This is a genomic window from Paraburkholderia sp. AV2, assembly GCF_054968425.1.
The window spans coordinates 1-56,926 of sequence record NZ_JBANLK010000039.1 but is presented as its reverse complement, the minus strand read 5'-3'; the positions used below and the strand labels follow the sequence as shown (position 1 = coordinate 56,926).

The window sequence follows — 56,926 nt, the reverse complement described above, 5'->3', positions numbered from 1 at the left end:
TGATCTGAAATATCGGCGTAAGTCCCATCTCGACACCCGCGGTCCCCGCCCGCACCATTTCACTCGTCGGTCGCTCGCTCGCACGCGCGCGGGCCGATCCGAGTAACAACGGCGTTTCGACGGCTCGTCCGGCATGACCGGGCGAGCCGATCTTTTTTGGCGACAAAGGTGAGAATTTTCGGGAACCGGGCGAGGCCGTGCGGGAGCCGGATTGCGTCACGGTCGTGACAAAAGCTCATCGCCCGCCGCACCGTTGCAGGGCATGCAAAAAGATGCGGCACGCCCTGGAGTCGCGTTAAACTGGCTGGCCGGGGCCTCGCTGCGGCGCCAACCCACAGTGTGCGCCCGCGCTCACAGGGGATAAGACGCGGCGTGGCCGACCCCGTACAATGGCTCGACCAATCAACGCACGAGGACAACATCAATGCGCACGACCGGGTCTTCAGGAACCATGACCCTGCTCACCGAGCATGACGACGCGACCGGGCGCGAACTGCGTTCGCTACGTCTCGAATCGGCGGCCGACGGCAAGAGCCTGCTGCTGATCGAAGTCGACGAACGCAAGCCGGGCATACACCGCGAAGTGCGTTATGAAATCACGCCTGCGGAATTGATCGCGGCCATCCGCGCGCAAGGCGCCGAGTTGCCGGGGGAATCCCACAGCCGTTAGGTCCGCTCAATCCGTAAGTCCATATAAGCCCGTAAGCCGCCCGACAAACCGTCAGGCGGCGCCATCGCATTTCGCCCGCGCCCGTCCGGCCCGGGCGCTCCGCAGCCGCCCGGGGCGCCCGGGCCGGACGGGCGCACTGCTTCGCATTGGCCGCATCGGCTCGTACCCTGCCGGTTTTCATGCCGGTTTCCGGGCCCGTGGCGGCGCATGGCGCGCCTCGCTTGCACGCCTTCGAAATGCGTCCATAATCGTTACGTTACCCTCTCACTCTCCGCCCCCACGGCGACGGAAGTAAGCCGATGCTACATGACCTCGTCGAGCAGTACGGGCCTGCTCTCGTGTTTGCAAACGTGCTGGCCGCATCGCTGGGTTTGCCCGTCCCCGCGATGCCGGTGCTCGTGCTGTTCGGCGCGATGGCCGCCATGCATCCCGGTTCTATCGGGCAACTGGTGGGGCCCGTGCTCGTGCTCGCCGTCTTCGCCACCCTGATCGGCGACAGCGTCTGGTTCCTCGCCGGCCGGCTCTACGGCGGCAACACGCTCAAGACGCTCTGCAAGCTCTCGCTTTCGCGCGACACCTGCGTGAAGAAGACCGAACGTTTCTTCGGACGCTGGGGCGTGCGCGTGCTCGCCGTCGCGAAGTTCATTCCGGGGCTCTCGATCGTCTCGGTGCCGATGGCCGGGGCGATGGGCACGCCCTACCGGCAGTTCCTCGGCTTCGACGCCATCGGCGCCACGCTCTGGTCCGGATCGGGCCTCGTGATCGGCGTGCTGTTCGCGCCGCAAATCGACATGCTGCTCGCGGGCGCGAGCCGCCTCGGCCGCCTCGCCGCCGTCGTGGTCCTCGTGCTGCTCGCGCTCTACACGCTCTACCGGTGGCAGCGCCGCCGCCAGCTCATCAAGAAGCTCGCGAACGCCCGCATCACGGTAGACGACCTGTTCCGCGCGATGGGTGCCAAGCCGCCTCCCGTCGTCTTCGACATCCGTTCGGCAGAAAAACGCAAGCTCGATCCGTACATCATTCCGGGAGCGATCTTCGCCGACGAGCGGCAGTTGGGCGAAATTCTCGACAAGTATCCGCGCGACCGCAAGCTCGTGATCTACTGCTCATGCCCCAATGAGATTTCCGCGGCATGGATGGCGAAGGCGCTCGCGCAGGCCGGCTTTGTCGACGTGGTGCCGCTCCTCGGCGGAATCGACGCCTGGCGCGACTCGGGCCACCCCATCGAGTCGCTGGTCGCCGCCCCCTGCGAAGAGATGGCGGTGCAGATCACGCCGAAGCCCGTGTGACCCGCGCACCGGGCCGACGGCGTGTGGGCGTAACGCCGTCGGCCGCCGGTCCGCCAGCAGGTCCACCCATTCGTCCACGCATGTGTCCGCATGTTCGCCCGGCCCGGCATCGTTCGGGCCGACCGCACGAGGAGAACCGCCAGATGGGCACCATCAACGAAGCCGAGGTCAATCGCGCCGACGTGGAAGCACCGCCGGCCGACGCGCCTTATTCGTCGCTTTCCACGCGGCGCCACCAGATGTTCCCCATCCTCACCGACGAGGAGATCGAACGCCTGCATCGCTTCGGCGTCGTGCGCGAGTGGGCGCCGGGCGAATTGCTCTTTCGCACGGGCGAAACCGGCGCCGGCATGTTCGTCCTGCTCGCCGGCTCCGTGAAGGTGTATCAGCGCGACGGATTCGGCCGCGAAATGCACATCAACGAACATCATCGCGGCTCGTTCCTCGCCGAGGTCGGCCAGCTCTCGGGCGGCCCCTCGCTCGTGGACGGCGTGGCGCTCGAGCCAGTCGTTGCCCTGCTGATTCCGCCGGAGCGCCTGCGCGCGGCCATCATCGCCGAAGCGGAACTGGGCGAGCGCATCATGCGCGCGCTGATCCTGCGCCGCGTCGCGCTCATCGAGAAAGGCGCCGGCGGCCCGATCCTCGTCGGCCAGCACGACGATCCCGCGCTGGTCTCGCTGCAAGGCTTTCTCTCGCGCAACGGCCACCCGTACAGCGTGCTCGACGAACACGACACCTGCATGCTGAACGTGATCGAACGGTACGCCGCACGCCCGGAAGACCTGCCGATCGTGATCTGCCCCGACGGCACCGTGCTGCGCCGCCCCTCCGCGCCGGAACTGGCGACCTGCCTCGGCCTGTTGCCCGAACTCGACGACCACCGCGTCTATGACGTCGCCGTGATCGGCGCCGGCCCCGCCGGACTCGCGACCGCCGTGTACGCGGCCTCAGAAGGGCTTTCGGTGATCGTGCTCGACGGCCGCGCGCCGGGCGGCCAGGCGGGCGCGAGCTCGCGCATCGAAAACTATCTGGGCTTTCCCACCGGCATCTCGGGCCAGGCGCTCGCCGGGCGAGCGTTCGTGCAGGCGCAGAAGTTCGGCGCGCACGTCGCGATTCCGGTGCGGGCGCAAAGGCTGCACTGCGACGAGCGGCCCCTGCGGCTCGAAACGTGCAGCGGCAACGTGTGCGCCCATACCGTCGTGATCGCGAGCGGCGCCGTGTACCGGCGCCCGGCCATCGCCGGGCTCGACCGCTACGAAGGGCATGGCGTCTACTACTGGGCGTCGCCCGTCGAGGCCAGGCTCTGCAAGCACGAAAACGTCGTGCTCGTGGGCGGCGGCAACTCGGCCGGCCAGGCCATCGTGTATCTCGCGTCGCACGCGCGCCAGGTGGACGTGCTGATCCGCAAGGCCGGCTTCGAGTCGACGATGTCGCGCTACCTGATCGACCGTATCGCCTCGCTGCCGAACGTGAACGTGCATCCGCACAGCGAAATCGGCGCGCTCGACGAGGACGACGCCGGGCTCGCCTCAGTCCTGCTCAAGTCGCCGTGCCCAGCCGGCTTCGATCGCTTCGACGCGCGCCATCTGTTCCTCTTCACGGGCGCCGACCCGAATACCGCGTGGCTGCGCGCCTGCGGCGTGGAGCTCGATCCGCACGGCTTCGTGCTCACCGGCAGCGACGACGCGTCGTGCAGCCTCGCGACTTCCGTGGACGGCGTCTACGCGATCGGCGACGCACGCGCGGGCTCGACCAAGCGCGTCGCGGCGGCGGTGGGCGAAGGCGCGGCCGTGGTCGCGCAGATCCACCAGTTGCTCGCCGCGATGCCGGCGCAGGTGCCCGTGACGGCGGGCGCCCATGCGTGACGAAACGGCGCTCGACGCCGATACGCAAACGCTACCTGCGGGCACGGGCTCGACGCTCACGCTGCCGCTCGCGGCGGCGCGCACGCTGCACCTCGCGGCCCAAGGTCTCCTCGCCCCGCCGCGCCGCAAGGCGACGAAAGCCGATGTGCTCGGCGCGATCCGCCGCATGGCGCAACTGCAGATCGACACGATCCATGTGGTCGCGCGCAGCCCCTATTTCGTGCTGTTCTCCCGCATCGGTGCGTACGAGCCGCGCTGGCTCGACGAGCACCTCGCCGAAGGACGCCTCTTCGAATACTGGGCGCACGAGGCCTCGTTCGTGCCGATCGAAGACTATGGGCTGCTGCGTCACCGCATGCTCGACCCTTCGGGCATGGGCTGGAAGTACGCGGCCGAGTGGCATGCGAAGCATCGCCGCGAGATCGACGCGCTGCTCGAGCGCATCCGCGCGCAGGGCGCCGTGCGCTCGTCCGACTTCGCGCGCGCGAAGGGCGAGAAAGGCAGCGGCTGGTGGGACTGGAAGCCGGAAAAGCGCCACCTGGAAGTGCTGTTCGCCACCGGCGCGCTGATGGTCGCTCAACGGCACAACTTTCAGCGTGTCTACGACGTGATCGAGCGCGTGCTCCCCCACTGGAACGACGCGCGCGATCTGCCGACACGCGCCGACGCCGAACGCGCGCTGCTCCTGCACACCTGCCGGGCGCTGGGGGTGATCCGCGCGGACTGGGCTGCCGACTACTACCGTCTGCCGCGCCGCCCATATGTCGACGCGCTGCATGCGCTCGCCGATGCGGGCGAGTTGCTGCCGGTGCGCGTGGAGGGCTGGAAACACGACGCATTCGTTCATCGCGAGTTCGCGCCGCTGATCGAAGAGGCCGCGAGCGGCAGACTCGCCTCCACGGTCACGACCTTGCTCTCGCCATTCGACCCGGTGATCTGGGACCGCAAGCGCGCGACGGCCCTGTTCGACTTCGACTATGCGATCGAATGCTACCTGCCAGCCGCGAAGCGCAAGTACGGTTACTTCGTACTACCGATATTGAGCCGGGGACGGCTGGCAGGCCGGATCGACGCGAAGGCGCACCGGGCACAGCAGGTGTTCGAAGTGAAGTCGCTGCATCTGGAACCGGGCGTGCGCATGAGCGCCCGGTTCGTGACCGACCTGCGTCGCGCGCTGGAGCGTTGCGCCAACTGGCACGGCACGCCGGAACTGCGCGTCGGCACCGCGCCGGACGGCCTGGCCGAAGCCTTGCTGGCCGGATGAAGCGGGCGGCGGCGCTTGCCGCGCCGCCGCCATGAAGCCGCTGCCGTGATTAGCGGTCGAGCCGCGCCCGCAGTTCGCGTGCGGCTTCCAGGAGGCCCACGTAACCGGAACGCGCATGCTCGGGCAGATCCGGATCGCCCACGAGCGCACCCAGTGTCTCCACGAGGCTGTACACGAGCCCCTTGGCCGCGCCCGCTGCAATCTTGCCGGACTTCACACCTTCGTCGACGTGCGTAAACGCCGCGTTCAGATGTTCCAGATCGGGCTGTGCCGGGGCGTTGCCCGGCGATTGAGCGTCCTGCTTTTGTGTATCGTCGCTCGCCATGATGAACCGTTTCTCCTGGGTGACATGTAATCGAAAAAATCCTGCATTTCTTTTATATACCCAACACCAGCGCACGTCCATGTGCCCTCGCGCATGGTTCCCGAATCTTCTCACCTTTGCGGCGCTCGCGCGATGGCGAGTCGCACGCAACGCCAGCGCCTGTTTTGCCGCCAATCAGAAAAGGCCTTGAAAACAAGGCCGAATCGGGAATCCGGAGGTAAGACGGGTCTTGCAAACGCCGTACCGTAAAGCGCGCGCGTGCCACCTTCCTCGCCCCCCGAAAAAGCTCACCTCATGCCAGGCGCCATCGCCAGGGCTCGTCCGCCGACACTGCGGCGCATGCTGGCCATTGCGGCTCGCGTGCCATTTCATCCCTTGTTTCAAGGCATTTTCCCGTGTTGCAGGGATATCGGATGACAACGGCAATGCGCGCAACGGTGCGCCGTCCCCTCTTCGCCGACTCACTCCCGGAAAGGCTCACCTATGGCCTGACGCCCTGCCTTGACGTTGCCACGAGCGATCTCCAGACTGTGCGGGTCGCAGCACGCCCGCCAATCCCCGCCTGGATGCCATGAGCTCGATCACACCCTTCGTCCCCGACCGCTTTCGCCACGCCGCCCCGCATTATCTGCTGGGCCGCCCGGCCTATTCGCCCGCGCTGATTCGCCGCGTCGCCCAGCACGTCGGGCTCGACGGCACCCAGCGTCTGCTCGACCTCGGCTGCGGCCCCGGCCAGCTCTCGCTCGCGTTCGCGAGCTGGGTCGCGAACGCCGTCGCCATCGATCCCGAGCCCGCGATGCTCGACATCGCGTCGCAGTTCGGCGCGGGCATCGCGCCTAACATCGAATACCGGCAAGGCAGTTCGTACGATCTGAACACCACGCTCGGCACGTTTCATCTGGCCGTGATCGGCCGCGCGTTTCACTGGATGGACCGCGACGATACGCTGGCGCGCCTGGATACGATCCTGGCCGCTCGCGGCGCCGTCGCGCTCTTCGGCACCGCGCATCTGGACGACCCGCTGCGGCCCTGGGCGGCGCAATACCGCACGCTGCTCGACGAATACGCGAACGAAGATCCGGCGCGCGCGCAGCGCAAGTCCGCGCAGTGGGAAAGCCATGGCGACGTGCTGGCGCGCTCCGCTTTTACGGCGATCGAGCGTGTATCGGTGATCGAGTACCGGCGCGTCAGCGCAGAGCAATTGAAAGCACGACCGCTTTCGATGTCGAGCCTCTCGCGCGAGCGCCTGGGCGAAAAGCTCGACACGCTGCTTTCGCGCATCGACGCCCTCGTCGACGAGCACGCCAGCGACGACGGCTGGCTGACCGAGCGCATCGAATCCACCGCGACGCTCGCGAGGCGAGCGCCGGCCTGAATCCGAAGGCGTATTGCGGTATCGTATGACGTGTCACGAAGGCCAAAACCGAAGCCGACACGAGGAAACCCGCGATGAGCTACGCCACGACCGCCCCCGCACGCAAAGAGATCGACGCGATGGCGGGCCCCGCCGTGCTGGAATTCGGCACGAACTGGTGCGGCTACTGCCAGGGCGCGCAGCCGTTGATTGGCGAAGCGTTCTCGCGGCATCCCGGCGTGCGCCGCATCCAGGTGGAGGACGGCCCGGGCCGCGCGCTCGGCCGCTCGTTCCGCGTGAAGCTGTGGCCCACGCTGATCTTCCTGCGCGACGGCGCGGAGGTCGCGCGCGTGGTGCGCCCCACCAAGGCCTTCGAACTCGATGACGCGTTCGCCTCGCTCGCCTGACGCATCCGGCGCGGCGGCGCTTCAAATCCATCCGGCTGGTGCGGCGCTCCCGTAAATCCTCACCTGCGCGCGCCGCGTCATGCGTCCCGCGCCACCTTTGTTTTTACTCCAGACCCGCCAGCAGGTCATCGACCGCGCGATATACGCGCTCCACCACGTCGCGTCCCACTTCCTCTTCGAGCGCCGCGTAGCGCGCCTCCAGTTCCTTCGAAATCGCCTTCACGAGCTGATGGCTCTTCCTCGTCAGCGAGACGAGCACGCGCCGCTGGTCTTCCGCGAAGCGTTCCTTCGTCACGAGCCCTAGCGCCTCCATGCGCGCCAGCACCCCGGCCATGCTCGGGCTCGATATCGTGCAGATATCGGAGATCTGGCGCGGCTCCAGCGGACCGCTTTCGTTGAGCGCGCGGATCACGCGCCACTGCTGCTCGGTCAAACCGTGCGAGGTGATGAGCGGACGAAACCGCTCCATCATTTTTTCGCGGGCGCGCAACAGCAGCATCGGCAGGTTACGGTGCGCCACGCGGGTGGAGGACGGCGAGGTATCGGACATGATGGCTTCGGCTCGAAGAAGATGCGCGACCAGGGGAAACCCGCAAATCCCGCATCGACTGGTTGACGACGGATGATAGCAAGCGCACTATTACTAACATCTTAGTATTTTCGTGAAAGCGAAGCCAGTCATGTTTCCGGTAGCCGATCATCTGATCCACGTGCAAGGCGAAGCGCTGCCCCGCGACGTGGACGCCCGTGCCGTACGCACGCTGCTGGCCTCGGGGGCGCATTGCCGCGCGCCCGTGGGCGGCGCGGTCTACGGCACGCTGCTCAACGACCGCGCCGCGCTAGCGGCGCTGGGCGAGGCGGTCAACGCTGCGCCCTACAAGGCCCCGCCGCGCGCACCTGTGCTCTATCTGAAGCCGCGCAATACGCTCGCCGGTCATGGCGCACGCGTGATCGTGCCCGGCGAGGAAGGCGTGCAGGTGGGCGCGTCGCTCGGCATCGTGATCGGGCGCACCGCTGCGCGCGTGGCCGCGGCCGATGCCTTCGATTACATCGCGGGCTATACGCTCGTCGCGGATCTGAGCGTGCCGCATGCGAGCGTCTATCGGCCGTCCGTGCGCTTTCGCGCACGCGACAACTTCTGCGTAATCGGCCCCGCCGTGGTGGCGCGGCGCCACGTCGCCGATCCCGACAACCTCGCGATCTCCGTGCAGGTCGACGGGGAAGCCCCCTTCACGGCCAGCACCGCCACGACCGTGCGCGGCGTCGCGCAACTCCTCGCCGACGTCACCGACTTCATGACGCTCGCCGCCGGCGACGTCATCACGCTGGGCGTGCCGCACGGCGCGCCGGTGGTCCGCGCAGGCGCGCGCGCCACGCTCGCCATCGGCGACTGGGCCCCGCTCGCGATCGACTTCGTCGCAACGGAAGCGACCCAACCCGCACAAGGAGTACCAGCATGATGCGCGGCCGCGTTGCCTATGCAGGCGCCATTCACGAGGCCATGCCGCACGGCGGCCAGGTGCGGCTCGCCGACGGCCGCGTGCGCGACGAGCACGAAGTCGTCTGGCTCGCGCCGTTCGAACCCGGCACGATCTTCGCGCTCGGCCTGAACTATGCCGAGCACGCGAAGGAACTCGCGTTCTCGAAGCAGGAAGAGCCGCTCGTGTTCCTCAAGGGACCGGGCAGTGTGATCGGCCACCGCGGCGTCACGCGCCGCCCCGGCGATGTGACCTTCATGCACTACGAGTGCGAGCTGGCCGTCGTGATCGGCCGCACGGCGCAGCAGGTAAAGCGCGAAGACGCCATGCAGTACGTGGCCGGCTACACGATCGCGAACGACTACGCGATCCGCGACTATCTCGAGAACTACTATCGTCCGAACCTGCGCGTGAAGAACCGCGACGGCGGCACCGTGCTCGGTCCGTGGTTCGTCGATGCCGCCGATATCGCCGACGTCAACGCGCTCGAACTGCGCACCTTCGTCAACGGCGAACTGAAGCAGCGCGGCAACACGCGCGACCTCGTGACGGGCATTGCCGAACTGATCGAATATCTGAGCAGCTTCATGACGCTCGCCCCCGGCGACGTCATCCTGACCGGCACGCCCGAAGGCGTCGTCAACGTGAACGCAGGCGACGAAGTGGTGTGCGAAATCGACGGTCTCGGCCGTCTTGTCAACACGATTGCGTCCGACGCCGAATTCGGGCGCGCAACGCCAAGGTAAGAGAACCATGCGAGTCGAACATCTGATCAATGGCGAGGCGCACGCCGGCCGCGACTACTTCGAAACCGTGAACCCCGCGACGCAGGAGGTGCTGGCCGAAGTCGCGCGCGGCGGCGGCGCCGAGGTCGAGCTCGCGGTGCGCGCTGCGAAGGACGCGTTCCCCGCGTGGGCCGCAAAGCCCGCCGCCGAGCGCGCGAAGGCGATCCGCAAGCTAGGCGAGCTGATTGCGAAGAACGTGCCGGAAATTGCGTTGACGGAAACGAAGGACACGGGCCAGACGATCTCGCAAACGGGCAAGCAGCTCGTGCCGCGCGCCGCCGACAATTTCAGCTACTTCGCCGAAGTCTGCGCGGCCGTGGACGGCCACACCTACCCCACGAGCACGCACCTGAACTACACGCTGTTTCATCCGGTGGGTGTGTGCGCGCTGATCTCGCCGTGGAACGTGCCGTTCATGACGGCGACCTGGAAGGTCGCGCCCTGCCTCGCGTTCGGCAACACGGCCGTGCTGAAGATGAGCGAACTCTCGCCGCTCACGGCTTCGATGCTCGGCCAGCTCGCGCTTGAAGCGGGCATTCCGAAAGGTGTTCTGAACGTCGTGCACGGCTACGGCCAGGAAACGGGCGAGCCGCTCGTCGCGCATCCCGACGTGCGTGCCGTGTCGTTCACCGGATCGACCGCGACCGGCAACCGCATCGTCCAGAGCGCGGGCCTGAAGAAGTTCTCGATGGAGCTGGGCGGCAAGTCGCCGTTCGTGATCTTCGACGACGCCGACTTCGAGCGCGCGCTCGACGCCGCCGTTTTCATGATCTTCTCTAACAACGGCGAGCGCTGCACGGCGGGCTCGCGCATTCTCGTGCAACGTTCGATCTATGCGAAGTTCGCCGAACGCTTCGTCGAGCGCGCGAAGCGCATCACGGTGGGCGATCCGCTCGACGAGAAGACGATCGTCGGTCCGATGATCAGCCAGGGGCATCTCGCGAAAGTGCGCAGCTATATCGAGCTCGGGCCGAAGGAAGGCGCCACGCTCGCGTGCGGCGGCCTCGACGCGCCCGCGCTGCCCGACGCCATGAAGAACGGCAACTTCGTCCAGCCGACGGTGTTCCTCGACGTCGACAACCGCATGCGCATCGCGCAGGAAGAGATTTTCGGGCCGGTTGCGTGCCTGATTCCGTTCGAGGACGAAGCCGACGCCATCCGCCTTGCCAACGACATCGCCTACGGCCTCTCCAGCTATGTCTGGACCGAGAACACGGGCCGCGCGCTGCGCGTGGCCGCCGCGATCGAGGCGGGCATGTGCTTCGTGAACAGCCAGAACGTGCGCGACCTGCGTCAGCCGTTCGGCGGCACGAAAGCATCGGGCGTGGGACGCGAAGGCGGTACCTGGAGCTACGAAGTGTTTCTCGAGCCGAAGAACGTCTGCGTTTCGATGGGCTCGCATCATATTCCGCATTGGGGTGTATGAAATGGGCAAACTCGCGCTGGCCGCCAAGGTCACACACGTACCGTCGCTGTATCTGTCCGAACTCGACGGGCCGCACAAGGGCTGCCGCCAGGCCGCCATCGACGGCCATCACGAGATCGGCCGCCGTTGCCGCGAGCTGGGCGTCGACACGATCGTCGTGTTCGACGTGCACTGGCTCGTCAACAGCGAATATCACATCAACTGCGCGCCGCGCTTCGAAGGCGTCTATACGAGCAACGAGCTGCCGCATTTCATCAAGAACATGCCGTACGCCTACCCCGGCAACGCCGGGCTCGGCCACCTGATCGCGGACGTCGCCAATGAAATGGGCGTGAAAACGCGTGCGCACAGCGAGACGACGCTCGACCTCGAATACGGCACGCTCGTACCCATGCGCTACATGAACCCCGACCAGCACTTCCGCTGCGTCTCGGTGGCCGGCTGGTGCATGTGGCACGACCTCGCCACGAGCGCGCGTTTCGGCCTCGCCGTGCGGCGCGCGATCGAAGAGCGCTACGACGGCACGGTGGCGATCCTCGCGAGCGGCTCGCTTTCGCATCACTTCGCGAACAACGGCACGGCCGACCAGTTCATGCACAAGGTCTGGGACCCGTTCCTCGAACAGACCGACCGCCACGTGGTCTCGCTCTGGGAACGCGGCGACTGGAAGACGTTCTGCGAAATGCTGCCGATGTACAACGAGAAGTGCTGGGGCGAAGGCGGCATGCACGACACCGCCATGCTGCTGGGCGCGCTCGGCTGGGACCGCTACGAAGGCCGCGCCGAAATCGTCACGCCCTACTTCGGCAGCTCCGGCACGGGGCAGATCAATGCGATCCTGCCCGTGACGCCGCTTTCTGCCTGATTGCTGGAGGATTCATCGTGCCGCACCTCACCCTCGAATACAGTGCCAATCTCGCCGATGCAACGAGCGTCGGGAAGCTTTGCGAAACGCTCGCGCACGTGCTCGACGCGCAGCGCGACGAAGCCGGCGCCCGCGTCTATCCGCGCGGCGGCATCCGCACGCGCGCTTTGCGCTGCGAGCAATACTTCGTCGCCGACGGCAATCCGCAGAACGCCTTCCTGCACGGTTGCCTGAAAATCGGCGCGGGCCGCTCGCCGCAGGTGCGCAAGGCCACGGGCGACGCGCTCTTCGAAGCCATCAAGCAGCACTTCGCCGAAGCCTTCGCCTCGCACGGGCTCGCACTCTCGCTGGAGATCGTCGAATTCAGCGAAGAAGGCGCGTGGAAGCACAACAACCTGCACGCCCGCCTGAAAGGCTGAATCACCGCCTACGACAGGAACGAACAAGAAACCACAGGACTCCGATATGCTGGATCAGCACATCATCCGCGAGCTGGCCGCGCAGCTCGACGAGGCGGAACGCACGCGCACGCCGCTGCGCCACTTCTCCCGCGCGCACCCCGAGATGACCATCGACGATGGTTACGCCATCCAGCGCGAGTGGGTCAAGCTCAAGCTCGCCGCCGGGCACACCATCAAGGGGCGCAAGATCGGCCTCACCTCGCGGGCGATGCAGCGTTCTTCGCAGATCGACGAACCCGATTACGCGCCGCTGCTCGACAGCATGTTCATCGAAGCGGGCAGCGACATCCGCGCGGACCGCTTCATCGCGCCGCGCGTGGAGGTGGAGCTCGCCTTCGTGCTGAACCGCCCGCTGCAAGGGCCCGGCGTCACGCTCTTCGACGTGCTCGACGCCACCGCATGGGTGACGCCCGCCATCGAGATCATCGATGCGCGCATCGAGCAGTTCGACCGCGAAACGAAGGCGCCACGCAAGGTGTTCGACACGATCTCCGACTTCGCCGCGAACGCGGGCGTCGTGCTGGGCGGCCGCCCGGTGAAGCCGCTAGACGTCGATCTGCGCTGGGTGGGCGCGCTGCTCTACAAGAACGGCGCCGTGGAGGAAAGCGGGCTCGCCGCCGCGGTGCTCAATCATCCGGCGACGGGTGTCGCCTGGCTCGCCAACAAGATCGCGCGCCACGACGAGCAGCTCGAAGCGGGCGACGTGATCCTGAGCGGGTCGTTCACCGCGCCCATCCCCGCGCGCGCGGGCGACACGTTCCATGCCGATTACGGTTCGCTTGGCGGCATCGGCTTCAATTTCATCTAATCCCGCGACTTCGACAGTGCCATGACCGCTCCCGCGAACCCCTTCAAGCGCGCGCTCGCCGAGCAGCGCCGGCAGATCGGCCTGTGGGCCGCGCTCGCCGACTCGTACGTCACCGAACTGCTCGCCGGTACGGGCTTCGACTGGCTCCTCATCGACGGCGAGCACGCGCCCAACGACCTGCGCAGCACGCTCGCGCAACTCCAGGCCGTCGCGCCGTATCCCACGCATCCAATCGTGCGGCCCGTGCGCAACGACAGCGCGATCATCAAGCAACTGCTCGACATCGGCGCGCAGACGCTGCTCATCCCGATGATCGAAAACACCGACGACGCGCGCAATGCCGTGGCGGCCACGCGCTATCCGCCGTTAGGGATTCGCGGCGTGGGCAGCGCGTTGGCTCGCGCGTCGCGTTGGAACGGTTCGTCCGACTATCTTCATGGCGCCGTCGACGAATTGTGCGTGCTGGTGCAGGTGGAGACCGCACACGCGCTCGCGCAACTCGACGCGATTGCCGCAGTGGAAGGCGTGGACGGTGTGTTCTTCGGCCCGGCCGACCTCAGCGCCTCGATGGGTCTTATCGGGCAGCCGGGCGCCCCGGCCGTGCGCGAGGCGATCTGCAAAGGCATACGCGCCGTACGCGAACGCGGGCTGGGCGCGGGCGTGCTGGCCGCCGATCCGGTCATTGCTGCCGAATATATCGATGCGGGGGCAACCTTCGTCGCGGTGGGCAGCGACGTGGCGCTGCTCGCGCGCGGCGCCAGCGACCTTGCCGCGCGCTTTCGCGAACGCGCCGCGTAAGCTCCCGGCGAAAACCGGGCCGGCGCGCTCAGCCGGCCCGCGGTCGGCCCTCCACTCGGCCCTCAGTCGGCCTCACCGCACCGCTCGACGAGCTTCGCGAGCACCGTGCCCAGCACGTCGCGTTCGTGCTCGCTCAGCAGGGAAAGAAAGTCGTCGTTGCCTGCCTTCGAGATGGCCGTGGCGCGACGCCAGGTGCTACGCCCCTTCGGCGTGAGCGCGACGAGCACGCCGCGCGCGTCCGCCTCGTTGGACTTTTTCGCGAGCAGACCCTTGCGTTCGAGTACGTCGGTCGCGCGGCTCGCCTGACTGCGGTCGAGATTCGACGCCCGCCCGAGATCCGACACCGAAATCGGCCCGAAGGCCCCCACGCTGATAAGAAGCCGAGCTTCGGTCAACGAAAGTCCGAGCGCCGAATCGAACGCCTCGGCCAATGCACGGTCCGTGTGCTTCTTCAGCACATGCAGCCGGTAAGTGAACAGTTCCTCGATCCCGTTTTTTGTCGTCATGATCCGTCTCTTGTCCCGTCGTCCCGCCGCGGCACCGCGACCGCACCGCGCCTGGCAACCGCGTTAGCATACCATCGGCATACGTCTTTTCCAGGGACGGCTCACCCCCCATATTGATGCTTGCACACGCATTTATTTGACGCTAACATCGTCCCCATGACAGCCCGGTAAGGAAACGACCATGAGCGAGACACAACGGCACGCACGCCCCGACTGGTGCGATGCGCAGGAATGGGATGCGCGCGTGCGGCTTGCAGCCATGTACCGCGTGTTTCATCTGCTGGGCTGGACCGAGCTGATCTTCAACCACATCACGCTGCGCGTGCCGGGGCCGCAGAAGCATTTCCTGATCAATCCGTTCGGCCTTACGTATGACGAAATCCGGGCCTCGAACCTCGTGAAGATCGACCTGGACGGCAATATCCTGAGCCCGGGTGCATGGCCGATCAATCCGGCCGGCTTCGTGATCCACAGCGCGATCCACGCGAACGTCGAGGACGCGCACTGCGTGATGCACACGCACACCACAGCCGGGCTGGCCGTGGCGTGCATGGAAGACGGGCTCTCGTACACCAACTTCTATTCCGCGCAGCTGCACGACATGGTCGCGTATCATGATTTCGAAGGTATTACGGTGCACGACGAGGAGAAGGCGCGCATCCTGAAGTCGATGGGCGACAGGCGGCTCCTCATCCTGCGCAATCATGGCCTGCTCGCGCACGGCGTGAGCCTCGCGCATGCATTCGCCCTGCTGTGGACGCTCAATCGCGCCTGCGAAGTTCAGGTGCTTACCGACTCCATGCGCGGCAAGCCGCTTGCGATCGATCCGGCCATCACGGCGCAGGCCACGCGCGACGCCCTGCAGTTTTCGCCCGAACACGGCGCGGGCGAGAACGTGCTCGCCGCGCTGATCCGGCGCGCCGAACGGCTCGACCCCTCATACAAGGAGTAAGCGTTGGCTACCTCTCACCCCGGCATCACCGTCGTCGGCGCGGGCGCCATCGGCGGACTCGTCGCGGCCCGGCTCGCGCGCGCCGGCATCGCAGTCAACGTGCTGGCGCGCGGCGCGCAGCTCGAAGCGATCCGCCGCGACGGGCTCACGGTCGTCGAAGGCGACACGCGCTTTACGGCGCGCGTGAACGCCACCGATAACCCGGCATCGCTCGGCCCGCAGAATCTGCTCCTCGTCTGCCTGAAAGGGCAGGCGCTCGTGCAGGCCGCGGCATCGCTCGCGCCGCTCGTCGGACCCGGTACGCACATCGTCTCCGCCATGAACGGCGTACCGTGGTGGTTCCTCAACGACTTTGGCGGCACGCACGCCAATGGCCGGCTCGAAGCGGTCGATCCGGGCGGCGTCGTGTCGGCCGCGCTGCCGCCAGGGCAGGCGTCGGGCTGCGTCGTGCATCTATCCTCGTCGATCGCCGCGCCCGGCGTGATCCGCAGGGGCAACGGCAATCGCTTGATCGTCGGGCCCTCCGCGCCGCATCTCGCGCAGCGCGCCGACGAAGCACGCGTGCTGCTCGCAAGTGCGGGCTTCGACGTGGTGGCGCCCGAGTCGATCCAGGACGAAATCTGGGCAAAGCTGTGGGGCAACATGACGATGAACCCCATTAGCGCGCTCACGCGTTCGACCGCCGATGTGATCCTCGACGATCCGCTCACGGCGGGCCTCGTCGCGGCCGTCATGTCGGAGGCTCGCGCGATAGGCGAAGGCATCGGCATACGCCTCGCGATGACGATCGAGGAACGCAATGCGGTTACGCGCAAGCTCGGCGCGTTCAAGACCTCGATGCTGCAGGACGTGGAGGGCGGACGCTCGCTCGAAGTCGAGGCGCTACTGGGCGCACCGTACGAGCTCGCGCAGCGCACCGGCGTGGCAGCGCCCTCGCTCGGCATGCTGTACGGGCTCGCCCGCCAACTCGATGCCAATCTCGAGGCGGCTCGACGGGGTGGCTGAAGGCTAGATCAATCCGAGTGCCGAAGCCTTTAACGTCGCCGCCGCGCGGGTCGAGCATTCGAGCTTGCGAAACGCGCTTTCGACATGGGTGCGAACGGTGCTCGGACTCAGATCGAGTTCCCGCGCCGCTTCCTTGTTGCTCGCGCCGCGGCTGATCGAACGCAGCACGTCGATTTCGCGCGCGGACAGCCCCGCCCTTTGCCGCCCGCGCGTGCCACGCGGCGGCGCGTCTTTCAACGCGATCAGCGCTTCCACGACGTCGGCGTCGAAGCGTCCCTCTGCCGCTTCAAGGCGCAATCGCTGAGCGACTTCGGTCCGCGGCACCGCAGCGCCCGCGAGTCGTTCAGGGAATCCCGTGCCGTCCCACGCCTCGAAAATATGCCGCAGCGCGGCTTCGGAGGCGGAGGCGGAGGCGGAGGCGGAGGCGAAGCGCAGCATCCGCGCGACCTCGCCGGAGACCTCGCAGTGAATCTGCGCGAGCGGGCCGATCACGGTATTGACACCGCCTTGCAGATCGAGCGGCTTCGCCCAGTCCGGCCGCGCCGCAAGCATCGCCGCCAGGCGATAACCCGGGTCGGTCATTTGACCGATACCGGCAGGGCCGCCCGGCTGCGATGCTCATGGCCAGTTCAACCCCTGGCAAGGAATCCACCATGAACCCGCTGTTGAAGAAGTGCCTGGCGTCCGCGTTGCTGCTCGGTAGCCTGGCTGGTAGCCTGTTTTCCGTCTCCGCGGCGCACGCCGCCCCCGGTCAGGACCTGAAGGGCAAGAACGTCGTGCTCGTGCACGGCGCATTTGCCGATGGATCGAGCTGGGACAAGGTGATCCCGCTGCTCGAAGCGCGAGGTCTGCACGTAGTGGCCGTGCAGAATCCGTTGAGTTCGCTTGCCGACGACGCCGCGGCAACGAAACGCGTGATCGACGCGCAGAACGGCCCGGTCGTGCTGGTCGGACACTCATGGGGCGGCGTCGTAATTACCCAGGCGGGCAATGACGACAAGGTGAAAGCGCTCGTCTACGTGGCCGCGTTCGCGCCCGACAATGGCCAGTCGATCAACGACATGCTCAAGGGCAAGCCCGCGCCCGTGTGGGCCGGCGCGCTGCGCAAGGATTCGGCGGGCTTCCTGACCTTGTCGACGGATGCGATCGTGCACGATTTCGCGCAGGACCTGCCGGAAGCGCAGGCGCGCGTCGTCGCCGCGACGCAGGGCCCCTGGTTCTCGGGCTGCACGGACGACAAGGTCACCGACGCGGCCTGGCACAAGAAGCCGTCGTGGTTCGTCGTGACGGGGCAGGACCGGATGATCGACCCGGCCGCGCAGCGGGCCATGGCCAGCCAGATTGGCGCAACGGCGATCGGCGTGAATGCCAGTCACGTTGTGATGCTGAGCCAGCCGCGCAAGGTTGCGGACGCAATCCTCGCCGCGGCGGAGAAGGTGCAATAACCGCTTTGCCCTTTTACGGGGAAACCGATTCGCTGCGAGCGTACTGCAGAAATGCACTCACCACGCGCGAGCGCTCGTGCCTGCGGTGCAGCAGCGCGATCTCAGACGGGATCGGCTTGCCGGCCAGGGGACGGTAGATCACGCCGGGCAGCGAAACGCAGTCGCACAGCGTGCCGGGGACGATGGCCACCGTGCCGCCGAGCGAAACGCTCGCGAGCACGGCGACGAGCGGCCCGGGACGCTGCGCGATTTGCGGCGAGAAACGCCCGCGTCTCGCGAGCTCCATCGTGCCGAACTCCTGCTCGGGTACGACGAACTGCGCGTCGCGCAACTGCTTCGGCGTAATCGCGCTCTGCGCCGCGAGGGCGGAGTCCTCCGGCAGCGCGACGACGAACTCGTCCTGATACACGCGCGTGGCGTGCAACCCTTCCGGGTACGCCATCGGCGGCCTGACATAAGCGGCGTCGAGCTGCCGGTCGACGAGTTGCATCGGAATCTCGTCCATCGGCACCTCCAGCAACTGCACGTCGATCCGTCGATGCAATCGCCGGAATTCCGTCACGGTCTGGCGCATCACCCCAGCGTACGCAGCGGAGGCGACATAGCCGACCCGGACCTGTCCCAACTGCCCGCGCTCGGCAAGCAGCCCGAGTTCGCGGGCTTGTTCGAGTTGCGCCAGTACCGCGGCGGCTTCCGGAATATAAGCTTCGCCCGCCGCGGTCAGCGAAACGGAGCGCCGGGTCCGGTGAAACAGCCGGAATTGCAGCAGGCGCTCCGCATCCTGGATCTGCTTCGTCAGGGAGGGCGGCGCGAGCCCCAGATCGTCGGCGGCGCGCGCGAAATGCAGGCGCTTCGCAACCGCGAGAATGCAGCGCAGGTGACGCAGTTCCAGTTCCATCACTATTCATCCAGGAATGAATAAATGTGATTCTATCTGCTATCGATCGGCAATACGACCGGCGCTAAGATGGTGTCCGTCCGTATGTTGGAGCGATCGCCCATGTTGGAAGAAGCCAGTCCTGTTACGTCCGTTGTCGAGCCCGCGCGCGCGGCAACGGCGTCCGCCGCGCCGACGCGCTCAGCCGCAGCCGTGCTCGCAACGGCATCCGCGACCTGTGCGTTGATCGTGCTCGACACGAATATCGTCGCCGTGTCGCTGCCGTCGATCGCGCGCTCGTTTCATGCGGGATTTGCAGACGTCGAATGGGTCGTCAGCGCGTACATGGTCTCGTTCGCATCGTGCCTCCTGCCGATGGGCGGGCTTGCCGACCGCTATGGCCGCAAGAAGACGATGTTGTTCGGTCTGCTGATATTCGCGATCGCGTCGCTCGGTTGCGGGCTCGCGCCGAACGTCATGTTCCTTAACCTGTCCCGCGCCGCGAAGGGCTTTGGCGCGGCAATGCTGCTGACTTCGGCGCTGGCCGTGATCGCGCACGCCTTCCCCGGCCCGCACGAGCGGACGCGCGCGTGGGCCATCTGGGGGATGACGATGGGGATCGCGACCACCGTCGCGCCGCTCGTCGGCGGCCTGATCACGCAATGGGTCGGCTGGCGCTGGATCTTCCTGCTGAACCTGCCGGTCTGCGCGGTGCTGATCTTCTGCATACGGCGCGTGGTGACCGACTCGCGTAATCCGCGTGCGGGACGCATCGACTTTGCGGGCAGCCTGTTCTTCGGCATCGGGCTCGCGTGCGGTATCTGGGCGCTGATCGGCGCCCAGGACGACGGCTGGCGCAGCGTGGCCACCGGATCGCGCTTTGCCGCATGCGTGCTGATGCTCGCCGGCTTCGTCGCGATCGAGCGGCGCATCGGGCACGCCGTTATCGATCTGACATTGTTCTCGCAAGCGCGCTTTGTCGCCGCGGTGCTCGCGATGTTCGGCTACGCCGCGTGCGCCCAGGTGATGATGACGTTCCTGCCGCTCTACCTGCAGAATGCGTTCGAATGGACGCCCATTCATGCGGGAACCGGAATGCTTCCGTTCGCGCTCTCGATGATAGTCGGCCCCTATTTAGGCGCACGAATTGGGCGGCATGTGACCGGATCGATATCGACGCTGTCCGCCGGGCTGGCGCTTGTCGGTCTTGGCAATCTGTTCACCGCCGTTGCCGCGCCATCGGGCGAATACGGCTGGGTTGCGGTGGGGATGATCGTCACCGGCCTGGGCGCCGGCGTGCTGAACGGAGACACCCAGAAGGCGATCATGGCGTGCGTTCCGCCGCATCGGACCGGAATGGCGTCCGGAATCAGCACGACTACCCGCTTCACCGCGATCGTCACGTCGATCGGCGTACTTGGCGCAGTGCTCGCGTCGCGCGCCCGATCCGCGATCGACGCGGCAACGCCGTGTCATACGTCGGGTAACGCATGCGTGGATGCGCCGTTCATGTCGGACCTGCTTGCCGGCGATTTGAGCCACGCCCTGGCGCGCCTCGCGCCCGACCTCCAGTTGGCGATGAAATCCGTCGCTCCGGCCAGTTTTGCGAGCGGCTTTGCATCGGCACTGAGCGTTGCCGGCTTGTTTGCGCTCGCGATCTCGGCCGCAATCTGGCTACTCGCGGGACGCAGCCGCTCAGCGTGACGCGATCTTCCGGGATGGCCCGGTCACGGCAAATCGACACTCGCACGCGCGACGTCATGCTCCACGGTCTTCCCCAGCATTTCGCCGAATTGCATTGCCGCGAGCTGCGCGTAAAGCGGAGAACTCTGCAAGAGCTCCGCGTGACGCCCTTGCGCAACAATGCGGCCCTGATCCAGAACGACGATGCGGTCCGCTTGCTGCACGGTGGCAAGACGATGCGCAATAACGAGCGTCGTGCGGTTCAGCGCGGCGTTGTCCAGCGCCGTTTGCACGAGCCGTTCGCTCGCGGCATCGAGCGCGCTGGTGGCTTCGTCGAGCAGCAGGATGGGCGGATTCTTGAGAATCGCGCGCGCGATCGCAAGGCGCTGACGCTGGCCGCCGGACAACCGCACGCCGCGCTCGCCGAGGAACGTGTCATAGCCTTGCGGCAGCTCCGCGATGAAACCGGCCGCCGCTGCCATCTCCGCGGCGCGCTGCACCTGGGCGAGCGTGGCGTCGGGCATGCCGTAGCGGATGTTGTCGAGCACGCTGCCCGAAAAGATCACCGATTCCTGCAGCACGACGCCAATCGCCTGGCGCAACGCGGCGAGCGAGACCTGATTCGTCGGCACACCGTTGATCAGGATGCTGCCCGACTGCGGATCGTAGAAGCGCAACAACAACTGAAACAGCGTGGTCTTGCCGGCGCCGGACGGCCCGACCAGCGCGACATGCTCGCCTGAACGCACGTCGAGCGAGAACCCCGCAAGCGCGGCAATGCCGGGACGCGACGGATACGAAAAGCCGACGTTGTCGAAGCGGATGCCTTCGCCGCGCGCCGGCAGCGGCACGGTCGTTTCGGCTTGTGCCACCGGCGAGCGCGCGGCCAGCAGTTGCAGCAGCCGTTCTGTGGCACCCGCCGCCCGCTGCAGATCGCCCCATACCTCGGCAACGGCGCCAACGGCCCCCGCCGTGAACACCGCATAGAGAATGAACTGGGAGAGCTGGCCCGCCGTCATGTGCCCGGCCAGGACTGCCTGCGCGCCAAGCCAGAGCACGAACACGATCGCGGCAAAGACGAACACGATCACCACGGCAGTCAACGAGGCGCGTGCCCGGATTCGTCTCAGCGCGGTCTCGAAGGCCGTGTCCACCGCGCCGCCAAAACGCCCCGCCTCGAAACCCTCCTGCGTATACGACTGCACGGTCGGCATCGCATTGAGCACCTCGCCCGCCAGCGCGCTGGCGTTCGCGACCTTGTCCTGACTGGCGCGCGAAAGCCGCCGCACGCGCCGCCCGAAGATCACGATGGGCGCGACCACCACCACGAGCGTCGCGATGATGTAGCCGGACAGCACCGGGCTCGTCGTGATCAGCATCGCCACGCCGCCGACCGTCAGCAGGAGGTTGCGCAATCCGAGCGACAAGCTCGTGCCCACCACGGCCTGGATCAGGGTCGTGTCGGTGGTGAGCCGCGAGAGCACCTCGCCCGTCTGCGTGGTCTCGAAGAATTGCGGGCTCATCCGCATCACATGGTCGTACACGGCGCGCCGCAAGTCGGCCGTCACCCGTTCGCCGAGCCACGAGACCCAGTAGAAGCGCAGCGCCGTCGCGGCCGCGAGAACCAGCGAGACCACGAAGAGCGCAATGAAATAGCGATCGATATGCGTGCGGTCGCCGCTCGCGAAGCCGCGGTCGATCAGATATTTGAACGCAACCGGCAGCGCCAGCGTCGCGCCCGCCGACGTCACGAGCGCGAGGAACGCGAGCGCCCAGCGCCCCGCATAAGGACGCAGAAAAGGAAGCAGGGCGAAGAGCGGGGCGACACGCGGCGAACGAGTGGTGGTATCTGGCATCGAAGAACCTTACTGCACGCTGTCCCACGATCGCGGGCCGTCCAGCCGCGCGGCGACCTCCAGCACGTGCGCGCCGGCGGCCGTCAGCATCGGGAGACGCCGCTCTCCGGCGCGCGGCTCCAGCGAAATCAGATCGCAATCCAGCAGGGTGTCGAGTTCGACACGTGTCATGTCGATCTGCTCGGGCGCGCTGCGGATCAGCATCAGCGTGGCCAGTTCATGTGGACTCAGCATGGTCATTTCCTCGGACTCCGTGGGGACGGCTCTTCAGCGCGTCCTGACAAGCGTGATGGCGTGCTCGGGACATGCCGACACACACAGGCCGCAGGCACGGCACGCATCCGCGTGCGGCGCGTACGCCACCTTCATGCCGTGCACGCGCAGCTTGAAGCGCTGCAATGGCCGGAGCGGCTGGTAGTCGGCCGCCTCGATGCGGCGGATTTCGAATACGTTCTCGGGGCAAACGGTCACGCAATCCGCTTTCCCTTCGCAGCGCGAGAAATCGACGGACGGTGCAATGACACCGGGCGGCTGTTTGCAGACCACAGTCGCGTTCCGGTTCATGCGCCGCTCTCCCCGGTCGAGCGCGACCCCGACATTCGCTCGTTGCGAAGCTGCTCGCGCTCTTGCGGCGTCATGCGCTGCCAGTGCTGCCACTGCTCCCATTGCCTGCGCTTGTGGCAACCGCCATGCCCGCGGAATCCGCCGAACAGGATCCGGCAGAGCACCAGCAGACCCACCGCGTGCGGATAGTCAATCACGTGAGCGTCGACAATGAGGGTCGGCACGATCCAGTTCCACAGCCGCATGACGATCCAGCCCAGCAGCGCGATGATCAGCACGATCAGCAGCGCCTTGGCCAATAGTTTCCGGCGAAAACTCATTTCATTCTCCTTCGGTTCAGATCTCGAAGCCGTCGTAGGACGACTGCAGTCGTTTGCGCAGATGCAGCACGGCGTAGCGCTTGCGCGCCAGCAGCGTGCTGACGCCGACGCCGGTTGCGGCCGCCATCTCCTTGAAGCTGCGCCCGTCCAGTTCGTGGGCGACGAACACCTCGCGCTGGTTCGCGGGCAACTCTTCGAGCGCGGCCCGCAGCGCATCGAGCAGCGCCGCGCGCGCATAGGCGGCCTCGGGTCCGGCGTCGGGCGAAGGCAGCGCGAGGTCCAGGCGGTACTCGCCGTCGTCCTCGCCGGTATCGGCGGCGTTGCTGACATCGGCCAGCGGCGCTTCCTTCTTCTTGCGAAAGCGGTCGATGATCCGGTTTCTCGCGACGCGAAACAGCCACGCGCCGACCTGCTCGATAGGGTCCGGCAGCCGCCAGGCCTCGACCAGTTCTTCGAAAACGTCCTGAAGAATGTCCTCGGCTTCGTCCTGATCGATCACCCGGCGGCGGATGAAATTGCGCAGCCTCGGGCGCTCGCGGGCGACGGCGTCGGCGATTTCTCGGTCCTGCTCGGTCAGCGGGCTCGGGGTGTGCGGCGTTTCCATACCCGTGATGACGATTCGGGAAGGAGGATATTGTGGGGCGAGCGGACCGGTTGTGAAATTTTTCTGGCCGTGGCGCCGCTTCTTCGCGTTATGCATTGAACTCGTCTCCTGCCGGCGCCTTCAGCAAACGAACGAACGCTTGCAGCCCTGCCGGGATATGCATCGCCAGGAAGCTCGGCACGACAGTCAGCAGCAGTTGCCGGATCACGCCTTCGCTGCCATGGATGCGAAGCGTGCCGCGCAGCGACCATCACGATGGCTTGCAGATCGTCGAGTGCGACGTGGCCCACGCGCAGGCGTCCGGATAGCTACCGGGTACGGAATGCCGCGATGAGCCACTTCGCGCTTGACCCAGAATTTCTCACATGAGAATATAAATTCACACTCAGGAAAAATATCGATGCCGATATCCTGTTCCGGCGCAGCCGCCTCGGCGGAACATCGGGGCGTTGACTGTTAGTTGCATCAATATGCCTCCAGGCCTTCCGTTCCATTTCGTTGCCCAGCGCCCATCATTTACCTGGCAGTCCATATCATGGAAGCAAGCGCCTTGTCCCGCATTCGCCGCACACCGCCCGCATTGAACAGGCACGCCGCAGCGGTGTTCAGCAACACCAGCACCCAACATCACGCCCGGTTCAGGCCTGGAAAGGAAGTCCGCAATGAATTTCAGCCTCAATGAAGACCAGCAATCCATCGTCGCGGCAATCGAGAAAATCTGCGAGCGCTTCGACGACAGCTACTGGCTCGAACGCGACCGCGAAGGCGGTTTCCCGCACGACTTTCATCGCGCGCTCGCCGACGCGGGCTGGCTGGGCATCGCGATGTCGCCCGAGTATGGCGGCTCGGGGCTCGGCATGACCGAGGCCGCGCTGATGATGCGCACGATCAGCGCGTCGGGCGCGGGGCTTTCGGGCGCGTCGGCCGTGCACATGAACATCTTCGGCCTGAATCCGGTGCAGGTGTTTGGCGACGAGGCGCAGAAGCGCCGCTTTCTGCCGCCGCTCATCGAGGGACGCGACAAGGCCTGCTTCGCCGTCACCGAGCCCGACGCGGGCCTCGATACCACACACCTGAAAACCCAGGCCGTGCGCGACGGGGACCACTACGTGCTCACGGGCCGCAAGATCTGGATCTCGACGGCGCAGGTCGCCAGCAAGATGCTGATCATCGCGCGCACCACGCCGCTCGACGCGGCGAAGAAACCCACCGACGGCCTCTCCCTCTTCTACACGGACCTCGACCGCACGCGCGTGGAAGTGCGCGAGATCGAGAAAATGGGCCGCAAGGCGGTCGATTCGAACATGCTGTTCATCGACGGCCTGCGTGTGCCTGTGGAAGACCGCATCGGCGAGGAGGGCAAGGGCTTTCATTATCTGCTGCACGGGCTGAATCCCGAGCGCATACTGATTGCTTCGGAGGCCGTAGGACTCGGCCAGGCCGCGTTGCGGCGCGCGACGCAGTACGCGAAGGAGCGCGTCGTGTTCGGCCGCCCCATCGGGCAAAACCAGGCGATTCAGCATCCGCTCGCCCAGGCATGGATGGCGCTCGAAGCAGCCAACCTGATGGTGATGAAGGCCGCCACGCTTTACGACGCAGGCGAGCCCTGCGGCGCCGAAGCCAACGCGGCGAAGTACCTCGCCGCCGAGGCCGCGTTCCAGTCGTGCCAGACGGCCGTCGCGACACTGGGCGGCATGGGTTACGCGAAGGAGTACCACGTCGAGCGCTATCTGCGGGAGTGTATGATTCCGAGGCTCGCGCCCGTCAGCCCGCAACTGATCCTCTGCTTCATCGCGGAGAAGGTGCTCGGGCTGCCCAAGTCGTACTGAACGCGAGGAGCGGCAAGCCGCCTTGCGTTCAACTGCCCCACCCCTCATGGACGTCAAACTCGTTGCCCGCACGCTCGATCTCTTCGAGCGCTTCGCCGCCGAACAGCGGCCCCTGCCGCTTACCGAACTGGCGCGGCTTCTGAACGTGCCTGCGTCGAGCTGCCTCGCGCTCGTGCGTACGCTGGTGAGCCGGGGCTATCTCTACGAAGTGCGCAAGCGCGGGGGCTACTATCCGACCCGCCGGCTGCAACTGATTGCGAACGCCATCGACGCCGTCGATCCCGTCGTCGAGATGCTCCATCCGCACCTCGTCGAGCTGCGCGACGCAACCGGCGAGACAGCCGTACTCGCCAAGCTGCACGACACAGCCGTGGTCTACCTCGACGTGGTGGAATCGGAACGAGCCGTGCGCTATGCGCCGCCGCCCGGCGCGCTGCGGCCGTTGCACGCGAATTCGATCGGCAAGGCGATCTTCGGCGAGCTCGATGCCGGGACCCAGCAGGCGCTCGGGGCGAAGCTCGTCTTCGAGCGCCTCACCGAAGCCACGACAGGCGACCTCGCCACGCTCGTCGATCAGGCCGCCGAAGCGCACGCGCGCGGCTGGTGCGCGAACATCGGCGAAAGCGCGCCGGAGCTTTCGGCAGTGGCCGTGGCGCTCGACTTCGGCAGCGATCTCTACGGTATTTCGGTAGGCGGGCCGACCGAGCGCATCCGCCAGCACGTCGAAGCGCATGCCGGGGCGCTCATGGAAGCAAAGCAGCGCATACTCGCGACGTGGCGCGAGAACGAAGCGAGCTAACTGCCGCCGGCGCTGCGCATGCGTTAAAGTGAGTACACACTCGCTCGTCGTTGTGCGTCATTGCGCCCGGTTACGCCCAGTTACGTTTAAGCGCCCCGATGCCCCGAATCCCGGGGCACGAAATTTGCAATCGCATGTCGAATGACCGCGCGGAATGGCCTACGGCGTTGCTGTGGCTTCCGCATCCTCCGATGTCTTCGACGCCCGACCCGTTTTCTCCCATGCAAAGGATCTCCCGTTTTTCTCGCCTGCGCGCCCTGTGCGCCCTATGCATCCTGTCCCTCGCGGCGCTTGCGTGTCCGCTCTGGATGAATGCCGCCGGGGCCGCGCCGTCCGCCGCCGCGCCTGCCTCCACGGCCAGGCCCACCAACCCCGCCGCCCCTGTCGCTCTGACCCCTGCCCAGGCGCACGCCGCGCTGCAGGTGCTCGACGACCCGGCCCAGCGCGACCGCGTGGAAGACACGCTGCGCGCCATCGCAGCGGCCGGCGCGCTGGCCACGCCCGCTTCGGCCCCCGCGCCGGCCGCCGCGGCAGCGAGCGCCACCCCTTCCGCCTCGGCACCCACGGCGGCCTCCGCCGCCCTCGACGACGCTTTGCGTTCGAACGGGCTCGTGCTGCAGATCGCGAGGCACGCCGCCCACGGCGCGCAGATGCTCGGCGAACGCCTGATCCACGCGCGCAAGGCGCTCTTCGATGTCGGCTCGGCGCGCTCGTGGTGGACCGAACGGCTCGGCACACCGGAAGGGCACGCCATGCTGCTCGGCCTGCTGCGCGTGCTGCTGCTCACGCTCGTGCCCGCGCTGCTCGTGGATGCCCTCGTGCGCCGCTTCATCGGCAGGCCGCATCGGGCGATCATTGCGCATGCCGAGGCCGCGGCTACGCGAAACGGGCACGAGGGCAGGCGCGCGACGCCCACGCCCGACGCCGCGCGAGATGCTCAGGAGACCCAGGAAGCTCGGGAAGACGCCCTGCGCGCTGCCGCCGGCATGGAACCCGCCGATCCCACGGCCGCTGCCGGCGGCGATCCGGATGCGGGCCCGAACGCCAATGCCGGCGCCAGCGCCGCTGCCCGCGCCACCCTCGCCGCTGCCGCCGCCACCGAGGACGCCACGGCCGAGGCCACGTCGCTCGCCACCCGCTTGCGCAACCGCAGCGCGCACCACTGGAAGCGCCTGCAGCGTCTGCCCGCGGCGCTCCTGCTCGCCTCGCTCGAACTACTGCCGGTGCTCGCCTTTGGCCTGTGCGCGGCAGGCGTGCTCTCGCTGTTCGGTCCGGACGATGCGTCCGCGGCGGCGGCCGTCGGCGAACTCGTCGATACCTACGTGATCTGCCGCATCGTGATCGCCGTGGGCGCGCTGCTGTTCGCGCCCGACGCCGAAGCCCTGCGCCTCGTGCCGTTCTCCGACACCGCTGCCGCGTTCGCGCAGCGCTGGACCGTGCGTATCGTCGTCATCGGCGGCCTGGGCGGGATACTGAACGCCGCGGTGCCGCTCGGCATGACCGAAGATGCCCATCTCGCCCTCGTGAAAATCGTCGCGCTGATCGGTCACCTCGCGCTCGCCGTGATGATCCTGCAGTGCTACCGGCCGGTGGCCGCCGCCATCCGCCGCTGGGCGCCGAAGAACGGCTCGCTCGCCTACCTCACGCATTGGTTCGCCGACATCTGGGCCGGCGTCGGCATCTTCGTCGTGATGGCGCTGTGGCTCGTCTGGGCCCTCGATCTGCGCGGCGGCTATCGCGAACTCGTGCACGCGGGCGGCATCTCGCTCGTCGTGCTGCTGATTGGGCGCGTGGTCGCCATCGTCGTGCTGGGCGCCCTCGGCCGCGTATTCGATCCGCAAGGCAACCGCGACGACATGTCGGTCGGCCGCCGCCGCGCCTACCGCTACTACCCCGCGTTGCGGCGGCTCGCGCTGGCCGTCATCGGGCTCGTCATGCTCGACGTGCTGATGCACATCTGGGGCCTGCATCCGGGCCGCCTGATCGTGAATGCGCCCATCGGCCGTCTGCTCGGCTCGGCCATCGTGACGATCTTCGTGGCCATCGTCGTCGCCGTGGTGATCTGGGAGGCCGCGAACGCCGCCGCCGACCGCCGCCTGCAAGCCTGGACCGATGCCGGAGACTACGTGCGCGCCGCCCGCCTGCGTACCCTGCTGCCGATGTTCCGCACCTCGCTCTTCGTCTCGATCTTCGTCATCGTCGGGCTCACCGCGCTTTCGCAACTGGGCGTGAACACGGCGCCGCTCGTTGCGGGCGCAAGTATCTTCGGCGTCGCGCTCGGCTTCGGCTCGCAAAAACTCGTGCAGGATTTCATCACCGGGATCTTCCTGCTTACCGAAAACGCCATGCAGGTCGGCGACTGGGTCACGGTGGCGGGCGTTTCGGGCACGGTCGAGTTTCTCTCGATCCGCACCGTGCGCCTGCGCGGCGGCGACGGCTCGCTCTACACGGTGCCGTTCAGTTCGGTGACGACGGTCAACAACACGAACCGCGGCATCGGCAATGCGGCGGTGAAGGTGATGATCGCGCATGGCGCGGACCTGCAGCGCGCCATCGACACGCTCAAGGAAATCGGTGCCGAACTGCGCAACGAAGACGCCTACAAGTCAGGCATCCTCAGCGACTTCGCCTATTGGGGCGTGGACCAGGTGGATGGCGCGAGCGTGACCCTCGTGGGCCAGATCCAGTGCAAGGACTCGGGGCGCTGGGGCGTGCAGCGCGAGTTCAACCGCCGCGTGCTGCTGCGTTTCACGGAACGCGGCATCGAACTGGCGAACCCGCAGCGTAATTTCCTCGTGGGCATGCCGGATGGCGTCGATGTCGAAGGCCGCCGACCCGAGAACGCCGACGAAGGAGACGACGTCGGCAGTTCGCACGAGGACATGGCGCGCGGCATGCGCCGCGCGCAACCCTCTGCGCAGGACGAAAAGGCGTCGCGCAACGGATCGTCGGGCGACGGTCGCGGCGCGGGCCGCAAGCCGTCCTGAGCCGTGCCCGGCACACGCAAGGTGCCGGGCGCGTTTCGGCGCTGCTGGGTCGCTGTTGGGTCGCTGCTGGGCTACACGCAGCAAGGCTCCTTCACGGACTGGTTCCGTTCGCGTTTCGGCATGACGCCGCGTAGCTGGCGCAACAGCCGCTTGAAGTGACGGCGCGGGGTCTCGCTCCCGAAAACGCTCACCTCAAGCCACAGCGGGCCACCTCGCGCATCGCCCGGCGTGGCGAACTTTCCAGTCCAATCAATGACCTACGCGCGGCGCCACGATGCAGTGCACAAGCCGCGCGGTATCTCCCGAAGAAGCTCACCGTTCGATAAGAGAAAGCGCAAAAAAAAGCGCCCCTGCGGGCGCCTTCGGTGAACGGCAAGAGCCGGCCGGCTCCTGCGACGATCGGATCAGCCTTCCACGTCCTCGAGGCTGAAGATCTCCGACTGGTCGTTGTACGAAAAGATCTCGCCGTAACGGCCCCAGTCGATCGCCGTGTCGAGCGTCTCTTCGGCGGCGCCGTCGGAGAGGAAGTCTTCCAGCTCCTGCTCGAAGCGCACACGCGGCGCGCGGTGCCCCGGGCGCTCGTTGAGCACCTTCTTGATGCGCGCCGCGAGCGGCACGTTGCGCAACAGGTGATCCGCGAACATCATCTTGCGCTCCTGCGTGCCGAACTCGGCGAACACGCGGCCCGGCGGCGTGAGCAGCAGGTCGCCTTCGCGCACGTCCGCGAAACCCAGCAACTGCATCATTTCGGCGATCGGGAACAGGTCGTCCACCTCCAGATGCAGCGTGCGCGCGATTTCCGGCATGTCGGCGCGGCCGTGGTACGGCGCGGCCACGAGCGTCTCGATCAGACCGGCCATGATGTTGGTCGACACGTTCGGCAGGCGGCTGCCCACTTCGAGCTGGCTCGGCGTGGAGGCGGCCGTCTCGCGCGCGGTCATCTTCGCGTAGATGTCGTCCACGAGCTTGCGGAACACCGGGTCGAGACGGTTGCGCGGATGCTTGAACGGCACCTTGATCTCGGCCACGATGCGGCCCGGGTTCGACGAGAGCACGAGAATGCGGTCGCACATGAACACCGCTTCCTCGATGTTGTGCGTGACGATCAGCATCGACTTGATCGGCATGCGGCCCTGCGTCCACAGGTCGAGCAGGTCGGTACGCAGCGTTTCGGCGGTCAGCACGTCGAGCGCGGAGAACGGTTCGTCCATCAGCAGCAGCGACGGATCGACCACGAGCGCGCGCGCAAAGCCCACGCGCTGGCGCATGCCGCCCGAAAGCTCGCGCGGGTAAGCGTTCTCGAAACCGTCCAGACCGATCAGGTCGATGGCGGCCAGCGCACGTTCGCGGCGCTCGCGAGCCGCCACGCCCTGCGCTTCGAGGCCCGCTTCCACGTTCTGCAGGACGGTCAGCCATGGAAACAGCGCGAAGGTCTGGAACACCATCGAAACGCCTTCGGCCGGACCGTCGAGCGGCTTGCCCAGCCAGTCCACCTCGCCGCCGCTCGGCTCGATGAGGCCCGAGATGATGCGCAGGAGCGTGGACTTGCCCGAGCCCGAACGGCCCAGCAGCCCGACGATCTCACCCTCGCGCAGCGAGAGGTTCACGTCTTCGAGCACGAGCCGTTCGTCTTCGGTCTTCGCGAAACCGCGCGAGACGTTGCGCACGGAGAGAACCTCCGCACCGGTGGCGGGACGCGTCGGCGCGATCAGGTCGGGAGAAACAGTCTTGGAATTCAGCATTTCGGTCTACTCTCAGTCGAGGCGCAGCTTGGACTCGGCGTAGGCGTACATCGGACGCCACAACGTACGGTTGAACAGCGTAACGAACAGGGACATCACGGCAATGCCCAGGATGATCTTCGGAAAGTCGCCGGCGGCCGTGGTCTGCGCGATATAGGCGCCCAGACCGTGCGCCTGCACCTTCGTGTCGCCCCACTGGACGAACTCCGAAACGATGCTCGCGTTCCACGCGCCGCCCGACGCCGTGATCGCGCCCGTGATGTAGTACGGGAAGATGCCCGGCAGCATGACCTTGCGCCACCACTGCCAGCCGCGAATGCCGAAGTTCGTCGCCACTTCGCGGTAGTCGTTCGGATAGGCGCTCGCGCCCGCAATCACGTTGAACAGGATGTACCACTGCGTGCCGAGCACGATCAGCGGCGAGAGCCAGATATCCGGGTTCAGGTGGAACTTCACGATCACGATCACGAACACCGGGAACAGCAGGTTCGCCGGGAAGGCGGCCAGGAATTGCGCGAGCGGCTGGATCTTCTCGGCGAGCGCGGGGCGCAGGCCGATCAGCACACCGATGGGCACCCAGATCACCGAGGCGATCACGATCAGCAGCAACACGCGCAGGAGCGTAATGAGGCCGAGCACGAGCACGTGACCCACTTCGTCGAGCGTCACGCCGGTGCGCACGTAGGCCACCACGCGCCACACCACGTACACGGTCAGCGCGAGGACCAGGATGCCCCAGACGATGTCGCCGACGACCGTGGCCTTGCTGCGCTTCGTGCTCACCACGGGCATCGCTTTCGGCAGTTGCACGCGAATGGGAATGCGCGCGAGCGTGGCGAGCACTATACCCATCGGCACCAGCAGGCGGTGGATCAGCCGCGTGCGGCGGACGAGATCGAGCAGCCAGGATTCCGGCGCGTCGCCCGAGCTCGTCGTTTCCATGCGGAACTTGTCGGCCCATGCGACGAGCGGGCGGAACAGCAACTGGTCGTAGGCGATGATCACGACCGTCATCGCGAGAATCACCCAGCCCACCGCACCCAGGTTCTTGTCCGAAATGGCCTGGGCCAGATACGCGCCGATGCCCGGCAGCGTGATCGTGTTGTTGCCCACCGTGATCGCTTCCGAAGCCACCACGAAGAACCAGCCACCCGACATCGACATCATCATGTTCCAGATGAGGCCCGGCATCGAGAACGGCACGTCGAGCTTCCAGAAGCGCTGCCAGCTCGTGAGGTGGAAACCCTTCGACACTTCGTCCAGATCGCGCGGCACCGTGCGCAACGACTGGTAGAAGCTGAACGTCATGTTCCACGCCTGGCTCGTGAAGATCGCGAAGATCGCGGCCAGCTCGGCGCCCAGTACGCGGCCCGGGAACAGCGCGAGGAAGAACGTCACCGTAAACGAGATGTAGCCGAGCACCGGCACCGACTGCAGGATGTCGAGGATCGGCACCAGCACCTGGCCCGCGCGGCGGCTCTTGGCGGCGAGCGTGCCGTAGATCAGCGTGAAGACCAGCGACGCCACCATGGCCGCAAGCATGCGCAGCGTGGTGCGCAGCGCATACTCGGGCAGCATGCGCGGGTCGGTCGAGATCACCTGGGTCTTGAGCGTCGACATCGGCGCGAGCGTCTGATGAAAGCCGATGGCTGCCATCGCGATCAGGCAGATGATGAGCGGAAAGGCGATGAAGTCCCAGCGATTGGGCAGCACGCGCCACGCCGAAGCGTTGGCCGTGCGGTTCAGGTTGAAGCCGAAATCCATTACTGGCCTCCCGTGCCGTATTTACGCTGGACACCACGCGCGCGCACCGCGCGGCGGGTCGTTCGCATAGAGCGATTGAACTGGATCATGTTGATGCACTGACAAACTGGATGGAAGGCGAAGCCCGGTACGCCCATGCGTGCCGGACTTCGCTTTAGCCCCGAAGCAGGCGCGCCCTCAGGTTCCGCCGGCGCGCGGCGAGCGCGAACTGGCGGCAGGGGGCGTGACCGGCGTCTGCTGACGGGCGCAACACGCCAACCGTGCCGCGCACCCGGAACGGCATGCGGCGCGATATCAGACAAATGCGCAGACAAATGCGCAGCCAGATGCAGCACGCAACGACGACGCTTAGCAACGCATAAGCGAACGCGAAAAGCGCGAACCGCGTCTGGATGACGCTAACAAGGATGCACGAGGATTTACTGCTGGACGCGCACCATCTGCCTGCTGGCAAGACGGCGGCTTGAGAAAAGGAGCGCGGACGTCCTGCCGGTCAGGCAGCGAAACTCTTCGAAGATCGACAACTGCTACTGTCCAAGGCGTCAGCCCCTTTTGTTAAGACGGGCGAATTTTAGTCACGCTGCACACCGGAAGTCAACACGATTTGCGCAGCGCGTCAAATGCCGTGCCAATGCCGCCACGGCGCGGCCTGGCGGGGCAGGTAGCGCGTTGAGGGCAGATCGCGGACGGCCTCGCTCCCACCGCTTTCAGGTTGCTTTCCGGAGGCTCTCAGCAGACCGCACGTCGCATGCCTGCCGCATACCGCCTCAGGCCAGCCTGCGCATGGGCTGCGCCGCCCCGGTCGTGCCCATGCGTTCCAGCCGTTCGCTCGCCTCCGTGAGCACCCACAGCGGCGCGCGCTGCAACTGCTCGTCGTAAATCGTCACGATGGCCGCCAGCGCATCGAACTCCGCGCCGTCGAGCCGCCAGCCGGCGCCCGTGCGGCCGCGCTCGTAACAGGCGAGCAGCGCCGCATCGGCAGCCGACACCTGCACCTGCGCGAGCGCGCCGTAGCCGGCTTCGGCCATCGACGCCGCAAGCACGTGCGCATGCAGCAGCGCCTGGGCGTCGCGGTCGGCGCCGCCGTCGCGCAGCGATGCGAGCGCCAGATGCACCTGGAGCGCGAGCGCGTCGGCGCTCGCACGCGGGATCGGCAACAGCATCGCCTTGTTGCGGCGGGCCTGAGCCGCTTGCGCCTGACGCGGGAAGGGGATGGTCCTGGCCATAAAGAGCACTAAATAAACTGATTTGGTGCAATAACGGCACGTCGCGCCGAAGGTTGAGCGGCATCCGCACGCGCGAATGTAACTAACAGTGACAGGCGCGCCGTTCGCGCGCGCAAAAGGTAACGCCGGTTCAGCGCTCGCCGGCTTGCGCCGGGCCGCGGCGCGACGCGACGAAGGCCTCGACATGGCGGATGGCCGCTTCGCACTGCTCGAGTGTCAGATGGTGGATAGACGGATTGGGCAGATCGAAGCCGAGTTCGCCGGCAAGCCAGCGCATCGCGCGGCCGCGCGCCTCGAAGGCGTTCACGCCGTCGCGCCGCACCTTGGCTGCGACGAGCGGTTCGAGCGCATCGTGCAGGCGGCTCTTCGCGTCGCGCAGCGCCGCGTCGGCCAGGCGCCCGAGCGGCACGTTGCGCGTGCTGCGCGCGGGCACGCCAATCCAGGCTTCGCAGGCCGCGCAAAGCCACAGCGGGCCGTGGTCCTCGCGATACGGATACGCTTCGTCGCCATGACGCGCGAGCTGCGCCTTCGCGCCGCAGTAATCGCACAGCGGCTGCGGCAGCGCCTTGACGGGCCGGCCTACGCGCATCGGGCGCGCCTCCTCGCGGTAATCGACGTTTGCATGAATGAAAAGAAACAGGAAATGGAAACCGGGCAGGCGGCCGGCAGGCCGCCGCTCCGGTGAAAGCATACCGGGAAACGGCTGGCCGGCTCATGAGCGCACTACTCATCCTTCCCGCATTCGATGTATTCTTACGGATATATCGCCAGGCTGCTCACCGTCGTAGCGGCCGGCGTTCCACGTGCATGGAGGTGTGGGTTGGCAAGCCCCCGGCGCCCGAGCGCCGCCCGGCCAAATCGGCCAAATCGGCCGAACTGGTCGAGCACGCAGCCGCGCGCGGCGGACGGCTTCGAGGTAACCATCACGGCGCTGCGGCCGGCGGCCGGTCACGAACGCGCGGAACTGATCCGCGACGTGATCGATGCCTTTGGGCGCCTGCGCGACAGCCTTTGCCGCCTGAACCGCCTGTTCGCCCCGGATGCGGATTGCGCCCCGGCGGACACCTCGCTGCTACCGCTCCTCGCCACGCTCGCGCCACATGGCGAAAACGCCGGATGCCTCCGGCCACGCGAACTCAAGCGTGCGATCCGCGACGCGCGCCAGCTCGACAGAACCCGCGACGTCCTGTTCTCCGACGCGTTCTGCCGCGACATACTGGCGATGCGGCAGACCCTCGCCGAACTGGAGCGGCTGGATGCGCTGTTTGTCGGCCTCGGTGTCGAGCATGTGCTCGCGCGGCAAGTCCACCGGTAGCCCGAGCCTCGTTATATTCCGTGGTATATTGCGTCGACATGGCGCGGCGTGCCCGCGCTGCCTGGCGTTCAACCGGGCCCGGAGTTCCACCGGATCAGAGATCACTCATGCACGCACCCTCGCACGCACCGCCGTTTCGCCTCGCCCGCACGCCGGGCACTGCGCAGCCGGACGAGAGCGCGCCGCTGCGCGTTGCCGCCCCCTGCTGCGGCCCAAGCCAGACCGATCTGGAACGCGCGCGACGCCGCACGCGGCTCGCCGAACTCGACCACCATCTGCATTGCTCGATCATCGGCACGTGCCTCAGCACGCACGAACTGCGCAAGCTCGTGCCGAAATTCACGCCGCTCAATCCGCAGCGCGCGAGCGACCTCGAGATCCACCATGCGGCCGTCGAGCTGGCGATCGAAGGCGGCGCCGGCGGCAAGGCCCTGCAGAAGGCGCTCGACGCACGCTATGCGGGAGCATTGCGCCGCTTCACCGCCGCCCGCGACGGCGAAGCCGTGCTTGCGCTCTGGAACGAATCGCTCGCGAACGGCGACATCCCGCCCGCCTACTGGGCGCTCATGACCCATCCCGCGACGACGATGGAAGTGCGGCAGGCCGCGTTCGGCGAGCTGCACATGCTCTCGCATCTCGTCGGCGCGGCCAATCGCGCCGACCTGCGCCGGCTCGTCGCGCTCGAAGCGGAAAACGCGACGCTCCAGGCAAAAGCCGAGCGCCAGCAGGCGCGTCTTCACGAGATGAGCCGCGAGCGCGACACGACACGCGAGGCGCTCGCCGAGCTTCAGGTTCGCGCGGCCACGCGCGCGGACCACGAGGAAGACGGACCGCTGCACGCACAGTTGATGTCGCTGCGCGAGGCGCTTGCCGCGCGCGATGCGCGCCTCGCCCTCGAAACGAGCCGCCGCGAAGCCGCCGAGCAGCGCGCAACCGCCGACGAAGTCTCGCTGGCCACGCTGCGCGCGCAACTCGACGAGGCCCACGCCCTGATCGACGCGCTGCGCGCGGAAACCCGCGCGATGGAGCTGGCCGCGCAGCCCGAGGGCGCGGGCAGCGCGAGCGGTACGGCCCGCACGCTGCCACAGGACGCGCTGAAGGGCAAACGGATCGTCTATGTCGGTGGCCGGCCCGGATCGCACCAGGCGTTGAAGCGCTGGGTGGAATCGGCGGGCGGCGAGCTGGGCGTGCACGACGGCGGCATTGAGGACCGCAAGGGCTTGCTCGCCGCGGCACTCGCGGGCGCCGACCTCGCGGTCTTTCCGGTGGATTGTGTCGATCACGACTCGATGAACACGCTCAAGCGCGTGTGCGAACGGCACCAGGTGACTTACCACCCGCTGCGCACGGCAAGCCTTGCGAGTTTTGTCGAACTGATGATGCGGCTCTATGCCGATGCGGCGCCGACCTTGACCGCCGTGCCCGTCTCGCGTTTCTGCCTGCGCCACGGCTAGCCGGCGACGGCGGTGCCGCTTAGCGTTTCACGAGCTGCGTGAGCGCCTCGATCTCGGGCGCGCAGGCCGCGGCCGCGCGTGCCTCGATACCGCGATAGAGCCGGATGATTTCCTCGCCGACGGGCGTCAGCGTGCTGCCGCCACCGCTCTGTCCACCATGCTCGGATACGGTGGCGGGCGAAGTGAGCGCGCGATTGAGTTCGTCCATCAGCAGCCAGGCCCGGCGATAGGACATGTTGAGGCTGCGCGCCGCGGCGGAAATCGAGCCGTGCTCGCGCACCGCCTCCAGCAGCGAGACCTTGCCGGGCCCAAGCGCAATCGTGCCTTCCTTCAGGATGCGCATGCGCAAGCGCACCTCCGGGCCGCCCTGCGCCGCGTTCGCCGGTATGCTGGTTTCGGGTAACGCCGCTGCGGGCGTCTTTGTCGATGGACGATCGTTTGCGGGTTGGGTCATGCGCGCAAGCATACACGATGCGTCGTCCGCGCCGTTGCGCCCAGCCCTCGACACTTCGGCACTCGCCCTGACCTTCATGGCCCGGGCGGAAAGCAGAAGCCGAAGTCCTCGCAGCCCGGGCAGCCCGGTGCCGGTCCGGGCGTGGCGCCTGCGGCAAGCGCGAGTTCGCGAGCGAGCAGCTTCTTCCAGCGCAAGCCTTCGACGTTGCGCGCAACCATCGCGGGAAAGTAGCGTTCGAGCATGGCGGTAACGTCGCCGCGGCCGAAAAGACCGAGATCGCGCCACAGGTGATCCGGGCGCAGGCAGGCGTTCGCGACGATAGCCGCGAGGCAGCGAGCGTCCTCGCTGCCGACCTCGGGCGCGGCGTGAGCGATCAGGAAATCACGCATCGAGGCCGCGTAGGCTGCACCCGTTTCGTCGACGACGTTCGCGAGGGTTTTCCCGGCTGGCTGCGCAAGCGGCACCACCGCATCCGCTGCGAAGTGACGCTTCGCGAGACCCGCCAGTTGCCCGGCCGTCAGTCCGAGCAGCGCGAGTTCGCCGCGCACCTCGCGCGCGGCGACGAGCCGGGCGAAGAGCCGGTCATCGAAGACAGGCGGCGCGTGCGCTGCCGCGTTGTCGATGCCCAGCAGTTCGGCGCTGCGTGCGGCGGCGCGAAGCTCGAAGTCGGGCGGTTGAACCGGCGCTACGTTCATGGCCGTCGACGTGCGGGTGCTGGCCCGACCTACCCGTCCACTCCCACGATCACGCTCGACGCCTTGAACAGCGCCGAGGCGGGCTTACCCGCCGCGAGGCCGAGGCGATCGGCGCTCTCGTTGGTCACGATGGCCGCGATCTGCGCGCCGCCGGGCGCGGCGATCACGACCTCGGCGTTCACGGCGCCCTTCGTGACCGAGGCAACCGGGCCCGCCACGACATTGCGCGTGGACACCTTGCTGGCATCGCCATCCACCATGACGATCACCGACGAAGCTTTCACGAGCGCGAACGCCGGCTTGCCGGCCGCAAGGCCAAGCGACGCTGCGCTACCGTGCGTGATGATCGCGACGATCTCGAGACCGCCGTCGACGCGCAGCGTCACTTCGTCGTTGACGGCGCCGGCCTTGACCGCGCTGATCTGGCCGGAGAAATGATTACGGGCGCTGGTACGCATGAGCGTCTCCCTCGTGGGTCGCGCGCTCGCGGCAAGACGCGAACGCAGCTCGGGTTGAATGGAGGAGATTCAGTGTACAAGCGCATCCTCGTCATGCACAGGCGTGATAGTAAAAATTGGCCATCCGGCCAGGTGCAGGGAGCCGTGAGTCCAGCGTAATATATCGACCTTTATAACGCTGCGGGGAAACCAACATGGTTCGCAAGCTGATTGCCTCTGTGGTCGTGGTCGCCGGCGTGCTCGGTACGAGCGCGAGCGCCACGGCGGCCGACAACAATGACGTCAACGTGCTGTACGCCGGCTCGCTCGTCAACCTCATGGAAAAGAGCGTGGGTCCGGCATTCGAAAAGGAAACGGGCCTGCACTTCAAGGGCTACGCGGCCGGCTCGAACAAGATTGCCAACGAGGTCAAGGGCAAGCTGCGGCGCGGCGACGTGTTCATCAGCGCGAGCCCCAAGGTCAACGCCAACCTGATGGGCGAGGCGAACGGCAACTACGTTTCGTGGTACGTCGACTTCGCGGAGTCGCCGCTGTTGATCGGCTATAGCCCGAAGAGCCGTTTCGCCGCCGACTTCAAGACGAAGAAGTGGGACGACGTGCTGCGCGAGCCGGGCCTGCGTCTTGGCCGCACCGATCCCAAGCTCGATCCGAAGGGCGCCTTCACCGTCGAACTCATGACGAAGGCGGCCGAGGCTTACCACCAGCCGGACCTCGTCGAGAAAACGCTCGGTACGCCTGAGAATCCCGACCAGGTCCTGCCCGAGGAAACGCTGGTCGGCCGCCTGCAGTCCGGCCAGCTCGACGCGGGCTTCTTCTACTCGACCGAAACTTCGGACCTCAAGATCCCCTCGATCCATCCCGCACCCGAGCTGAACATCAAGGCGAACTACACGCTCACGATCCTCAACAATGCGCCGAACAGCGCAGGCGCCGCGCGCTTCGTCAACTTCCTGCTGAGCGCCGAGGGTCGCAAGCTGCTCGCCGAACACGGCGTGGACGTGACGAAGCCCGCCGTGCACGGCAACAGCTCGGCCATTCCGCCCTCGGTGCAGGCCGTGATCGACGCCGCGCAATAGCCGTGAAGCAACGCGCCGAGAGGCCAGGCGCCGCGCGTCCGCTGCTGTGGCTCGGCGCGCTGCTCGCCGTCTATCTCTGCGCACCCTTCGTCGCCAGCATCCCGCAGATCGGCGCGGCCGACTGGAAGGGCGTCGACTGGCCCACGATGGGGTCGGCCGTGGGCGTTTCGGTGGCGAGCGCAAGCGTCGCGGCGCTCGTCATCCTCGTGCTGGGCGTGCCGCTCGGCTACTGGCTCGCGCGCTCGCGCTCGCGCACGGTGGCGCTGCTAGGCTTCGTCGTGCAGTTGCCGCTTGCGCTGCCGCCGCTCACGAGCGGCGTGCTGCTGCTCTTTCTGGTCGGCCCGTATAGCGCGATCGGCCAACTCTTCGGCGGGACGCTCACCGATTCCTTCACAGGCATCGTGCTCGCCGAAACCTTCGTCGCCGCGCCGTTTCTGATCATCGCCGCGCGTTCCGCATTCTCGGCCGTCGATCCCGTCTACGACGACGTCGCCGCCACGCTCGGCCATCACGCGGGCAGCCGCTTCCTTCGCGTCACGCTGCCCATCGCATGGCCGGCGATTCGCGCCGGGCTCGCGCTTGCCTGGCTGCGCGCGTTCGGCGAGTTCGGCGCCACCGTGATGGTTGCGTACCATCCCTACTCGCTGCCCGTTTATACATACGTCGTGTTCGGCGGCCAGGGGTTGCCCGCGATGATGCCGCTCCTGCTGCCGACGCTCGCCATCGCAATCGTCTGCGCCGCGCTCTCCGTCTATAGCCGCGGCGTGCGCCCGGCGCTCGCGGCCTCGCACGACAACGGCGACGAGCCCGCCAGCTTCGCGCCGGCCGCACCCGTGCGCGTGGCGGCCGCCTTGCGCCTCGCGTTCGAGGTGGAGCGGAGGCTTGGCACGTTCAGCCTGGACGTGGCGTGGCGGCCCGTCACGCGACGGCTCGCCATCATCGGGCCGTCGGGCTCGGGCAAATCGCTCGCACTGCGTATCATCGCGGGCCTCGAGCCCAACGACGCGGGATCGGTCACGCTGGGCGGCACCGACCTGGGCGCGCTGCCGCCCGAACGCCGCCAGATTGGCTACATGCCGCAGGACTACGGCCTCTTCCCGCACATGACCGTCGCGCAGCAGCTTGCGTTTCCGGTGAGCGCGGACGCCGCCAGCGCGCGCTACTGGCTGGCGCACCTGGGCCTCGACACGCTCACGGGCCGCTTGCCGCGCGAGCTCTCGTTCGGCCAGCGCCAGCGCGTCGCGCTCGCGCGCGCGCTCACGCGTCACAGCCAGCTGCTGCTCTTCGACGAGCCGTTCGCCGCGCTCGACACGCCGCGCCGCCGGCGCCTCCAGCAATCGTTGCGCGCGCTACAACGCGAGATCGACGCGGTGACGGTGATCGTCACCCACGATCCCGACGAAGCCGCGCTGCTTGCCGACGAAGTGCTCGTGATCGAACAGGGCCGCGTGCTGCAGGCCGGCCCCATCGACGAAGTCTTCGCCCGACCCGCTACGCTGCGCGTGGCCGAGCTGCTCGGCCTGCACAACGTCGGCGAGGGTATTGTGCGGGTGCCGGGCGAGATCGAGACGGTCAAGGGCCTGCGTCTGCCGTGCGGCGACGCTTCGCTCGCCGTGGGCACGCGCGTGATGTGGCGGGTGTCTCCGCGTGCGCTGCGCGCGGCGAACGACGGGGCGTGGACCGGGACGCCGGCCGGCTACGCGCTGCGGCATGGCGACCGCTATGTCACGATCGAGATCGGCAACGAGGCCTTCGACGTCGCCGACGAAGACGCGCCGCGCACGACGGAAGGCGCACGGCGCTTTTCGATCGACCGCGACGGCGTAACGGCATGGGCCATGCCGGGTTCCTGAAAAAGCTCACCTTTGACGCAGTGGGGCATGCGCCGCGAGGTGCAGGCGCGCACGAATGGCGCTTGCAGTCCCGCGTTTTTTGCAACCACCGCATGATCAAGCGCGCACCGCCGCTCGTGCTCCCGAAAAGGCTCACCTGTAGCCGTCGATGCGCTACGGCGCAATGAATCGCGCCATTATCCGGCCCGGTCAGCAAGATTCCCTTCGACGAACCTGGGACTGCCAGGAAATCTTTCCCCGTTGCATGACGAGATCATGCGCCGACATCGAGGCAGAGCAATGCCGACCGGTATGCCAGCGTGCGATAGCCTTGGCGCTTGCGCTCACCCTCCTGAAAACGCTCACCTCAGATCACGAAATGGCGGTTCTCCTTCAGCACAGGGGGCGACTGCACGAGGTCGACGCGAGCAAAACGAATGAGCGAAAACGCACGCTCGCCCTGCGGGCTGGCCGGCAGGCGCGCGAGCGGAAACACGATTCCGGCGCTGTCCGCAGCCGCACTGGCATCGATCACTACGTTCATCGGATTCAGGCACACGCGCTTCATCTCGACATGCGTGTGCTGCGCGGGATGATCGAGCACATCGCAAATCACGTCGAGTTCTCGCGCGAGCGCATCGGTCCGCAAACCGAGTTCGCCCAGCGCCCGCTCGTTCTCCGCGATTTCGGCCTCCAGCCTGACGAATTCCGCAGCGTCGCCGGCCTCGCCTACGCCCAGCATCCGGTGCGTACCCGCCCCCTGGCGCTTGAGCAGTTGCAGGCGCGTCTTCAGCAGCGCGCGCTCTTCCACCAGCGCATCGCGGCGCGACTCGTCGGCGCTGATCTGCGCGAGTCCCTCCAGCGCAATCTGCTCGACGACGCGCTGTACGATCTGGTCGCGCAGATCGCTTTCCGTTTCGCCGCACACGCGCACCTGATGATCGTCGAAACTCAGCGTCGTCCGGGCGACGTCCGCATGCACCGTGTCGCCCACCTGTTCCGCGCCGAGCACGCGGCGCTCGGTCATCGCCATGCTCAGCACGGCCCAGGTTTCGTGCGCGAGCGGATGCGCCTTGAACCACGCGTGCAGTTCCGGCGAATGGCTCAGGACACGCCCGATTTCGTCCGGCGCCGCGAAGAACGCGTGAATATAGGGGTCGCCGAGCCAGTTCGACGCGCTGGCTTCGCGCGCCGGCGGCAAGTCGCGCACGATGCCGCTCACGTAGTCGACCGAGCAGGCCAGCGCGGGCATCACGCGCTCGCGAAAACCGTCCGCCAGTTTCAGCGAGGGGCTCAGCACCAGCAAACGTTCGATCAGCGCGCGAATCTGCGGCGTCACGGGAGGCGCTTTGGCGCGTGGATGCCAAAGCCGGTCGAGAATGCCCATCTCAGGACTCCGTTGCGGGCCGCGCGGCGCGGCCTGGAACCGGGCGCGCCGGCACGGGGCAATCGGGCCACCGCGCAACGCGCCTGCTGCGTCGCAGCACGAATGACTATAGCGTGAATCGCCGGACGATCGCGGTCGGACGGGCCGATCCCGAACAAGCTCACCTTCGAATTTTAAGACGATCAGGCAAAGGTGACGCAGGCTCCACAAAACCCCTAACCGTTCCACTTCTGATGAACGCTAACGCACCGCAGTGAAGAAGTGGCTCCCGCAGATTCTCACCTCGGAGATCCGGAAACGCGGTAACAAGCGAGCCAGCTCTCACGTGAGCCGCATCGAGCGAAGTGGTGTGCGCTCGCACAAACGGCTCCCGAAAGTCCTCACCCCAGCTCACCGACCGTGAGCGAGCGCACTCCGAACATCCTCACCATTCGCGCGCAAGGCTGGTCATTGCGATTCGGGCATCGCCGACGAATGATGACTCGTGATCAGCCAGCGTTTGCCGTTCCATCGGTACGTGAACGTATATCGGGCATGCACGATCGACCCGTCGCCGAACGTGAACGTATAGAGCCCGGCGTCGATGGCCGTATTGCAGTCGATCTCGATCCAGCTAGAGTCGATCTTGCCCACCGGCTTCTTCTTCAGGAATACGACGAAATAGTCCCGTTTGGTTTCCGGCGTGAGCCGCGGTTTGTTCGACACCGTCGGCAGCAGAATGGAGCGCGTCGCGTAGTTCGCCACGACCTTGTCCGGGTCGCCCGTCTGAAGCGATGCGTTCCAGCGGTCGAACAGCGAAGCGATGTCCTGCTCGCTGGCCTTCCTGCACGTGTCGGTTCGCCCGAATGCCGTGGCCGACGGCAGCAACACGCACAGTCCAATGGCCGATATTGCAATCAGGTTTTGCATGATGGCTCCCGCAGGCCCAACAACGTTGCACCGCATCTCTCTGCGTCTCTCAATTAAATGCGCAACTTCTTTCAATCCGCTGTCGATTCGCACGGTTCCGTGCGCACGGGAACACCGTTTGCTCCGCGCGCCGCTTCGGTCTCCTTGATACCGCTTCGGCACATCAGGACAAACCCCGGTGTCTCGTTCGCAAACCAAGACAGGACAAGCCGTTCAGGCGGACTGCCCGGATTTAGACGGTTCGTTCAATTGACAGCCGCTGATGTCATGATTCACTCTCTTTCGCATAACTAGATACAGGGAGGCAACGCATGTTGGATAAGATCCGCGGCGTGGCGCTAGCCATGGTCGCCAGTCCTTTGCTGCTCGCGTGCGGAGGTGGCAACGCGAGCAACCCGGGTCCCATCTCGCCCGCGCAATGCTCGGGCTCGACGTGCGCCAATCAAGGGCCGCCCACGAGCCAGCCCGCCGCCACGGCCTTGTGCCCCACGGATTCACAGATCGCGGCCAACACCTATCTCGGCGGCGCCGGCAGCGGCGAAGTCGTGAGCCTCAGCATCAATCCGACAACCATGACGTACAAGCTCACGTGGCTTGCGTCACCCATTCCAATCGCGTCGAGTTCGGTGCAGAACACGCGCACCGGGCTCACGATCACGGGCGCCGTGCAGCATCCGCCTTCGGGCTCGCTCCCCTCGGCTTCGCAGATCGCCTGCGCGTTCCAGCTCCAGGCCGGCACCGGCACGCTTAACGGCGCGAGCTATACGACCGCGTACAACGCCCAGAATCCGCCCACCATCTATGTCGGCTTCGGCGTGGCGGGCGGCGGCATACCGGGCGCAACGGTCGATATCGATGGGGATTCCCAGGCAAATCTGCTGTTCCCGAACCAGCCTGCGCGTACCTTCGACTTCTATCCGTTCATCGGCTTTTCCACGGTCAGCACGAGCATTACCGATCTCGCGGGCTCGTATAACGCGCTGCTCTATCACATCGTGCCGTCGAGTAAATTCGCCGCCGCGGCCAAAGTTGTTCAGGAGTCCTACAACGGCAGCGGAAACTGCAGTGTGCCGAGCGGCGCGACCAACACGAGTTGCGAGACTGCCTCGAATACGTGGGCGGCCGACCCGAACGGCAGCTACTTCACGAGCACCGACGCCCCGCAGATCGAAACGCCGTCCAACGCCCTGTTCGGCAGCCCCACGGCAAGCGCGCACCTCATTCTCGGCAAGCTGAACGGGGCTATCGTGCCGGTCGTCGTCCGCACGGGCCACGTGGCGGAAATCAGCGTCACCAACCTCATCCCGCAGATCGACGACGAATCGGGCATTGCGCTGCTCGCGCCCGCCACGGCGCTCACGTCGGGCGCGTTCAACGGCAGCTACATCGGCGCCGATTCGAACTTCGCCTACACGGCGGCGCTCATCAACGATCAGCAAGGCGGCTTCCTCAAGCCTTCGACGATGACGACCGAAAGCACCTTCGCGCTCGACTACACCCAGACGCATCCGGGCCTGATCGGCGTGACGGACTCGCAGGGCAACGCGGGCAGTCTCATTGCCGTGGGCGGCCTCTACGGCGTTTTCATCAACGGCGAGGAGAACGGCGGCGTCACGCCGACCTCGGCGAACAGCACCACCCAGAATTCGCCCTATTTCGGCGTGGGTGCGCTGATTCAGCCGCAATAGCATGCGCTTCGGCTTGCTAAACAACTGACCGAGCAGGACCAGGGAGAGGACCGGCCGGAGGGGAGCCGGTCCCGGACACAAAAAACGATCCGGAGAAGCAGTATGAACAAGAAGCTTTTTGCGGCGCTTATCATCTCGGCACCGCTCTTCGCCGCGTGCGGCGGCGGTGGCGGCGGTGGCGGCGGCAGCAGCAGCCCGGCGCCGGTGGCGGCCGCGTTGTGCCCCACCACGCTCGACTACGGCACGGTCTATACCGGCGGCGGCGGCGACGGCGAACTCGTGAAGCTGCAGCTCGACACGACCAAAATGACCTGGCAGATCACCTACGTCGAGTCGCCGATCCCGCAAACCACCGGCACGGTCACGCCCACGCGTCAGGGCCAGGTCGCCACGGGCACGCTCACCCAGGAAACCGGGCTGCCCACGCAGAAGCTCAACCAGTGCGCCTACCAGCTCAACGGCGCGAGCCTCGACCCCACCCGGCTTGCGCGCGTGTTCATCGGCGAGGGCGTGGCGGGCGGTACGATTCCCGGCGCCGAGATCGCCTATGCGGGCACGGGCGGCGTAGGCGTCGTGCCTGAAACGACGTTCCCGTACTACCCGTTCATCGGCTTCTCGTCGATCGATACCAACATTGCCGACGTCGCGGGCGTCTGGAACCAGCTCGGCTATCACCAGGTGCCCTCGCAGAACTTCCTGCCGGTGCCCGTCGACGCCAAGATCACGATCAACGCGGATGGCAGTTGGACCGAGTGCGACAACACCGGCATCAACGCCGGCACGTGCCAGCAGCCCGGCACGAACCTCGCGCAATCGGCCGACGGCAGCGGCGCATTCGAGACCGACCACTTCCTCGGCCAGGCCAAGCCGACGCTCGTCACGGGGCAACCGGCCGCGAAAGGCTTCATGATCGTCGGCAAGCTGCGCGGCCAGCTCGTGCCGGTGCTCGTGCGCCGGGGCGTAGCGTATCCGTACATCGGCACCGATCCGCAAAGCGGCGCAACGGGCCCGGTCGCCGACGACGAGTCCGGCATTTCGGTGCTCGCGCCGCAGGCGGCCGTCGCGGTGGACTCGCAGGACGGCGAATACATCGGCGTGGACAGCCAGTTCGACTATCGCACCACGGCGCTCGAAGGCACCGAGGCCACGCTGCTCGACCCGTTCAATGCTTCGCAGGCGGCGCTCGCCACGGCACTCGATCTCAGCTTCACGGAAACCGTGCCCGGCGTCGTGACCACCACGCATGTCGGCGCCTCGACCGGCTCGACGCCCACCGGCAAGATGATCTTCACGGTCGGCGTGTTCGGTTTCCTCGACATGAGCACCCCGTCTGCGCCGTACTTCACGGTCGGCGCATTCGTTCAATAATTCGTTCAATAAGCAGTACAGAAGAGACCCCGATGCTCCGGGGTCCGTGCTGATGAGGTAGCCGCCCGACGACCGCCGCGCAACGCGGTGGCCGAACCGGAAGGCGCGCAGGGACCGGCAGGCCGGTGAAGAAGCCGGAAGCCGCCGGATGCCGCGCGCGGGCAGGCATACCCGAACCTGGGAGGAAAGAATGAGACGCATCGTCATGGCGGCGCTGACCGCCGGACTTTCCATGAGCGCTCACGCGCAGCAGGCGGGAGACAACGTGGCCGTGCTGGGCTGGTTCCATGTGGCGCCGCAAGGATCGAGCACGCCGCTCACGACCAACGTCGCGCCCGTGCCGATCAACACGCCGTTGCGCCTGCCGAACAGCTTCACGTCGCCGGGCACGGGCCTCTCGACCACGAACGCGGACACGGTCGGCCTCACTTTCAGCCACTTCCTGACCGACCACATCGCGATCACGACCGTGGCCGGCGTGCCGCCCACGTTCAAGCTCTACGGCCACGGCACGATCAAGCCACCGGGCCCGGCGGGCGCGCTCGGCAGCCAGAACCTTTCCGATCCCGCGGCCAACCCGATCGTCACGAGCGTACGCCAGTGGAGCCCGGCGCTGCTCTTCCAGTACTACTTCCGCGACGCCGACGCGAAATTCCGGCCGTTCGTGGGCATCGGCGTGTCGTACAACTGGTTCTCGGACGTCCAGCTCAATCCGAACTTCGTGAGCGCCACGCAGAACGACCTCGGCTCCGTGCTCGCCGCCGGCGCCGGCAAGCCGGGACCGACGCAGGTGAGCGCGAAAGCGTCGGCGTCGTGGCAGCCGGTGTTCAACGCCGGCGCGGAATACAACATCACGGCGCATCTCGGCCTCGTCGCCTCGATCACGTACATTCCGCTGAAGACCACCTCGTCGGTAATCGTAAAGGCCGCGGACGGCACCGAACTCGCCGTGAGCAAATCGGATCTTTCCGCAGACCCGATCATCTCGTTCCTTGCCGTCTCTTACCGCTTCTGACATGCGGTCATGATCCGCCGCGCGACCGTGGGCGAGCGCACGCTATGCATGCTATTGCCGCGCGCCCTTCTCGCGCCGGTCGATCGGCTCGCGTTAAAATCGACGCATGCCGAAATCGCCCCCAACTTCCAGCGCCGAAGCCAGGCCCGAACGCGCGACCGAGAACGAATACACGGTCGACGAACTCGCACGCGTGGCCGCGACCACGGTGCGCAACGTGCGCGCCTACCAGGACCGGGATCTGCTCATGCCGCCCGAGAAGCGCGGCCGCGTGGGCATCTACAACGATTCGCACGTCGCGCGGCTGAAGCTCATCAATCATCTGCTCGCGCGCGGCTACACGCTCTCGAACATTCAGGATCTCATCAAGGCCATCGACGACGGCGGCGACCTGCGCTCGATCCTCGGCCTCGAAAACGCGATTGGCGGGCGCTGGACCAGCGCGCGGCCGAAGACCTTTACGATCCGCCAGCTCGTCAAGATGTTCGGGCCGCAGGCGCCGGGCCAGCTCACGCGGCTCGGGGAACTGGGGCTGCTGGAGCGGCGCGGGCTCTCGTTCGTCGCGCGCAATCCGGCCGTGCTCGACGCCGCGGCGGCAACGGTACGCGAAGGCATCCCCGCGCGCGATCTGCTGAAGGTGCTGGAAGAGGCGAGGCCGCACTTCGACGCCATCGCGAAGCTGCTCGTCGAGATGGTCGTGCGGCATCTGGACCGCTACGACGCGGGCGCGCTGCCCCCGGCCACCGACATGCCGGCACTCGTCGACGCGATCTGGCGGCTGCGGCCGCTCTCCAGCGTGTTCGTCGAGAACGAGATCCTGCGCGCGCTGGAGGAACAGTCGAGCAACTACCTGGGCGGCCGGGTGGCGACGATCCTCGACAAGACGCTCGGCGGGCAAGCGGCAAAAGAGCCGCAGGCGCAGGAAGCGCCGCGCGCCGCGCGCAAGACAGCGGCGAAGAAGGCCCCCGTTGCGCTCGCCCCGGCCCGCAAGACGCCGCGGCCCGCGGCCAAGCCGATCCGCACGACGCGCAGGTCGGGCACCACCTAGGCGCGCCGCCCACGCCCCTCTCTTTCCTCATATCTTTAGCCGCGCGAGCCCTCGCGCGGTTCTGCCAGAACGCCCGAACACCCCGCCGGATGGGGGTTCTGCGCTGCGCGCCGTCTTTTCCCCCGACCATACGCTTCCCCTAGAGCGCCACATCTAGACACTTGCGTTCCGGCCCGAACCGCCCTATGTTTACATCCATCAATGTCACAGTTAAAAATGAACCATAGGGAGACGCTCCGGATGAACGCACGCACCCGGTCTTTCAACCCGGCAGGCAATGGCCCCGCTGGAGGGGTCATCGACATCGACATCGCCATCATCGGCACCGGCTTCGCCGGCCTCGGCATGGCGATCCGTCTGCTGCAAACCGGCAACACGCGCTTTGCCGTGTTCGAGAAGGCCGACTCGGCGGGCGGCACCTGGCGCGACAACCATTACCCCGGTTGCGCATGCGACGTGCAATCGCACGTCTATTCGTTCTCCTTCGCACCCAACCCGCTCTGGACGCGCATGTTCGCGCCGCAGCCGGAAATCCGCGCGTATCTCGATCACTGCGTGAACCGCTTTCGCCTCGCGCCCTACCTGCGCTTCGGGCACGAACTCGCGAGCGCCACCTATGACGAAAGCGCGCACTGCTGGCGCCTCGCGTTCGCCAACGGCAAGCGGCTCGCCGCGCGCGTGCTGATCTCCGGCATGGGCGGCCTCTCGCGCGCGGCCCTGCCCGACATTCCCGGCGTCGAAACGTTCGCGGGCAAAGCGTTCCATTCGCAGCACTGGGACCACGACTACGCACTCGACGGCAAGCGTGTTGCCGTGATCGGCACCGGCGCCAGCGCAATCCAGTTCGTGCCGCAGATCGCCCCGCGCGTGGCTGGCCTCGCGCTCTTCCAGCGCACCCCGCCCTGGATCATGCCCAAGCCCGACCGCGCGCTTTCCAGGTTCGAGCGGTGGATGTTCCGCACGCTGCCCTTCACGCAGAAGCTCGCGCGCGCGAGCCTCTACTGGATGCTCGAATCGCGCGTGCTGGGCTTCGCGATCCATCCTTCGCTGATGAAGAACGTGCAAAAGCTCGCGCTGCGCCATATCCGCCACCAGGTGCCGGACCCCGCGCTGCGCGCGGCCGTTACGCCCGACTACACGATCGGCTGCAAGCGCGTGCTGATCTCGAACGACTACTATCCGGCGCTCTCGCGCGAGAACGTGAGCGTCGTGACGACCGCCATCGAGCGCGTGGACACCACGGGCGTCGTCACCGCCGACGGCGTCCATCACGAGGTGGACTGCCTCATCTACGGCACCGGTTTCCAGGTGGCGGATCCGTTCCCGCCCGGAACCGTCGTAGGCCGTGGCGGCGTGGATATCGTCGAGACCTGGCGCAACGGCGCGCATGCGTACCTCGGCACGTCCTTGCCTGGTTATCCCAACTTTTTCATGATCGTCGGCCCGAACACGGGTCTCGGTCACAACTCGATGGTGTTCATGATCGAGTCGCAGATCGAGTACATCCTCGGCGCGCTGAACGCCATGCGCCGCGACGGCGCCGACGCCATCGAGGTGCGCCCTTACGTCGAATCCCGCTACAACGCACGCCTCCAGAAGAAGCTCGATCGCGCGATCTGGTCGGTGGGCGGCTGCAAGAGCTGGTATCTCGATCCGCGCAACGGCAAGAACACCACGCTGTGGCCGGGCTTCACGTGGCGCTTCCGGCAGGCGACGGCGCACTTCTCGCTCGCCGACTACCAGGTGTACCGCGTGCGGCAGCCTGAACCCGCCGCCACGCCCATCGCCATCGCGACGCAATCCACCGAGCCGGCTTGAGACGCTCCGAACCCGTCTGAAACAGCGCGCATCCGCACGAGGAACCCTGCATGAAACACTTCGACAACAAGGTCGCCGCCATCACCGGAGCCGGCTCGGGCATGGGCCGCGCGCTCGCCGTGCAACTAGCCGAGGCCGGCTGCCATCTCTCGCTCGCCGACCGCAACGCCACGGGTCTCGCGGAGACCGAACGCATCGTGCGCACACTTGCCCCCGCGGTGCGCGTGACGACGCGCGTGCTCGACGTGGCCGACCGCGAGGCGGTGTACGCCTGGGCCGACGAGACCGCCACCGCGCACGGCCACGTGAACCTCGTCTTCAACAACGCCGGCGTCGCGCTCTCCAGCACGATCGAAGGCATGGCCTACACCGACCTCGAATGGATCGTGAACATCAACTTCTGGGGCGTCGTGCATGGCACCAAGGCCTTCCTGCCGCACCTGAAAGCCGCGGGCGAAGGCCACATCGTCAATACGTCGAGCATTTTCGGCATCTTCGCGCAGCCCGGCATGAGCGCCTACAACGCCACCAAGTACGCAGTGCGCGGCTTCACCGAATCGCTGCGCCAGGAACTCGACATGATGCGGTGCGGCGTCTCCGCCACCTGCGTGCACCCGGGCGGCATCCGCACGAACATCGCGCAGTCGAGCCGCATCGCGTCGAACATGGTGGGCTTCATGGTGGCGAGCGAGCAGCAAGGTAAGGACGACTTCGAAAAATTCTTCATCACGACCGCCGAGGACGCCGCGCGCGCCATCCTGCGCGGCGTGCGCCGCAACAGCCGGCGCGTGCTGATCGGGCGCGACGCGCGCGCCGCCGACTGGCTCGCGCGCACGCTGCCCGCGGCGTACCAGGCGCTGGTGGTGGTGAGCGCGCGCCGCGAGGCCGCGAAGGCTCGGCGTAGAGCCGGCCGCGCGGGCATGGCGCGCAACCGGAACGCATAACGACGCAGGCCAATCAGGGAGAAAACATCATGATGCCGATACGGCGCGACATACGCTTCGCACTACCGCCCGACCGGGCCTGTGACTGGCACGCCCAGGGCGTGGCAGTCACCCACTTCTTCAACGCGCTTTCGCTCCTCTTTCCCGCGGGCGAGCGCTTTTTCATGGACGCCGTGCGACATTACCGCGACGGCATCGCCGACCCGGATCTCAAGAAGCAGGTGCTGGGCTTCATCGGCCAGGAGGCCATGCACACGCGCGAGCACATCGAGTACAACGATCTGCTGCAGGCCGCGGGCCTGCCCGCCCACAAGCTCGACAAGCGCCTGTGGGCCATCCTGAACTTCGGCCGCAAGGTGCTGCCGCCTTCGCTGCAACTCGCGCAGACGGTGGCGCTCGAACACTACACGGCCATGCTCGCCGACCTGCTGCTCACCAGGACGGCGCGCAACATCGAAGGTTCGGTGGAAGGCTACAAGCAGATGTGGCTGTGGCACGCGCTCGAAGAAACCGAGCACAAGGCCGTCTCGTTCGACGTCTGGAATGCTTCGATCCCACCGGGCCTGAAACGCTATCTGATGCGCACGGGCACGATGCTCGCGACCACGGTGCTGTTCTGGGTCATCGTGTTCGACTACCACATGGCGCTGATGCGCGCGCATGGCCGCCGCCAGGGGAAAGTGACCGGCAAGTGGCGCCTCATCCAGTTTCTCTACGGTCCGCGTCATGGCGTGTTTCCCGGCATTGCGCTGGAATGGCTGCGCTTTTTCAAGCCGGGCTTCCATCCGTGGGATCAGGACAACCGGCGCCATCTCGCACGCATCGACGGCCTGATCGCGCAGATCGACGCGACCAACGCGCAATATGCCGCGAAGGCCGCGCCGCGCCGCGTGCCCCTGCATCCGGCCGCGAACGCGAAGCCCGCATGAGCGACGCCATGCGCCCCGCGTGCGAGACCGCGCTTGAAACCGCGCCTGAAACCTTCATGGTGCAGTCCGACGACGCGCGGCTCGCGGTCTACGCGAGCGGCCCCGTCGGCGCGCCGCCCGTGATCCTCGTGCACGGCTACCCCGACTCGGCGGCCGTCTGGACGCTGCTGCGCCGCGAGCTGGAAACACGCTACCGCGTGATCGCGTACGACGTGCGCGGCGCGGGCGCCTCCGACGCGCCGCGCGGCCGCCACGCGTACCGGCTCGCGCAACTGGCACGCGACCTCATGGCGGTTGCCGATGCCGCCTGCGGCGCGCGGCCGTTCCATCTGGTCGGACACGACTGGGGATCGATCCAGTGCTGGGAAGCCGTCACCGATCCGGCGAACGCCGCGCGGCTCGCGTCGTATACCTCGATCTCGGGGCCGTGTCTCGATCACGTCTTTCGTGCACCGCTCGATCTGCGGCAAACGCTGAAATCGTGGTACATCGCGTTCTTCCATCTACCGCTCGTGCCCGAACTCGTCTGGCGCGCGGGCGGCGCACGGCTATGGCCGTGGTGGCTCTGGAAGACCGAACGCGTGCGCGCCGCGCGCGACCCGCAACAGTTGCGCAATGGCCTGAATGGGCTGAAGCTGTATCGGGCGAACTTCCTCGCTCGCGCGCGGCGCCCGCGAGAGCGCAGCACGCGCACGCCGGTGCAGTTCCTCGTGCCGCGTTTCGACCGCTATGTCACGCCCGCGCTCTCCGAAGGGCTCGACCGCTGGCTTGGACGCTACCGGCGCGAGGTGATCGCTTCGACGCACTGGACCGTCGTGCGCGACGCACCGCTCATCGCGGCCCGTATCGACAGCTTCGCGGCGTGGGTGGCAAACGAGGCGTCGTCGCGCGCAACACCGCCCGCCGTGGAGGCCGCCGCAAACGCATTACCCGAAGGAACCTGAGAGAAACCACAACGAAAAAGCGGCGAGGGGACCCTGCGTCCCCTCGACCGACTCATCACCTATCCAGAGACAAGAGGTCAGCCGGTGAACGACATCGCCATGCTCTCCGCAGCCGTAGCCGCCGTCGCCATCGCAGGCGCCGCGCTCTCCACCTTCTCGCGGCGTACCGCGCGCCGCATCGAAGCGGCCGTACCGATGGACGGCCAGCTCATCGACATCGGCGGCGACCGCATTCATTACGTCGAGCGCGGCGAAGGACCCCCGATCGTTTTCGTCCACGGCCTGAGCGGGCAGATGCGCAACTTCGCCTGGCTGCCCATCGACGAGTTCGCGCGCCATCACCGCGTGATTCTCATCGACCGCCCCGGCACCGGCTACTCGACGCGCGGCGCGCAGTCGGCCGCGAACGTCTACGCCCAGGCGGAAACCCTCGTGCGTTTCTTCAAGGCGCTCGGGCTCGAGAAACCCGTGCTGGTCGGGCATTCGCTGGGCGGCGCGATTGCGCTCGCGGTCGCGCTCAATCATCCGCGGGCGGTCTCGCGGCTCGCGCTGATCGCCCCGCTCACCCATGCCCAGACCGAAGTGCCGAAGGCGTTCCGCGCGCTCGTCATCCGCTCGGCCTTCGTGCGCCGCCTCGTGGCGCGCACGCTGGCCACGCCCGTTGCGCTCGCCACCAGTTCGGCCGTGCTCAAGCAGGTCTTCGCGCCCGAAGCCGTGCCACCCGATTTTCCCCGGCGTGGCGGCGGCATGCTGAGCCTGCGGCCTCAAGGGTTCCTCGGCGCATCGGAGGACCTCGCCGCCGTCGAGAAGGCCCGCGACCTGGCCGAGATGGAGCAACGCTATGCGCAACTGGAGGTGGACACGGACGTACTGTTCGGCCGCGACGACATCGTGCTCAACTGGATCCGCCATGGCGACGCGCTGCGGCGGCGTTCGAAGCGGGTTGCGCTGAAGGTGGTGGAGGGCGGGCACATGCTGCCCGTCACCGCACCGCAGGCAACCACAGAGTGGCTGCGGGCCGTCATGTCAGGTTCGACGAAACACGGGGCAGTTAGCAACGCCATTGAGCGCGCCGTTGATCCCGTACGCGCCGCCGATCCGGCCGAAGGCGCGGCCATGCCGCTACGGCGTGCCTGAGCCCCTCTACCCTTCGTGGTCGTCAACGTCAATCCGTTCTATACGCCGCGCGAGCTCGCGCATCAGCTCAAGGACAGCGGCGCGCACCCGGCGAGACCTGAATGACGGTCTCGCCCATCATTCTATAAAGGGAGACAACTCACATGAAAAGCGATCAACTTCAGGCGCGGCGCCCGAGCGCGCGTTTCGCACGACCTCTGGCATGCGCAACACTCGCGCTTGCGTCGGCGCTGGCATTCGCACAAGGCGGCGCGGCTGCCGCCCCGAGCGGCGACGACACCGGCGCCGCGCAAACGGCAGTCACGGCAACGGCGCCCTCGCAGGTCGGCAAGCTGCCCGTTGAAGATCAGGTGCGCTGGCTTCAGCATGCGCAGAAGAGCGACGCGCTGGAGAAGATGGACGACGCGCAGCTCACCGCGCTCTTCCAGTCGCTCGACCCGCTCGTGGTGCCCACGCTGATCAAGCTCGGTCCTTCGGGTTATCCGTCGTATGAATTCGAACTGTGGCGCTGGGAGCGATTGAACGGCAAGTGGCCCAGCCGGCCCGCGCACATGGTCGTCAAGCTCGAACACGATCCACTGCGTATCTACGCAAAGTGGCTGCCCGACGGCGACCACTCGGGTGAGGAAGTGATCTACGACGCGTCGAAACGCAGCGACGAAATGTATGGCCACCTCGGCGGCCTGCTCGGCGTCATGCCGATGTGGACGGCGCTCGACGGCACGCTCGCGCGCTCGCAGTCGAACCACAAGATCACCGACCTCGGCACCGAGTTCATCACGAACCAGTTCATGACCGATGCGAAGAAGTACGTGGCAGTGGGCGCGCCTTACACGCCACAGGTAGAGGTCAAGGTCATGAACGGTGTGCGCGTGGTCGCGCTCACCTATGTTTCGCCCGCCGGCAAACCGCAGTACTACGCGAAGAAGCAGACGCTCGGCCTCGACTTGCGACACCCGTACTTCCGCACGGTCGAGGCATACGACGACAGCGGCCAGATGTTCGAGCGGATCGTGATCGACAAGATCGAGCCGAAAACCTTCGACGCCGACGTATTCGATCCGAAGAATCCCGACTACAAGTTCTGATCAGGCGCGTGCGGTGTCGCAGTATTGCGGTATCGCACAGGCGCCACGAACGCAAAGGTGAGGCTTTTCGGGAAGTAAGCCGCCTGTTATCGGCCGCGCAAGTGCCGATCGGCGAAAAGGTGAGGATTTCCAGGAGCTTCCAGGTGCTCGACAGGCGGACACGAACCTTCAGGTGAACCTGGTAGATCGAAGAGACTCACGTTTAAGCCGCAAAAGGTGCAAAACGGTCTCCTGGAACTACTCACTTTTGCCGTTTTTGCCTGCAAGCGAGCCAAGGTGAGGCTCATCGAGCCTCGTCGCACACCGTACGAATCGTGCAACGCGCTCCGTCGCTCCCGGAAAACCTCACCTTTCGGCCGATGGCGTATGTCGATGCGCCACCGGTTCTCACCGCCCTTTCACTGCATATGCTGGCCGCCGTTGATCGGGATATTCGCGCCAGTCACGAAGCCCGCCTCTTCCGAGCACAGGAAGAGCACGAGCGCCGCGATCTCGTCGGGCTGGCCGAGGCGGCCGACCGGAATCTGCGGCAGGATCTTCGTATCGAGCACCTCCTGGGGTATCGCCGTGACCATCTTCGTGGCGAGATAGCCAGGCGAAATGGTGTTCACCGTCACCCCCTTGCGCGCCACTTCCAGGGCCAGCGACTTGGTGAAGCCGTGCATGCCCGCTTTGGCCGCGGCATAGTTGGTCTGCCCGATCGAGCCCTTGGAGCCGTTCACCGACGAAATATTGACGATGCGGCCCCAGCCGCGCTCCACCATGCTCTCGCACAGCGGCTTCGACATGTTGAAAACGGAATCGAGATTGGTGCGGACCACCGCGTCCCAGTTCACCTTGTCGAGCTTGCGAAACGTCATGTCCCGCGTAATGCCGGCGTTATTGACGAGGATGTCGACGGGGCCGACATCGCACTGGATCTTCTCGGCACCTTCCTGGCACGAGTCGTGATCGGCAACGTCCACGGGATAGGCGTAGAACTCGCGATCCGTCGATTTCATCCGCTCCAGCCAGTCCGCAGCGCCGGCGTTCTCCGGCGAGTGCGTGACGACGACCCGGTAGCCCGCGTCGTGCAGCCTGACGCTGATCGCCTCTCCGAGGCCGCCCATACCACCCGTTACCAAAGCAATACGATTAGTCATCCTGTATATCCGCGAGAGTAAAGCGTAAAAACAACGTGGCATCTGGTCCGGATACGCCACGTACATCACCGCCGTGCCTTCCTCGCCGTGAGGCGAGGAAGGCACGCGAACCATCGCGCGACTTCTGGTTGGAATCTGATATGGCGCGAATCGGTTAGGGCCACCCGCGCGGGCGGCCCTGATACTTCGTAGAGAGGTCAGCCGCGCTCGACCGCAAGCGCCACGCCCATGCCGCCGCCGATGCACAGCGACGCCAGGCCCTTCTTCGCAT

Annotated in this window: 52 protein-coding genes and 3 pseudogenes; 35 read left to right on the top strand and 20 right to left on the bottom strand. The window is 66.7% G+C overall.

What is annotated here, in order from left to right:
* The first annotated feature begins 424 nt into the window (after positions 1-424).
* The 4 genes from V8683_RS23330 (at position 425) to V8683_RS23315 (ending at position 5,088) form a co-directional block, all read left to right on the top strand.
* On the top strand, positions 425-670 hold the full coding sequence (locus V8683_RS23330; protein ID WP_411191829.1) for a hypothetical protein: 246 nt from the start codon (positions 425-427) through the stop codon (positions 668-670).
* Positions 671-969: 299 nt separating this feature from the next.
* Positions 970-1,959, top strand: a complete 990-nt coding sequence (locus tag V8683_RS23325; RefSeq protein ID WP_411191830.1) for a DedA family protein/thiosulfate sulfurtransferase GlpE — start codon at positions 970-972, stop codon at positions 1,957-1,959.
* Positions 1,960-2,102: 143 nt separating this feature from the next.
* Positions 2,103-3,824, top strand: a complete 1,722-nt coding sequence (locus V8683_RS23320; protein ID WP_411191831.1) for an FAD-dependent oxidoreductase — start codon at positions 2,103-2,105, stop codon at positions 3,822-3,824.
* Complete coding sequence (locus V8683_RS23315; RefSeq protein ID WP_411191832.1) at positions 3,817-5,088, top strand: winged helix-turn-helix domain-containing protein; 1,272 nt, start codon at positions 3,817-3,819, stop codon at positions 5,086-5,088. The genes V8683_RS23320 and V8683_RS23315 overlap by 8 nt, the downstream gene beginning before the upstream one ends.
* Positions 5,089-5,137: 49 nt before the next feature.
* Here the strand turns inward: V8683_RS23315 and V8683_RS23310 are convergent, their stop codons facing one another.
* Positions 5,138-5,413 carry a hypothetical protein gene (locus tag V8683_RS23310; protein WP_411191833.1) on the bottom strand — a complete coding sequence of 92 codons (276 nt, stop codon included), beginning with the start codon at positions 5,411-5,413 and terminating at the stop codon, positions 5,138-5,140.
* Positions 5,414-5,984: 571 nt separating this feature from the next.
* Between V8683_RS23310 and V8683_RS23305 the strand changes: the two genes are divergently transcribed.
* Positions 5,985-6,788, top strand: a complete 804-nt coding sequence (locus V8683_RS23305; RefSeq protein ID WP_411191834.1) for a class I SAM-dependent methyltransferase — start codon at positions 5,985-5,987, stop codon at positions 6,786-6,788.
* A 74-nt stretch (positions 6,789-6,862) separates the two neighbouring features.
* Complete coding sequence (locus V8683_RS23300; protein WP_411191835.1) at positions 6,863-7,174, top strand: thioredoxin family protein; 312 nt, start codon at positions 6,863-6,865, stop codon at positions 7,172-7,174.
* A 103-nt stretch (positions 7,175-7,277) separates the two neighbouring features.
* On the opposite strand, the gene hpaR is transcribed toward V8683_RS23300, so the two are convergent.
* Positions 7,278-7,673: a homoprotocatechuate degradation operon regulator HpaR gene (hpaR, locus tag V8683_RS23295; protein WP_411192531.1), complete on the bottom strand. Its 396-nt coding sequence runs from the start codon at positions 7,671-7,673 to the stop codon at positions 7,278-7,280.
* 181 nt (positions 7,674-7,854) lie between these two features.
* Between hpaR and V8683_RS23290 the strand changes: the two genes are divergently transcribed.
* Genes V8683_RS23290 through hpaI form a run of 7 tightly spaced genes read left to right on the top strand, consistent with a single transcriptional unit; the run spans position 7,855 to position 13,795 of the window.
* Positions 7,855-8,634, top strand: coding sequence for a fumarylacetoacetate hydrolase family protein (locus tag V8683_RS23290; protein ID WP_411191836.1), 780 nt, complete (start codon positions 7,855-7,857; stop codon positions 8,632-8,634).
* Positions 8,631-9,398 carry a fumarylacetoacetate hydrolase family protein gene (locus tag V8683_RS23285; protein WP_411191837.1) on the top strand — a complete coding sequence of 256 codons (768 nt, stop codon included), beginning with the start codon at positions 8,631-8,633 and terminating at the stop codon, positions 9,396-9,398. The genes V8683_RS23290 and V8683_RS23285 overlap by 4 nt, the downstream gene beginning before the upstream one ends.
* A 7-nt stretch (positions 9,399-9,405) precedes the next feature.
* Complete coding sequence (hpaE, locus tag V8683_RS23280; RefSeq protein WP_411191838.1) at positions 9,406-10,863, top strand: 5-carboxymethyl-2-hydroxymuconate semialdehyde dehydrogenase; 1,458 nt, start codon at positions 9,406-9,408, stop codon at positions 10,861-10,863.
* A gap of 1 nt (position 10,864) precedes the next feature.
* Positions 10,865-11,728, top strand: coding sequence for a 3,4-dihydroxyphenylacetate 2,3-dioxygenase (gene hpaD / locus V8683_RS23275; protein ID WP_411191839.1), 864 nt, complete (start codon positions 10,865-10,867; stop codon positions 11,726-11,728).
* Positions 11,729-11,745: 17 nt separating this feature from the next.
* Entirely contained in the window at positions 11,746-12,147 is a 402-nt protein-coding gene (locus V8683_RS23270) for a 5-carboxymethyl-2-hydroxymuconate Delta-isomerase (protein WP_411191840.1), read from the top strand.
* Positions 12,148-12,193: 46 nt separating this feature from the next.
* The gene (gene hpaH, locus V8683_RS23265; RefSeq protein WP_411191841.1) at positions 12,194-12,997 is read left to right on the top strand and encodes a 2-oxo-hept-4-ene-1,7-dioate hydratase; all 804 of its coding nucleotides are present in this window, start codon (positions 12,194-12,196) and stop codon (positions 12,995-12,997) included.
* Between the two features lie 21 nt (positions 12,998-13,018).
* Positions 13,019-13,795 (top strand): 4-hydroxy-2-oxoheptanedioate aldolase, encoded by a 777-nt coding sequence (hpaI, locus tag V8683_RS23260; protein ID WP_411191842.1) that lies wholly within the window; start codon positions 13,019-13,021, stop codon positions 13,793-13,795.
* A gap of 62 nt (positions 13,796-13,857) precedes the next feature.
* Here the strand turns inward: hpaI and V8683_RS23255 are convergent, their stop codons facing one another.
* Positions 13,858-14,301 (bottom strand): MarR family winged helix-turn-helix transcriptional regulator, encoded by a 444-nt coding sequence (locus V8683_RS23255; protein WP_411191843.1) that lies wholly within the window; start codon positions 14,299-14,301, stop codon positions 13,858-13,860.
* A gap of 181 nt (positions 14,302-14,482) precedes the next feature.
* Here V8683_RS23255 and V8683_RS23250 point away from each other — a divergent pair, with 181 nt between their 5' ends.
* Both V8683_RS23250 and V8683_RS23245 read left to right on the top strand, forming a co-directional pair.
* A complete protein-coding gene (locus V8683_RS23250; RefSeq protein WP_411191844.1) occupies positions 14,483-15,253 on the top strand; it encodes a class II aldolase/adducin family protein in 771 nt (256 codons plus the stop codon).
* Between the two features lie 3 nt (positions 15,254-15,256).
* Complete coding sequence (locus V8683_RS23245) at positions 15,257-16,258, top strand: 2-dehydropantoate 2-reductase (protein WP_411191845.1); 1,002 nt, start codon at positions 15,257-15,259, stop codon at positions 16,256-16,258.
* A 3-nt stretch (positions 16,259-16,261) separates the two neighbouring features.
* On the opposite strand, the pseudogene V8683_RS23240 reads toward V8683_RS23245, so the two are convergent.
* Positions 16,262-16,564: pseudogene (locus V8683_RS23240) on the bottom strand (response regulator transcription factor); the annotation flags it as partial.
* Between the two features lie 347 nt (positions 16,565-16,911).
* On the opposite strand from V8683_RS23240, the gene V8683_RS23235 reads away from it, so the two are divergent.
* Positions 16,912-17,703: an alpha/beta fold hydrolase gene (locus tag V8683_RS23235; RefSeq protein ID WP_411191846.1), complete on the top strand. Its 792-nt coding sequence runs from the start codon at positions 16,912-16,914 to the stop codon at positions 17,701-17,703.
* Between the two features lie 13 nt (positions 17,704-17,716).
* Here the strand turns inward: V8683_RS23235 and V8683_RS23230 are convergent, their stop codons facing one another.
* Positions 17,717-18,604: a LysR family transcriptional regulator gene (locus tag V8683_RS23230; protein ID WP_411191847.1), complete on the bottom strand. Its 888-nt coding sequence runs from the start codon at positions 18,602-18,604 to the stop codon at positions 17,717-17,719.
* 99 nt (positions 18,605-18,703) lie between these two features.
* On the opposite strand from V8683_RS23230, the gene V8683_RS23225 reads away from it, so the two are divergent.
* Positions 18,704-20,284 carry an MFS transporter gene (locus V8683_RS23225; protein ID WP_411191848.1) on the top strand — a complete coding sequence of 527 codons (1,581 nt, stop codon included), beginning with the start codon at positions 18,704-18,706 and terminating at the stop codon, positions 20,282-20,284.
* Between the two features lie 23 nt (positions 20,285-20,307).
* Here the strand turns inward: V8683_RS23225 and V8683_RS23220 are convergent, their stop codons facing one another.
* From V8683_RS23220 to V8683_RS23200, 5 genes are read right to left on the bottom strand one after another with little or no spacing between them, the layout of a single operon-like run.
* Entirely contained in the window at positions 20,308-22,119 is a 1,812-nt protein-coding gene (locus V8683_RS23220; RefSeq protein ID WP_411191849.1) for an ABC transporter transmembrane domain-containing protein, read from the bottom strand.
* Between the two features lie 9 nt (positions 22,120-22,128).
* Positions 22,129-22,353 (bottom strand): hypothetical protein, encoded by a 225-nt coding sequence (locus V8683_RS23215; RefSeq protein ID WP_411191850.1) that lies wholly within the window; start codon positions 22,351-22,353, stop codon positions 22,129-22,131.
* Between the two features lie 33 nt (positions 22,354-22,386).
* Positions 22,387-22,683, bottom strand: a complete 297-nt coding sequence (locus V8683_RS23210) for a 4Fe-4S binding protein (protein ID WP_411191851.1) — start codon at positions 22,681-22,683, stop codon at positions 22,387-22,389.
* A complete protein-coding gene (locus tag V8683_RS23205) occupies positions 22,680-23,003 on the bottom strand; it encodes a hypothetical protein (protein ID WP_411191852.1) in 324 nt (107 codons plus the stop codon). Before V8683_RS23205 ends, V8683_RS23210 begins: the two co-directional genes overlap by 4 nt.
* Before the next feature lie 16 nt (positions 23,004-23,019).
* Positions 23,020-23,607, bottom strand: a complete 588-nt coding sequence (locus V8683_RS23200) for an RNA polymerase sigma factor (RefSeq protein WP_411191853.1) — start codon at positions 23,605-23,607, stop codon at positions 23,020-23,022.
* A gap of 662 nt (positions 23,608-24,269) precedes the next feature.
* On the opposite strand from V8683_RS23200, the gene V8683_RS23195 reads away from it, so the two are divergent.
* The 4 genes and pseudogenes from V8683_RS23195 to V8683_RS23180 all read left to right on the top strand — a co-directional run.
* Complete coding sequence (locus V8683_RS23195) at positions 24,270-25,436, top strand: acyl-CoA dehydrogenase family protein (protein ID WP_411191854.1); 1,167 nt, start codon at positions 24,270-24,272, stop codon at positions 25,434-25,436.
* A 46-nt stretch (positions 25,437-25,482) separates the two neighbouring features.
* A complete protein-coding gene (locus V8683_RS23190; RefSeq protein ID WP_411191855.1) occupies positions 25,483-26,235 on the top strand; it encodes an IclR family transcriptional regulator in 753 nt (250 codons plus the stop codon).
* A gap of 221 nt (positions 26,236-26,456) precedes the next feature.
* Positions 26,457-29,222 carry a mechanosensitive ion channel domain-containing protein gene (locus V8683_RS23185; RefSeq protein ID WP_411191856.1) on the top strand — a complete coding sequence of 922 codons (2,766 nt, stop codon included), beginning with the start codon at positions 26,457-26,459 and terminating at the stop codon, positions 29,220-29,222.
* A 54-nt stretch (positions 29,223-29,276) separates the two neighbouring features.
* Positions 29,277-29,381 (top strand): annotated as a pseudogene (locus tag V8683_RS23180) (AraC family transcriptional regulator); the annotation flags it as partial.
* Positions 29,382-29,626: 245 nt separating this feature from the next.
* Here the strand turns inward: V8683_RS23180 and V8683_RS23175 are convergent.
* From V8683_RS23175 to V8683_RS23160, 4 genes are all read right to left on the bottom strand, one after another.
* On the bottom strand, positions 29,627-30,964 hold the full coding sequence (locus V8683_RS23175; protein WP_411191857.1) for an ABC transporter ATP-binding protein: 1,338 nt from the start codon (positions 30,962-30,964) through the stop codon (positions 29,627-29,629).
* A gap of 12 nt (positions 30,965-30,976) precedes the next feature.
* Positions 30,977-32,728 carry an ABC transporter permease gene (locus tag V8683_RS23170; RefSeq protein ID WP_411191858.1) on the bottom strand — a complete coding sequence of 584 codons (1,752 nt, stop codon included), beginning with the start codon at positions 32,726-32,728 and terminating at the stop codon, positions 30,977-30,979.
* A gap of 767 nt (positions 32,729-33,495) precedes the next feature.
* On the bottom strand, positions 33,496-33,954 hold the full coding sequence (locus tag V8683_RS23165; RefSeq protein WP_411191859.1) for a hypothetical protein: 459 nt from the start codon (positions 33,952-33,954) through the stop codon (positions 33,496-33,498).
* A 130-nt stretch (positions 33,955-34,084) separates the two neighbouring features.
* Positions 34,085-34,543 carry a zinc-finger-containing protein gene (locus V8683_RS23160; protein WP_411192532.1) on the bottom strand — a complete coding sequence of 153 codons (459 nt, stop codon included), beginning with the start codon at positions 34,541-34,543 and terminating at the stop codon, positions 34,085-34,087.
* Between the two features lie 231 nt (positions 34,544-34,774).
* Between V8683_RS23160 and V8683_RS23155 the strand changes: the two genes are divergently transcribed.
* Entirely contained in the window at positions 34,775-35,269 is a 495-nt protein-coding gene (locus V8683_RS23155; protein WP_411191860.1) for a hypothetical protein, read from the top strand.
* A 107-nt stretch (positions 35,270-35,376) separates the two neighbouring features.
* Complete coding sequence (locus V8683_RS23150; protein WP_411191861.1) at positions 35,377-36,723, top strand: DUF2325 domain-containing protein; 1,347 nt, start codon at positions 35,377-35,379, stop codon at positions 36,721-36,723.
* Positions 36,724-36,742: 19 nt separating this feature from the next.
* On the opposite strand, the gene V8683_RS23145 is transcribed toward V8683_RS23150, so the two are convergent.
* The 3 genes from V8683_RS23145 to V8683_RS23135 form a co-directional block, all read right to left on the bottom strand.
* On the bottom strand, positions 36,743-37,177 hold the full coding sequence (locus V8683_RS23145; protein ID WP_411191862.1) for a winged helix-turn-helix domain-containing protein: 435 nt from the start codon (positions 37,175-37,177) through the stop codon (positions 36,743-36,745).
* A gap of 74 nt (positions 37,178-37,251) precedes the next feature.
* Positions 37,252-37,872 carry a nitrogen fixation protein NifQ gene (locus V8683_RS23140; protein WP_411191863.1) on the bottom strand — a complete coding sequence of 207 codons (621 nt, stop codon included), beginning with the start codon at positions 37,870-37,872 and terminating at the stop codon, positions 37,252-37,254.
* Positions 37,873-37,901: 29 nt separating this feature from the next.
* On the bottom strand, positions 37,902-38,330 hold the full coding sequence (locus tag V8683_RS23135) for a TOBE domain-containing protein (protein ID WP_411191864.1): 429 nt from the start codon (positions 38,328-38,330) through the stop codon (positions 37,902-37,904).
* A 194-nt stretch (positions 38,331-38,524) separates the two neighbouring features.
* Here V8683_RS23135 and V8683_RS23130 point away from each other — a divergent pair, with 194 nt between their 5' ends.
* Complete coding sequence (locus V8683_RS23130; protein ID WP_411191865.1) at positions 38,525-39,406, top strand: extracellular solute-binding protein; 882 nt, start codon at positions 38,525-38,527, stop codon at positions 39,404-39,406.
* Positions 39,407-39,408: 2 nt separating this feature from the next.
* Positions 39,409-41,259, top strand: a complete 1,851-nt coding sequence (locus V8683_RS23125) for an ABC transporter ATP-binding protein/permease (protein WP_411191866.1) — start codon at positions 39,409-39,411, stop codon at positions 41,257-41,259.
* Between the two features lie 346 nt (positions 41,260-41,605).
* Here the strand turns inward: V8683_RS23125 and V8683_RS23120 are convergent, their stop codons facing one another.
* Together V8683_RS23120 and V8683_RS23115 are read right to left on the bottom strand one after the other, a co-directional pair.
* Positions 41,606-42,625 carry a hypothetical protein gene (locus V8683_RS23120; RefSeq protein WP_411191867.1) on the bottom strand — a complete coding sequence of 340 codons (1,020 nt, stop codon included), beginning with the start codon at positions 42,623-42,625 and terminating at the stop codon, positions 41,606-41,608.
* Positions 42,626-43,072: 447 nt separating this feature from the next.
* The gene (locus V8683_RS23115; RefSeq protein WP_411191868.1) at positions 43,073-43,534 is read right to left on the bottom strand and encodes a DUF4440 domain-containing protein; all 462 of its coding nucleotides are present in this window, start codon (positions 43,532-43,534) and stop codon (positions 43,073-43,075) included.
* Positions 43,535-43,845: 311 nt separating this feature from the next.
* On the opposite strand from V8683_RS23115, the gene V8683_RS23110 reads away from it, so the two are divergent.
* From V8683_RS23110 to V8683_RS23065, 10 genes and pseudogenes are all read left to right on the top strand, one after another.
* Positions 43,846-45,222 (top strand): DUF2957 domain-containing protein, encoded by a 1,377-nt coding sequence (locus V8683_RS23110; protein WP_411191869.1) that lies wholly within the window; start codon positions 43,846-43,848, stop codon positions 45,220-45,222.
* 102 nt (positions 45,223-45,324) lie between these two features.
* The gene (locus tag V8683_RS23105; protein WP_411191870.1) at positions 45,325-46,590 is read left to right on the top strand and encodes a DUF2957 domain-containing protein; all 1,266 of its coding nucleotides are present in this window, start codon (positions 45,325-45,327) and stop codon (positions 46,588-46,590) included.
* Positions 46,591-46,780: 190 nt separating this feature from the next.
* Positions 46,781-47,605: an OmpW/AlkL family protein gene (locus tag V8683_RS23100; protein WP_411191871.1), complete on the top strand. Its 825-nt coding sequence runs from the start codon at positions 46,781-46,783 to the stop codon at positions 47,603-47,605.
* 106 nt (positions 47,606-47,711) lie between these two features.
* Positions 47,712-48,653 (top strand): MerR family transcriptional regulator, encoded by a 942-nt coding sequence (locus V8683_RS23095; protein WP_411191872.1) that lies wholly within the window; start codon positions 47,712-47,714, stop codon positions 48,651-48,653.
* A 240-nt stretch (positions 48,654-48,893) separates the two neighbouring features.
* The gene (locus tag V8683_RS23090; RefSeq protein ID WP_411191873.1) at positions 48,894-50,471 is read left to right on the top strand and encodes a flavin-containing monooxygenase; all 1,578 of its coding nucleotides are present in this window, start codon (positions 48,894-48,896) and stop codon (positions 50,469-50,471) included.
* Positions 50,472-50,521: 50 nt separating this feature from the next.
* Positions 50,522-51,500: pseudogene (locus V8683_RS23085) on the top strand (SDR family NAD(P)-dependent oxidoreductase).
* Entirely contained in the window at positions 51,445-52,344 is a 900-nt protein-coding gene (locus V8683_RS23080; RefSeq protein WP_411191874.1) for a metal-dependent hydrolase, read from the top strand. The pseudogene V8683_RS23085 and the gene V8683_RS23080 overlap by 56 nt, the downstream one beginning before the upstream one ends.
* Complete coding sequence (locus V8683_RS23075; RefSeq protein ID WP_411191875.1) at positions 52,341-53,288, top strand: alpha/beta fold hydrolase; 948 nt, start codon at positions 52,341-52,343, stop codon at positions 53,286-53,288. The genes V8683_RS23080 and V8683_RS23075 overlap by 4 nt, the downstream gene beginning before the upstream one ends.
* 99 nt (positions 53,289-53,387) lie before the next feature.
* Complete coding sequence (locus V8683_RS23070; protein ID WP_411192534.1) at positions 53,388-54,425, top strand: alpha/beta fold hydrolase; 1,038 nt, start codon at positions 53,388-53,390, stop codon at positions 54,423-54,425.
* 143 nt (positions 54,426-54,568) lie between these two features.
* The gene (locus V8683_RS23065) at positions 54,569-55,513 is read left to right on the top strand and encodes a DUF1571 domain-containing protein (RefSeq protein WP_411191876.1); all 945 of its coding nucleotides are present in this window, start codon (positions 54,569-54,571) and stop codon (positions 55,511-55,513) included.
* A gap of 398 nt (positions 55,514-55,911) precedes the next feature.
* Here the strand turns inward: V8683_RS23065 and phbB are convergent, their stop codons facing one another.
* A complete protein-coding gene (gene phbB / locus V8683_RS23060; RefSeq protein WP_411191877.1) occupies positions 55,912-56,655 on the bottom strand; it encodes an acetoacetyl-CoA reductase in 744 nt (247 codons plus the stop codon).
* Positions 56,656-56,926: the final 271 nt, after the last annotated feature.

Coding starts and splice junctions, on each gene's coding strand:
- hpaD (WP_411191839.1), top strand. CDS start 10,865: ATGGGCAAACTCGCGCTGGCCGCCAAGGTCACACACGTACCGTCGCTG.
- V8683_RS23070 (WP_411192534.1), top strand. CDS start 53,388: ATGCTCTCCGCAGCCGTAGCCGCCGTCGCCATCGCAGGCGCCGCGCTC.
- V8683_RS23205 (WP_411191852.1), bottom strand. CDS start 23,003: ATGAGTTTTCGCCGGAAACTATTGGCCAAGGCGCTGCTGATCGTGCTG.
- V8683_RS23145 (WP_411191862.1), bottom strand. CDS start 37,177: ATGACCCAACCCGCAAACGATCGTCCATCGACAAAGACGCCCGCAGCG.
- V8683_RS23290 (WP_411191836.1), top strand. CDS start 7,855: ATGTTTCCGGTAGCCGATCATCTGATCCACGTGCAAGGCGAAGCGCTG.
- V8683_RS23080 (WP_411191874.1), top strand. CDS start 51,445: ATGATGCCGATACGGCGCGACATACGCTTCGCACTACCGCCCGACCGG.
- V8683_RS23305 (WP_411191834.1), top strand. CDS start 5,985: ATGAGCTCGATCACACCCTTCGTCCCCGACCGCTTTCGCCACGCCGCC.
- V8683_RS23160 (WP_411192532.1), bottom strand. CDS start 34,543: ATGCGCGTAGGCCGGCCCGTCAAGGCGCTGCCGCAGCCGCTGTGCGAT.
- V8683_RS23235 (WP_411191846.1), top strand. CDS start 16,912: ATGAACCCGCTGTTGAAGAAGTGCCTGGCGTCCGCGTTGCTGCTCGGT.
- V8683_RS23170 (WP_411191858.1), bottom strand. CDS start 32,728: ATGGATTTCGGCTTCAACCTGAACCGCACGGCCAACGCTTCGGCGTGG.
- V8683_RS23190 (WP_411191855.1), top strand. CDS start 25,483: ATGGACGTCAAACTCGTTGCCCGCACGCTCGATCTCTTCGAGCGCTTC.
- hpaE (WP_411191838.1), top strand. CDS start 9,406: ATGCGAGTCGAACATCTGATCAATGGCGAGGCGCACGCCGGCCGCGAC.
- V8683_RS23090 (WP_411191873.1), top strand. CDS start 48,894: ATGAACGCACGCACCCGGTCTTTCAACCCGGCAGGCAATGGCCCCGCT.
- V8683_RS23310 (WP_411191833.1), bottom strand. CDS start 5,413: ATGGCGAGCGACGATACACAAAAGCAGGACGCTCAATCGCCGGGCAAC.
- hpaR (WP_411192531.1), bottom strand. CDS start 7,673: ATGCTGCTGTTGCGCGCCCGCGAAAAAATGATGGAGCGGTTTCGTCCG.
- V8683_RS23150 (WP_411191861.1), top strand. CDS start 35,377: ATGCACGCACCCTCGCACGCACCGCCGTTTCGCCTCGCCCGCACGCCG.
- V8683_RS23095 (WP_411191872.1), top strand. CDS start 47,712: ATGCCGAAATCGCCCCCAACTTCCAGCGCCGAAGCCAGGCCCGAACGC.
- V8683_RS23325 (WP_411191830.1), top strand. CDS start 970: ATGCTACATGACCTCGTCGAGCAGTACGGGCCTGCTCTCGTGTTTGCA.
- V8683_RS23130 (WP_411191865.1), top strand. CDS start 38,525: ATGGTTCGCAAGCTGATTGCCTCTGTGGTCGTGGTCGCCGGCGTGCTC.
- V8683_RS23105 (WP_411191870.1), top strand. CDS start 45,325: ATGAACAAGAAGCTTTTTGCGGCGCTTATCATCTCGGCACCGCTCTTC.
- V8683_RS23200 (WP_411191853.1), bottom strand. CDS start 23,607: ATGGAAACGCCGCACACCCCGAGCCCGCTGACCGAGCAGGACCGAGAA.
- V8683_RS23300 (WP_411191835.1), top strand. CDS start 6,863: ATGAGCTACGCCACGACCGCCCCCGCACGCAAAGAGATCGACGCGATG.
- V8683_RS23210 (WP_411191851.1), bottom strand. CDS start 22,683: ATGAACCGGAACGCGACTGTGGTCTGCAAACAGCCGCCCGGTGTCATT.
- phbB (WP_411191877.1), bottom strand. CDS start 56,655: ATGACTAATCGTATTGCTTTGGTAACGGGTGGTATGGGCGGCCTCGGA.
- V8683_RS23220 (WP_411191849.1), bottom strand. CDS start 22,119: ATGCCAGATACCACCACTCGTTCGCCGCGTGTCGCCCCGCTCTTCGCC.
- V8683_RS23065 (WP_411191876.1), top strand. CDS start 54,569: ATGAAAAGCGATCAACTTCAGGCGCGGCGCCCGAGCGCGCGTTTCGCA.
- V8683_RS23215 (WP_411191850.1), bottom strand. CDS start 22,353: ATGCTGAGTCCACATGAACTGGCCACGCTGATGCTGATCCGCAGCGCG.
- V8683_RS23100 (WP_411191871.1), top strand. CDS start 46,781: ATGAGACGCATCGTCATGGCGGCGCTGACCGCCGGACTTTCCATGAGC.
- V8683_RS23175 (WP_411191857.1), bottom strand. CDS start 30,964: ATGCTGAATTCCAAGACTGTTTCTCCCGACCTGATCGCGCCGACGCGT.
- V8683_RS23140 (WP_411191863.1), bottom strand. CDS start 37,872: ATGAACGTAGCGCCGGTTCAACCGCCCGACTTCGAGCTTCGCGCCGCC.
- hpaH (WP_411191841.1), top strand. CDS start 12,194: ATGCTGGATCAGCACATCATCCGCGAGCTGGCCGCGCAGCTCGACGAG.
- V8683_RS23185 (WP_411191856.1), top strand. CDS start 26,457: ATGCAAAGGATCTCCCGTTTTTCTCGCCTGCGCGCCCTGTGCGCCCTA.
- V8683_RS23135 (WP_411191864.1), bottom strand. CDS start 38,330: ATGCGTACCAGCGCCCGTAATCATTTCTCCGGCCAGATCAGCGCGGTC.
- V8683_RS23330 (WP_411191829.1), top strand. CDS start 425: ATGCGCACGACCGGGTCTTCAGGAACCATGACCCTGCTCACCGAGCAT.
- V8683_RS23315 (WP_411191832.1), top strand. CDS start 3,817: ATGCGTGACGAAACGGCGCTCGACGCCGATACGCAAACGCTACCTGCG.
- hpaI (WP_411191842.1), top strand. CDS start 13,019: ATGACCGCTCCCGCGAACCCCTTCAAGCGCGCGCTCGCCGAGCAGCGC.
- V8683_RS23250 (WP_411191844.1), top strand. CDS start 14,483: ATGAGCGAGACACAACGGCACGCACGCCCCGACTGGTGCGATGCGCAG.
- V8683_RS23120 (WP_411191867.1), bottom strand. CDS start 42,625: ATGGGCATTCTCGACCGGCTTTGGCATCCACGCGCCAAAGCGCCTCCC.
- V8683_RS23195 (WP_411191854.1), top strand. CDS start 24,270: ATGAATTTCAGCCTCAATGAAGACCAGCAATCCATCGTCGCGGCAATC.
- V8683_RS23110 (WP_411191869.1), top strand. CDS start 43,846: ATGTTGGATAAGATCCGCGGCGTGGCGCTAGCCATGGTCGCCAGTCCT.
- V8683_RS23165 (WP_411191859.1), bottom strand. CDS start 33,954: ATGGCCAGGACCATCCCCTTCCCGCGTCAGGCGCAAGCGGCTCAGGCC.
- V8683_RS23075 (WP_411191875.1), top strand. CDS start 52,341: ATGAGCGACGCCATGCGCCCCGCGTGCGAGACCGCGCTTGAAACCGCG.
- V8683_RS23115 (WP_411191868.1), bottom strand. CDS start 43,534: ATGCAAAACCTGATTGCAATATCGGCCATTGGACTGTGCGTGTTGCTG.
- V8683_RS23255 (WP_411191843.1), bottom strand. CDS start 14,301: ATGACGACAAAAAACGGGATCGAGGAACTGTTCACTTACCGGCTGCAT.
- V8683_RS23320 (WP_411191831.1), top strand. CDS start 2,103: ATGGGCACCATCAACGAAGCCGAGGTCAATCGCGCCGACGTGGAAGCA.
- V8683_RS23225 (WP_411191848.1), top strand. CDS start 18,704: ATGTTGGAAGAAGCCAGTCCTGTTACGTCCGTTGTCGAGCCCGCGCGC.
- V8683_RS23285 (WP_411191837.1), top strand. CDS start 8,631: ATGATGCGCGGCCGCGTTGCCTATGCAGGCGCCATTCACGAGGCCATG.